Source organism: Pseudomonas sp. IT-93MI4 (assembly GCF_949767635.1).
Classification (GTDB): Bacteria; Pseudomonadota; Gammaproteobacteria; order Pseudomonadales; family Pseudomonadaceae; genus Aquipseudomonas; species Aquipseudomonas putida_A.
The window spans coordinates 342,536-397,624 of the sequence record NZ_CATKPP010000011.1; the positions used below are offsets into that span (position 1 = coordinate 342,536).

A 55,089-nucleotide genomic window follows, 5' to 3' on the forward strand; every position below is an offset into this window, starting at 1 on the left:
ATGGCGCTGCTGTCCTACGCGATGCTGACGCGGCAAACGCCCAACGACATTTCCTCGTTCTACCTCAGTCGCGCCATACCCGAGGGTGGTGGCAGCAACGTGGTCAACGTGATGCTGGTGGACTTCCGCGGCTTCGACACCCTCGGTGAAATCACCGTGCTGGTGGCCGTGGCGCTGACCGTGTTCGCCCTGCTGCGACGCTTCCGCCCGCCGAAAGAAAGCCTGCAACTGCCGGCCCAGCAACGCCTGCTCGCGCCGGACGTGGTCACCGATCTGGTCAACCCGCGCAGCGCCAGCGACACCGCACTCGGCTTCATGATGGTGCCGGCGGTGCTGGTGCGCTTGTTGCTGCCGATTGCGCTGGTGGTGTCGTGCTACCTGTTCATGCGCGGTCACAACCAGCCGGGCGGCGGTTTCGTCGCCGGACTGGTGATGTCGGTGGCGTTCATCCTGCAATACATGGTCGCCGGGACGCAGTGGGTCGAGGCGCAAATGAGCCTGCGACCGCTGCGCTGGATGGGCACCGGGCTGCTGTTCGCCACCGCCACCGGTCTCGGGGCGATGGCGGTCGGTTATCCGTTCCTGACCACCCACACCTGGCATTTCGCCTTGCCGCTGCTGGGCGAGATCCATATCGCCAGCGCGCTGTTCTTCGATATCGGCGTGTACGCCGTGGTCGTGGGCTCGACGCTGCTGATCCTCACCGCCCTCGCCCACCAATCGGTGCGGGGTCACAAGACCGCGTCGCTGCCCAAGTCCGTCGCCAGCAAAGGAGCCGTCTGATGGAAGAAGTCATCGCAATCGCCATCGGCGTGCTCGCCGCGTCCGGCGTGTGGCTGGTGTTGCGGCCACGGACATTTCAGGTGGTCATGGGCCTGTGCCTGCTGTCCTACGCGGTCAACCTGTTCATCTTCAGCATGGGCAGCCTGTTCATCGGTAAAGAACCGGTGATCAAGGACGGCGTGACCCAGGACCTGCTGCACTACACCGATCCGCTGCCGCAGGCCCTGGTGCTGACCGCCATCGTCATCAGCTTCGCCATGACCGCGTTGTTCCTGGTGGTGCTGCTGGCGTCGCGGGGCCTGACCGGCACCGACCACGTCGACGGCCGGGAGCCCAAGGAATGATGGCGATGACTCACCTGATCGCCGCACCGATCCTGCTGCCGCTGCTGACCGCCGCCATCATGTTGATGCTCGGCGAGAAGCATCGGCCGCTGAAGGCGAAAATCAACCTGTTCTCCAGCCTCGTCGGCCTGTTCATTTCGGTGATGCTGCTGCAGTGGACGCAAACCACCGGCGTGCCCGGTTCCATCGGCGTGTATCTGCCGGGCAACTGGCAGGCGCCGTTCGGCATCGTGCTGGTGGTTGATCGCCTCTCGGCCTTGATGCTGGTGTTGACCGGGATCATCGGCGTCAGCGCCCTGCTGTTCGCCATGGCGCGCTGGGACGGCGCGGGATCGAGCTTCCACGCGTTGTTCCAGATTCAGCTGATGGGCCTGTATGGCGCCTTCCTCACCGCCGACCTGTTCAACCTGTTCGTGTTCTTCGAGGTGCTGCTCGCCGCCTCGTATGGCCTGTTGCTGCACGGTTCGGGTCGGGCGCGGGTGTCGTCGGGGCTGCATTACATCTCGATCAACCTGCTGGCCTCGTCGCTGTTCCTGATTGGCGCGGCGCTGATCTATGGCGTCACCGGTACGCTGAACATGGCCGATCTGGCGCTGAAAATTCCGCTGGTTCCGGAAGCCGACCGTGGCTTGCTGCACGCCGGCGCGGGGATTCTTGCGGTGGCATTCCTGGCCAAGGCCGGCATGTGGCCGCTGAACTTCTGGCTGGTGCCGGCCTACTCCTCGGCCAGCGCGCCGGTGGCGGCGATGTTCGCGATCATGACCAAGGTCGGCGTCTACACCCTGCTGCGCCTGTGGACGCTGCTGTTTTCCAGTCAGGCCGGAGCCTCGGCCTTCTTCGGTGGCGACTGGCTCATCTACGGCGGCATGGCGACCATCGCCTGCGCGGCGCTGGCGATTCTGGCTGCACAGCGTCTGGAGCGCATGGCCAGCCTGAGCATTCTGGTGTCGGCGGGGATTCTGTTGTCGGCGGTGGGTTTCGCCCAGCCAAACCTGATCGGCGCGGCGCTGTTCTATCTGGTCAGCTCGACCCTGGCACTGAGTGCGCTGTTCCTGCTGGCGGAGTTGATCGAGCGTTCGCGTTCGGCCAACGAAATCCCGCTGGAGGACGAAAGCGAGTTGCTGCCGCGTCCGCAGGAATCCCTGCAACCGCCCAAAGGCATCAACCTCGATGACGAGCAGAAAGCCGTGGTCGGTCAGGTCATCCCGTGGACCATGGCGTTTCTCGGCCTGAGTTTCATTGCCTGCGCGCTGCTGATCATCGGCATGCCGCCGCTGTCCGGGTTCATCGGCAAGCTCAACCTGATCGGTGCGCTGCTCAATCCGCTGGGGCTGGGCGGCGAGGCACCGATCTCGAACGCAGCCTGGGCGTTGCTGGCGCTGCTGATCCTGTCCGGACTGGCCTCGTTGATGGCATTCGCGCGCATGGGCATCCAGCGTTTCTGGACGCCCGAGGAGCGTCCTTCGCCGCTGCTGCGCAAGCTCGAATGCGCACCGATCTTCCTGTTGCTGGGGCTGAGTATCGCGCTGACCTTCAAGGCCGAACCGCTGCTGCGTTACACCGAGGCCACCGCCGACGCGCTGAACAACCCGCAGCAATACGTGATGGCGGTGCTCGGCACCCGCGCCGTGCCCAGCCCTGAAGCCAAAGCGGCGATGCTGGAGGTGCAGCCATGAAGCGCGTATTTCCGGCTCCATTGCTGTCACTGGCGTTGTGGGTTTTGTGGCTGACGCTGAACCTCTCCGTCAGCCCGGGCAACCTGCTGCTCGGCGCAATCCTCGGGTTCGCCGCACCATTGATGATGCGCAAGCTGCGTCCGAAACAGGTGCGCATCCGCCGTCCGCTGACGATTTTGCGCCTGTTCGTGATGGTCGGTCGTGACGTGATCCTCTCCAACCTGATCGTCGCCTGGGGCGTGATCAACGCCGGTCGCCGCCCGCCGCGCTCGCGCTTCGTCAAAGTGCCGCTGGACCTGCGCGACGCCAACGGTCTGGCGGCGCTGGCGATGATCTGCACCGTGGTGCCGGGCACCGTGTGGTCGGAGCTGGCGCTGGATCGCAGCATTCTGCTGCTGCATGTTTGGGATCTGGATGACGAGGCGCACTTCATCCACCACTTCAAGACTGCCTACGAGCAGCCGTTGATGGAGATTTTCGAATGAGCCCGTTGCTGTCGAACGCGATTCTGCTGACGCTGTTCCTGTTCTCGCTGGCGATGGTTCTGACCTTGATTCGCCTGTTCAAGGGGCCGTCGGCACAGGATCGGGTACTCGCGCTGGATTACCTGTACATCGTCGCCATGCTGATGATGCTGACCCTGGGCATTCGTTATTCCAGTGACACTTATTTCGAGGCGGCGCTGCTGATCGCGCTGTTCGGCTTCGTCGGCTCGTTTGCGCTGGCGAAATTCCTGCTGCGTGGCGAGGTGATCGAATGAATGCTGAATTGTCATTGTGGGTGGAGATTCCGGTGGCGATCCTGCTGGTGCTCAGCGGGGTGTTTGCACTGATTGGCGCGACCGGATTGCTGCGCATGAAGGATTACTTCCAGCGCATGCACCCGCCGGCGCTGGCCTCGACACTGGGCGCGTGGTGCGTGGCGCTGGCTTCGATCATCTGTTTTTCTGCACTCAAGTCCGGGCCGGTGATGCATGCCTGGCTGATTCCGATTCTGCTGGCGATCACCGTGCCGGTGACCACGTTGCTGCTCGCGCGGGCGGCGTTGTTCCGCAAGCGCATGGCCGGGGATGATGTGCCGGCTGAGGTGAGTAGTCGCCGCACCGAGAGCGGTAGTTAACTTCAACTTTTACGCTGCCTGGTCTGGCCTCTTCGCGGGCAAGCCCGCTCCCACAGGGGAACGCATTCCAAATGTAGGAGTGAGCCTGCTCGCGATAGCAATCTCCGGATCACCTCAAACCTCAGACCCAAGCCACCGCCAACAACCCGGCCCCCAGCGCCAGACAAAGCGGCGAATACACCCAGGTATCCAGCCGCGCAAACCGCGACCCCTTCACTTCCTTGAAAAACCCCACCAGATTCGAATCGCCGATCGCCCGGGCAAACATTAATAACGCAATCGCACTGATCACCCATTGCAACGCTTTGTGATGCACCGCCGGCATGCCCCAGCCGACGCGCATGCACACCAGCGCGGCAATCACCAACAATGCTGCCGCTACCAGCAAGGTAATCCAGCCTGACGGTTTGAACGCCGGTCGCACCGTCGCCACCAGTCCTCGCACCGGCACTTGCGGTACCGCCGCCACCGCCGCCCATTGCCCACCCAGCGCCCAATACACGTGTACCAGGCTGATTGCCGCAAATATCGTCACCAGCCATTGAGCCAACACAAAGGTCATGGTCGAGAACCCTTTCGAGGGATTTGAACAAAACATCCTAGTCGGCATTTTTTGAAGTGCACGACCGATCAGCGGTACGGTAAAGTGCCGCCCCATGAAATTCACCCGTTCCGATCGTTCACTGCTGGCCTGGATACTTTATTGCTGCGTCCTGTTCAACGTGTTCGCCTGCAGCATCGGTCACGGACAAATGGTCGGGATGCAGCTCAACGGCATCGGCGGCCAGTTCTGTACGGTCGACCCGGCCACTCAAGCGCCGCTGACCAGCAATCCCGGCGAAGAACAACTGCCGACCCTGTCCAAGGCGTTCGGCTGTCCGTTGTGCTCGGTCGGCGGCGGCATGGGCCCGGCGTTCAACTCCAGCCTGACCCTCGCGGTTCTGCCCGAACAGCACAGCCCGCCGCTGGCGCCCATCGTCAGCGCCGACCTCCCTGCCCGCTTCACCTGGCCCTCGGCCAACCCTCGCGCCCCACCGCTCGCCTGAGTGTCTTTGCCTTTTTGATTTGTCAGCCCACTGCGCCAACGCGCGGCGTTTGCCTGTGCGCTGATTCCCAGACAAGCATTCAGGATTCAACGATGAAACATATTCCTCTGCTGGCCAGCCTGTGCGGCTGCCTGTCCCTTAACGCCTGGGCGCAATCCACCGTAGACCTGGCGCCGATCACCATCGACGGCGAATCCACCAGCGAACCAGGCCTGAGCCTCGATCAATCCAGCGGCATGGCCTCGCGCCTCGGCTTGAGCGTGCGCGACACACCGGCCTCGGTGGCCGTCGCCAACCGCAACGACATCGAACGCCACGGCGCGCAGAACTTTCAGGACGCCGCCAACACCCTGCCCGGAGTCAATGCCAGCGCACCACCGGGCTTTGGCGGATTCGTCTCCTATCGCGGTTTCACCAGCAGCCAGATCACTCAGATGTTCAACGGCGTCACCGTCTCCGGCGGCCTCGCCCGACCGGTGGATTCATGGATCTATGATCGGGTCGAACTTGTGGGCGGTCCGTCATCGCTGATCAACGGCGCAGGCTCGGTCGGCGGCTCGCTGAACTATGTGACCAAACTGGCGACCCGCGACGAACAAGCCGCCGAAGGTCGAGTCAGCTACGGCAGTTACGACACCACCGAAACCGCGTTCGGCCTCAACCACGCGCTGACCGACCCGAGCGCCGACGTGCAGCACTACGCGCGGCTCGATGTCAGCCACAATACCAGCAACGGCTACATCGACCGTCAGGAGCGCGATGCCTGGAGCGTGGCGTTCTCGTTGCTCAGCGACCTCACGCCGGATCTGTCGCACACCCTGGCCCTGGAATATCAGGACGAACACGAAGACAGCCCGTACTGGGGCACGCCAGTGCTCAACCCCAAGGCCGGCGAGTTGAAGATCGACAAACACAATCGCTTCAACAACTACAACGTCGAGGACGGGCGCTACGAACAGCGCACGATCTGGGTGCGTTCGATCATCGATTACCGGATCAACGACAGCACCACTCTGCGCAATACGCTGTTTCACCTCGACAGCCAACGCGACTACCGCAACCTCGAAACCTATCAGTACAACGCCGACAACACGGCGGTGAACCGCTCCACCGCCTATCAAGTACGCCATCAGGGTGAGCAGAACGGCAACCAGTTCGAGCTGCGCCACGACAACACCCTGTTCGGCCTCGACACCACTTGGTCCGGTGGTTTCGAGTACAAGGTCAACCAGACCACCAACTCGCCGCTGAATATCAAAGGCGCAAGCACGGTCGATCCGAACAACTACCGTCCGGGGCATTTCTACGATATTCCCGGCACCAACCCGGCACTGATCAGCGACAAGACCAACGAGGTCACCACCAAGGCACTGTTCGTGGAAAACCGTCTGGCACTGACCGACAAACTGGTGTTGCTCACCGGCCTGCGTTACGACGACATCGACCTCGACGTGACCAACCACCGTACGGTGACAGCCGCCAACCCCAAACACCTCAAGCGCAGCTGGGAGCCGGTCACCGGGCGCGTCGGCCTGACCTACCAGTTCATCCCGTCGGCCAATGTCTACGTGCAATACAGTACCGCCGCCGAACAACCGAACGGCACGCAGGACTTCGATGTTTCCACCGGCAAGCAATGGGAAATCGGCAGCAAGTTCGACTACCTGAATGGCCGTGGCTCGGCGACAGTTGCGGCCTACACCATCGAGCGCAAGGACTTCGCTGTGACTGATCCGCTGGATCCGACCAGCAGCATCCCGGTAGGGCAGCAAACCTCGAAGGGCATCGAGATCGCCAGTTCCCTGCGGATTACCGACAAGCTGTTGGCCGAAGGCAACTTCGCCTGGGTCGATGCGCAATACGACGACTTCACCGAAAAGAACGCCGCCGGCGTGGTGGTTTCACGCAAGGGCAACACGCCAACCAACGTCCCGGATCGGGTCGGCAATCTGTGGCTGACTTATGATTTCTCGCCGCAATGGCAAGGTGGGGTCGATGCGCGGTATGTGGCGTCGGTGTATGCGGACACCGCGAACACCATGACCGTGCCGTCGTACGCGCTGTTCGGCAGCTTCCTCAGCTACAAGGTCGACTCGCACACCACCGTCACCGGCCGAGTGCGCAACCTGACCAACGAGGTGTATGCCGAGTTTGCGCATGTATCGCCGGCTTACTATCTGGGTACGCCGCGCACCTTTGAATTGGCGGTGCAAACGAAGTTCTGAGTCGACACTTATCCTGTGGCGAGGGAGCTTGCTCCCGCTCGGCTGCGAAGCAGTCGCCGATTTGGGGCTGCTTCGCAACCCAGCGGGAGCAAGCTCCCTCGCCACAGAAGCCCATCTCATTTCAGATCAGCTGCCACCTTCTCCGCCACATCCTTCGGTACCCACGCCTGCCACACCTCCGGATGCGCCTTCATGAAGGCCTCAGCCGCCTGCCGTGGCGCGGTGTGCTTCTCGCTCATCTCGGCCAACGCCTTGTTCAGCGGCTCGATCGGGAAATCCACCTTGCTGAAGAAATCCGCGATCTGCGGATACTGCTTCTGGAACGGCGTAGAAACCCCGATCGACAGCTTCGATGCCAGCGAACGGGTCGGTTTCGGATTGGGGTTATCGGCATCGGTCAGGGTCTTCCACGCCTCGGCATCGAACGGTGGCTCTTCCAGCTGCACCAGTTTGAATTTGCCCAGCAATGGCGTCGGCGACCAGTAATAGAACAGCACCGGTTTGCCCCGACGGATCGAAGAGCTGATCTCGGCATCCAGCGCCGCACCCGAGCCACTGCGGAAGTTGGTGTAGTCGTCCTGCAGCCCGTAAGCGGTCAGTTTCTGCTTGTTCACCACTTCCGAGGTCCAGCCGATCGGGCTGTTGAGGAACCGACCCTTGCTCGGGTTTTCCGGGTCCTTGAACACGTCCTTGTATTTCTTCAGATCACTGACACTGCGCAAGTCGGGCGCCAGCGGTTTGATGCCCTTGGCCGGGTCACCCTTGATCACGTATTCCGGCACCCACCAGCCTTCAGTGGCACCCTTGACCGTATCGCCAAGACTGACGACCTTGCCCTCCGCTTCAGCCTTGACCCACACCGGACTGCGCCCGGCCCACTCTTCGCCGATGACCTGAATGTCATTGTTGGCCAGCGCGGTTTCCAGAGTGATGGTGGTACCCGGCAATGTATCGGTCGGCAGGCCATAACCCTTCTCGACGATGATCCGCAGGACATCGGTGATCAGGCTGCCGCTTTCCCAGTTCAGGTCGGCAAAATGGATGGGCGTTTGCGCCGCCGTCACCGGTTGCGCCGATGTCAGCACACCGAACGTGACAACGCTGGCGGCCAGTAACCGTCGAATTCCTTTCATGCTTTTGCACCTCGTGCTGTTCACAGCAATAGCAGGATGGCCTGGCAGAAGACCGCAAGCCTCTGAATACTCAGTCAACTGACTGTAGCCGAGGTTCCTGCTTTTTCCGGGGGGCAATCCCGGCGAGGTTATGTTTCAGACTTTTCCTGCAAGCTTTGCAGCTCGCGTCTGACCATGCTGGCGTATTCCGCAGGCCGCAAGGTGTAGATCTGCGCTGCCACCCAGTTCAGCCACGCGCCCTGCAACTCGGCTTTGGCGTTGAACAGGCGCAAGGCCTCTTCACGCGCACGGTCAAGGTTTTGCGAATGGAAGTCGGCGCGACTCACACCACCGATCACTCGCTGGCCTTGAACGTGATCAGTTCGCCCTTGCGCCACTTCGCCGCTTTACCGGTAACGGCTTTCAGGGTCTTGGTCAGGCCTTCCTGCAGTTGCTGGTGCGCGGCAAACACCGTCACCACGCTGTGGCCTTCCTTGAACAGGATCGCGTGACCGTCCGCTGTATCGACAAAGGCGTAGTCGCCCAGGCCGTACACCGTGAGTTTGATTTCGCGAAAGCGGATGTCCATCTTGCCGCCTTCACGGCTGGGCAGCACGGCCGCGCTGAAATGATCGCCGACCTTGAGCTTGAGCCCCGGTTTGTCATCGACCACCAATGCACTTTCGGTATCGATCTCGGCCACGTAAATGCCTTCGGCGTTCTGTTCGGTGATGTAAACAAAACGCGATTGAAACAGCTTGACCAGCTTTGCACGCAAATCACCCAACACGAACAAAGCATGCATATCGAGATTACTGACTGCCAAAGAAACATCCCCACATCTGAAAAGTACCCTGCGCCAAAACGCGCACGGCAAAAAAACGGCCAGGCCGATGCTGTTACCGAATGACTTCAGTACACCTGAAACAAGCGGAGCGCCCATACATCACAAGTTCGCAAGACTACTGGAAAGTCAGACGAGAAACTTGCCTCGATGTTCGCCAGGCCTTGAAGGAAAAATCTCCATTGAAGCGCAACGAAGACGGACTACAAACTTTAGGGAAAAAACTGACGAAAAAAAGCCCTTTTCCGACATATCGCCGGTAAAAAATTGCTTTAGATAGGCACCTGTCGCCAGCAGACACTGGCGATTCTAGAGCAGCGATGCTGCTTCCGACTACCCGAACCGACCTGTAACCGTCGGCTATCTCATGAAAAGGACTTCATATGTGCACTCTGACTCACTTTGCCCAGCCCTCCAAACCAGTCATGGATACGCCTTTCGTGCTGCACGGCACTGATTTGCCGGAACTTGCGCAATACGCACAAAGCGTTCAGACCCCACGATTTCAGGTGGTCCCGGCAGGTAACGCGTTCTTTCATATCAAGGAATCTTCCACCGGTCGTGTAAGAGGTTTCCGCGAAGACCACAACGAAGCGTGCGCCCTCGCCCGCTTGCTTGAATCACGGATCGAACTCTTGTCCAACGGCTGCCTCAGATAAAGAGCGAGCGACAGCGCCATTCCGGCACACGCAAAAGGAGTACACGATGGAACTGCCTGCATATGATCTGAAAACCCTGTTCGACCAACTGGGCCTGCCATCGGAAAACGGGGCCATCGACGATTTCATCGAAGCGCATCCGCTGGATGCCAACACCAAGTTGATCGATGCCGAGTTCTGGACACCGCAACAGGCGCAACTTCTGAAGGAGTGGCTGCGCGCCGACGGCGAAGAAGCGGTGATGGTCGATGAATTGAACGTACGCCTGCACGACGGACGTTAATAAATGTCAGTGCAGGCTGTCGCCAGGCTCGGCCATCAGTTGCGCGAGCCAGGCAGCCTTGCACTCCTCCGCCTCGTCGCGACTGGCGAACGCGGTGCCACGCCGCTCACCATTGAGCAACACCACCCAGCAGACGCTCTGGCCCATCGCGCGCAATCCGGCGGGCACACCACTGCCAATCATCACCGCGACATCGACTCTGCACATACTGACCTCTCGATTTCATTAGCTACCTAACTAACGGCCATGTTAATGACTTCATCGCAGAGGAAACAGCAACGCCCGTGCACAGATTCATTGCGCGAGCGGTAACAATCGATCAGCGCGGATTCTCCGGTTTATAACCCAGGCGCAGTCCGCCCCAATGCCGGCCCTTGACCATGATCGGCACCGACAAGTCGTGCATCAGCTCCCCGGTGTCACGGGTGTAGGTCTGCAGCAACACCGCCTGTTGATGGCTGCCGCAGCGGATCCCGGTGCGGTCGGCGAACTTGCGTTTGGTACGATTACCCACCGCGTCGATCTGCTGGTCACCAGTCAACGGCTGACTGAACGCCAGGTTGTGCGTCGGCACATAACCCTGCTGCGTGCAGGCAATCGCGAACACCAACCCCTCATGACGCGGCAGTAACGGCTCCTGGATCGCCGGCAGCACCTGATCGGTGTAGCGGTCGAAACGGGTCTGAAACTTCGCCGGCTGCGTCCCGGGAATCGGTTGATATTGACGGTCGAACAAATCCTCAAGACTGATCCGCCCCTGCTCGACATCCGCCTCGAACCGCGCCGCAATCTGACTCGCGCCCTCACGCGCCAGGTCATAGACGCGCTGGTGATAGTCATCCAGACCGACTTCGGCCAGACGCTCGCTGATGGTTTCCGCCTGCCCTTCCATCTGCACAGCGGCCTCGGCCAGGCGTCGGGTTTGTTGATCGCTGATCGCCAGATCACTGCGCATCTGCTCGATGGCCTTGAACAGACTGTCGAGCTGCTCGCGATTGGTTTCCGCGCCACGGGCGATTTCACCGACCTGGGTTTCCACCCCAGCCGCCAGCCGCGCGATGTTTTGCAGATGCTGGCCGGTGTTTTCAACTTGTTCGACACCGATCTGCAGATCGCTGGAAAGCTCGCGGATCTGCTCCACCACTTGCGCCGTACGCTGCTGAATGTCGGCAACCATCTCCCCGACTTCGCCGGTCGCCGAGGCAGTCCGCGCTGCCAGACCGCGCACCTCATCCGCCACCACCGCAAAACCACGGCCATGCTCACCCGCCCGCGCCGCTTCAATCGCCGCGTTGAGGGCCAGCAGATTGGTCTGGCTGGCGATGGACTGAATCACCAAGGTCACCCGCTGAATGTCGTCGCTGCGCAGGCTCAGGGCTTCGATCAGCTCACGGCTGGCATTGGCGCGTTGACTGAGTTGATGCATGCGTGCAATCGAATCCACCAGTTCGGTGCGCCCCGCCGCGCTGCTGTGATGCGCCTCGCTGGCGGCGTCCAGCGCTTCACGACTGAGCTGCGAAGTGGCGTGTTCGGTGGCGATCATCACTTCGGCGTTGCTGACAATCTGCGCCGCCGCGTCGAGTTGCGATTCAAGTTTGCTCGCCAGTTGCTTGACGGAAAACGCCACACCGGCAGCTGACAGTGCGTTATGACTGGTGGTGTAGGAAAGATCGCGGGTGAGTTCGGCAATCGCGCTACCTGTATCGACAGACGCAACATCGGCGACGGCACGCGAGCGCAGGCGCGGCAGCCAGACAATCAGCACCGCCAGCGGCATGCCGATGTACAGCGACCATCCACCCAGCGTCATGCCGGCGAGCAACAGCATCAGGGCGATGCTTTGCAGGGCCGGAGCGATCCAGCGTTTTTTCGGCAACAGCACTGGTGCGGGCAAAGCCCCAACCAGAGATCCATCTCTCGTCATTTCAACACCCCACGCTTGTTCTCATTGTTTTGACTGCATTAAACGCCACTAGAACGCCATTATCCATGGTCCGTTAGTCGTGGAGTCTGCAGCAGGTCAATGGAACGACGCGCAAAATATCGCAGACGAGCAAAAGCAAAGATCGCAGCCCCGTCAGCTCGTGTAGGAGCTGCCGAAGGCTGCGATCTTTTGCAGGCGCCCCCGATTCAGGGGGCAGCCATGGAATCAGGCCTGACGCTGGTGCTTGTCGATCTGCTCGTGACGCTCTTGAGCTTCGATGCAGTACTTGGTGGTCGGGCTGATCAGCAGGCGTTTCAGGCCGATGGCCTCGCCGCTGTCGTCGCACCAGCCAAAACTGTCTTCCTTGATGCGCTCAAGGGCTTGTTCCAGTTGCGGCAGCATGCGCTGGTCGCGATCGATCGCGTTCACCAGCCAAGTGCGCTCTTCTTCAACCGAAGCCGCGTCCGCCGGGTCGGCCGGAGTGTCCAGGCTTTCGATGGCGATACGGTTTTGCTCAATGCGCTCGTGGGTTTCGACTTTCATGTTCTGCAACAGCTCAGTGAAGAAAGCGTGTTGCTCGGCATTCATGTAGTCATCTGCCGGCATGGCCAGCAACTTGTCCTTTGTCATTGATATCTCTATAAAAAAACGTGCATTAAGGCGAAATAGGGAGCGTTCCGGCGAACCGTGTCCGGTCGACGAAAAGGCATCGTTTATTGCAAACGCCACCCGGCACTCAATTTACGAAGGGGCGGCAGTCTAAGGCTCGTTTGAGGCCTCAGCAACTGTAAATACCGGGAATTTGTCCGACAACAGCCGTAAACGGGTCTGACACAGGCTTCATGGCGGTCATCGGAGTGCGTTTATAGCAAGAAATTCAGTCCAACGGCTGTATATAGAAGACAAACGGCTAACCGCTGGCGTCTCATCGCGATTTTTTTCTACTCCCGGTGCATCGTTTCAGCCAAGCAGAACCGCAAAAGCCCTCCTAACATCAGGCACAACCCAGCACTTTGTGTGATTTGATCAGCCTGAAGGAAGACTTATGCCCCGCCCCGATCTGCCGGCCAACGACGAGCGCCCCCTCGCCAGCCCCCCGATCAATGCCGAGCGTCTGCTGCAACTGATCACCGACGAATACGACACCCTGCCGCGCCAACTCAAGCGTATCGCCAGCTACATGAGCCAGCAAAGCGACCGGATCATGGTCGATCGCATCAGCGACATCGCCCGGGAATGCGAGGTGCATCCGTCCGCCATCGTACGTTTCTCGCAACGCTTCGGCTTCAGCGGCTTCAGCGAAATGCAGGCGCTGTTCCGCGCCGCCTACACCCACAAAGCCTCGCCGGTGCACAACTACCAGCAACGCATCCGCAGCATGATCGCCAACCAGTCGCAACAAGCCAGCGACGGCGACCTCGCCCGCGAATGCATCGACGCCACCCGCTCCGGCATCGAACGCCTGGGCCGCGAACTCGACGACGTCGCGTTCGAAAAAGCCGTCGACCTGATCGTCAACGCCGACAACATCTATGTCGTCGGCGTGCGCCGCTCTTTCGCCGTCGCCGACTACCTCGTTTACAACTTGCAACACACTCACAAGCGGATTCACCTGGTTTCCGGGCTGGGCGGCAGTTATCGCGAGCAGATGCGCAGCGTGCGTAGCGGTGATTTGGTCATCGCCATCAGCTTCACCCCCTACGCCAAGGAAACCCAACACTGCCTGCGCTACGCCCGCCAGCAACAGGCCAACACCCTGATCCTCACCGACAGCCACCTCTCGCCATTGGCCAAAAACGCCAATAGCCTGCTGCTGGTGAATGAGGGCAGCGCATTGGCGTTTCGTTCGCTGAGTGCGACGTTGTGTTTGTGTCAGGCGTTGTTCGTGGCGGTGGCGTATCGGCTGGAATTGAATGTGGATGAGATTCACGAACAAGCCGGGTTTGACGACTGACATTTGCCTCAGGCTCGGCTAGGTTATGCCTTCCCACCGGTTCGACTTGAAGGAACGCGTCATGAAACTGATCGGCATGCTGGACTCCCCTTACGTGCGCCGCGTGGCGATCTCCGCCAAACGCCTCGGCATCGACCTCGAACATGAATCGGTCTCGGTGTTCCGCCACTTCGAGCAATTCCAGCAGATCAACCCGGTGGTCAAGGCGCCCACGCTGATCCTCGATGACGGCGTGGTCCTGATGGACTCCACACTCATCCTCGACTACCTCGAAGCCGTCAGCGGCAAAAGCCTGCTGCCGACCGACCTCAAACAACGCGCCCACGCCCTGCGCCTGATCGGCCTCAGCCTCGCCGCCTGCGAAAAAGCCGTGCAGCTCTACTACGAACGCAACCTGCGCCCGGCCGACATCCAATACCAACCGTGGGTCGAACGCGTCGAGGGCCAACTCGCCGCCGCGTTCACCGCCCTCGAACAGGAACTGGAAAAAACCGGCCTGCCCACCGACGGCACCCTCACCCAGGCCGGCATCAGCCTCGCCGTGGCGTGGAGTTTCACCGACCTCGTCGTCCCCGACCAGATCGACACCCGCCGCTACCCGCACATCGCCGAATACACCGCGTACGCCGAAACCCTCGAAGCGTTCGTCAGCACCCCGATGACCTGACCATGAGCACCACCGACACCGCCGCCCCGGCGTTAAAGGAAATCTTCAACGCCGAACGCCTGCAACACATCGCCAGCGAAATGAGCGCCGTGTACCCGGCGTTCAAGGCCAAGGCGTTTCTCAAGCACGCCAACCAAGGGCTGGCGGAATTGTCGGTGATGCAACGCATGGCCCGCGTCAGCGAAAGCCTGCACGCCGTGCTGCCACTGGACTACGAAGATTCCCTCGAAGTCCTGCGCGAACTCGCCCCCCGCCTCAACAGCGGATTCGTCAGCATGTGCCTGCCGCACTACGTCGCCAGCTACGGCGGCCACGCCTTCGATACCTCGATGCAAGCACTGAAATACTTCACCACCTTCGGCTCCTCCGAATTCGCCATCCGCCACTTCCTGCGCAGCGACCTCGAACGCTCGCTGGAACTCATGCACGACTGGACCCAAGACCAAAACCACCACATCCGCCGCCTCGCCAGCGAAGGCACCCGCCCCCGCCTGCCCTGGTCATTCCGCCTCGAAGCCGTGCAAGCCAACCCGCAACTGACCGCCGGCATCCTCGACCGGTTGAAAGCCGACGAGAGTTTGTACGTACGCAAGTCCGTGGCGAACCATCTGAATGACGTGACCAAAGAGCATCCGGAATGGGTGCTGGACACGATTGAAGGCTGGCCACTGGAGAACAAACACACGGCGTGGATTGCCAAGCATGCGCTGCGCAGCTTGATCAAACAGGGCGATCTGCGTGCGTTGACGGTGATTGGCGCGGGGGCCAAGGCTGAGGTTGAGTTGCTGGACGTGCGGGTTGAGCCGGCGGTGGTTCGGTTGGGTGAGGCGATTACGTTGTCGTTTACAGTGAAGTCGACAGTGGCGCATGAACAGCGGTTGGTGATTGATTATGCGATTGACTATGTGAAGGCGAATGGCGGGGTGTCGGGGAAGGTTTTCAAGTTGAAGACGGTGGTGTTGGCGGGGTTTGGGGAGGTGGTTGTGGGGAGGCGACAGGTGATTCGGGATTTTACGACGCGGAGGCATTTTTTGGGGCGGCATGGGGTTAGGGTTTTGGTTAATGGGGAGGTTTTGGGGGGTGCTGCGTTTGAGCTCGTCGCTGATTGATACTGCTAATAGATTCCGTTGATCTGGCAGTGCTCGGGCTGATAGGGAATTACGGATGGGGCTACTTTCGGCCAAAAGCGGTCGTACCCAAGCGGCAGCTTTCAACCCAAAGCATACACCGCAAATCGCCGCTATTCCTTGTGGCGCAACACATCGACAAGCAATGAAAACGCGGGCGAAGCGTGGCGGCGGCTTGGGTAATAAAGATGGTAAGGCTCGAAGGTTTTACGCCAGCTCCCTAGAACTTCGACCAGATCTCCGGATTCCAGCGATTCGCGGAAGTACGCCTGCGGTAGGTAGGCGAGGCCGAGTCCGGCCATAGCAGCATCACGTACGGAGGCGATGCTGTTCGTGACCAATGAACCTTCCACTTTCACGCGTTGCTCTTTTCCCGCTTTTGCGAATAACCAAGCGAAGTGTTCGCCGTGTGTGGGCAAGCGCAGGTTGATACAGGAATGCTCGGTGAGGTCGTGTGGATGTCTGGGCGGCGGCTTCCGGGCAAAATACGCCGGTGCACCGACCACAGCCATCGGATGCGGACCACTGATCCGCACCGCGATCATATCCCTCGCCACCAGGCCGCCGCGACGAACGCCGGCATCAAAGCGTCCGCTGACAATGTCGCTAAGGCCATAGTCAATGGTCAGTTCGATGCGAATGTCCGGATACTCCGGCAGGAAGCGCGCAATCGCCGGTTGCAGCACGCTGTGCACTGCATACTCGTCAGCGGTCAGGCGGATCGTCCCGGCGGGCTTGTCTCGGAGTGCAGTGATCTGCTCCAGCCCGGACTCGATCTGACCCATTGACGGGCCGATCAGAGCCAGGAGCCGTTCGCCGGCCGGGGTGGGCGAAACGCTGCGCGTGGTGCGCGCGAACAGCCGTAGGCCAAGTCTTTCCTCCAGCCCGCGGATGACCTGGCTCAGCGCCGATTGCGAGATGCCCAGACGCGCCGCGGCGCGCGTGAAGCTGGCCTCCTCGGCCACGGCAAGGAAGGCCACTAGATCTTGCAGTCGACGCCCGTTCATTGATTAGTCAGCCTTATGATGGAATTCATATTTTGACGGATTATCAACAGATTGGCTAAGTCCTATCGTGTGCGTCACGCCGACGACCGGCGAACGCGTGAAATCACGAATCCATCGACAACTCTACGAGGAGTCAGCCATGGCCAACGCCATCGAAACCGTCAACATCCGCAATCCGGGCATGGCCTGGGACATCGTCGCGAACATCCATTTCCCACCGGGTTTTGACAAGACAAAACAATATCCGGCCATCATCAGCGCGCACCCCATCGGCAGTTGCAAGGAGCAGACTTCGGGCAACGTGTACGGCGCCGCGCTTGCGAAGGAGGGGTTCGTGGTGATCGCCTTCGATGCCAGCTACCAGGGCGCGAGCGGCGGCGAGCCACGCCTCATCGAAGATCCGGGCCAGCGAGTGGAGGACTTCCGCCAAGTGACCGATTACCTAGTCACGCTGCCCTACGTGGATGCCAATCACATCGGCGTGCTTGGTGTGTGCGGTGGTGGCGGCTATTCCATCAGCGCGGCGAAGTCCGAACGCCGGATAAAGGCGGTGGTTTCGATTACCGGAGTCAATTTCGGAAGAATGAGCCGCGAGGGCTTCGGTGGCTATGATCCTATCAATACGCTGGAGGCTATCGCCCTACAGAGAACCATCGAAGCGCGTGGCAGCAAGTCGCGTGTGGATGACGTGCTGCCGCCTTCGGTAGACGCGGCCAAGCAGGCAGGTGTCACGGACATTGATGTCCTGGAGGCCACCGATTACTACAAGACTTCGCGGGGCCAAGCCGCTCACGGACTGACGAGCTTTCTATTCTCGCGTCGAGCGGCCGCACTGGATTGGGATGCGTTCCACCTTGCCGAAATGTTGCTGACCCAGCCGTTGTTAGTCGTGATCGGCGACAGACCTGGCGGTTTCGGCGCCTATCGCGACGGCCAGGAAATTTACGGCCGCGCGGCATCGAAAGCCAAGGAACTGCTCGTGCTGCCGGATACCTCACACTACGAGTTGTATGACCAGCCGGAAGCCACCGCGAAGGCGCTGGAAAAGGTCGTGCCGTTCTTCAAGACGCACTTGGCCGTCTGATGGACTTATGCACCCGCCGCTTTTCCGCGGCGGGTGCATGAGCGTAAAAGTCGGGCACGCGGCATTGGTCGTCTGCTTCTGGCCGGTTAGCGACCCTTCCTCTGGTCAGCCATCCTTGTCCTTCGACACGTGGAGGACTCGTCATGAACATCTTTGCTACCTGCTGCCGCCAGCCTTGGAACAAAGGGAAACTGGTCGGGCAGAAAGCTCCACTCAGGCTGAGAGATATCTGGGCCATCCGGGTAAGGCTGCAGATTGCAGAACGAACCCGTGATCTTGCGCTCTTCGATCTGGCCATCGACAGCAAGCTTCGGGCCTGCGACTTAACCAAGCTTCGTGTACGCGACGTCGCCCATGGCGAGCACGTATCACCACGCGCTATGGTGATGCAGCAGAAAACGCTGCGGCCAGTGCAGTTCGAGATCACCGAACAAACACGGTTTGCTATCGCGGCCTGGATACACCAGGCCCAACTCCGGAGCGAGGACTGCCTTTTTCCGAGCCAGCGGCATACCTCAGACCATCTATCAACACGTCAATACGCACGTATCGTCAAGGGCTGGGTGGAAGCAGTTGGCCTTGATCCAGCCATGTACGGCACTCACACAATGAGGCGTACCAAGGCATCGCTGATCTATCGCAGGACGAAGAATCTGCGAGCGGTTCAACTGCTGCTTGGCCATACTAAGCTGGAGAGCACCGTTCGATATCTGGGAATTGAAGTCGACGATGCCCTAGAGATGGCGGAACAGACCGAGGTTTGAATATGCATAGCGACGGTCGAGCCCTGACCGTCGCTAACCGGCCAAAAGTGGACGGTGGGTCTATGAAGCGAAATCATCTCATTGGCACTCATAATTAGCTGACCAGTCCCTTGGAAAAGTTTTCTACGGCAAAGTCCACAAATGCACTTTCCTTGGGCGCATTTGCCTACTGCTAGGCCAAACGACGTGACAGGTACTATCACCTGTAAGGCTGTTAATAAGTACCTTTTCAAAACGAGATAGTTACGGCGGCCACGGGACAGCAATTCTCATTACCTGTTGACTTGACCCTATACACCGGCAATGCTGGCACCTGGCCAATTTTGTGCGGTTGAAAGGATTCGATATGAACGACACTCCAAAGATAGCAACTGACGAGAGTGAGCAAGCAAAAATGGTGACTTTGCCTCCCAAACAGAGCAGGGACAAAGAAGCAGAAAGCATACGAGCCCTGTCTGCTAACGCGAGCGCCAGTTCGACTAACAAAACCAACAGAGTAGCCCGAATTCTAGACCGTTATCCCCAAACCCGTGCACACATTGCAGCATGTTTCAAAGTCTTTATATCGACGACTAACTATCGCTCGAAAATTATCCAAAACTGCGACAGCTGCACTTTATATCTAGCAATGGCGCCGTGATATTCCGGCATTATATCGACACATGTACAGCCCTAATCATTTCATGAAGCCGACTATTGTATCGATAGATCGCATGATGGCTTTTTAAAACATTAATTGCGAGCAATGATGCGTTGCTAGCACGGACATTAAGAGGATAGGCGTTGAAATTCTATTTTGAAATCGCCCCCCCATTTACGGGCGAACCGTTCTGCTTAATTGTGGGAGATTCTTGGAATGACTGGTTCAAATGGCATACCATGTTCAAAGCGTCAATAGTGGTCGGTGTTAACCAGTCAGTTACTTTAGGGTTCGTAAAGATAGCTAGACGAGGCATGTTAGAAACAGCAGGAATCACCGTGCTACCCCCTTTCTTCGATGATCTAGGAGGCGAGTTCTTTTCTCTAGGACAAGATGAGAATTATTATGAAACTCTAGTTTCCTTAGGCGACTCCATACGTGAAAGCTATTTAAAAGGCATTCGCGATAGCGCTTTCAACTTAGATATCCTAGCCGAACATGAAGGTGAGCCAGTATTTCGTGACTCATTGCTTAGGGATGTCGACATCAATAGAGTAAAAGAGCGTTTTAGTTTTTTGGCCAAAGCTGAGATGGTGCTCACACCATATTCTTTTGAATATGCATTTCCTGAAGATCCAGTTGCAATAACACCCGCACCGATATTAAAGTTTGAGGTTGTCCCGAGGTCATTGCCTTCTACCAATACCCACGTAATCATCGGGCGTAATGGGGTAGGCAAAAGCCGGTGTTTTGATATGCTCGCTAGGTCATTTCTGGACATCCCCAATGAAGATCCGGATTCCCCTAGTGGGCAGTTACGCAGCAGAAAATTCCCTCCTATACCATATAGCAGCAACGCACGTAGTCTAGGGTTTGCCGGACTTGTCGCGGTTTCATTCAGCGCTTTCGATTCAAAAGGCCCTTTGGGCGGAAGGGTATCAGGCAATACTCTTCCTTATCAATATATTGGATTGATCACTCGTGAACCACTGCCAGGTTCTCCTATAAATTCACCGCCTCTACCTGAGCCGCGAGTAAAGGGAAGCTCTGAGCTTGCAGTCGAATTTGCTAACAGCGTGCTTGTTTGTTTGGATGGTGTTCGCAGGGATCGCTGGAGGACGGCTTTGAGCACATTGGAGTCTGATCCGCTGTTTGCAGAAATAAACGTTTCCCAATTGTCAGAGGAACCTAAGGAGGAAATTGAAGCGGCGGCAAAAAGATTATACAAAAACTTAAGCTCCGGGCACGCTATCGTCATCCTTGCTATAACGAGACTTGTGGAACTGGTTGAGGAAAAGTCATTAGTTTTAATCGATGAGCCCGAGTGCCATTTACACCCGCCACTACTGTCGGCGTTTATACGCGCACTTAATGATCTTTTGGTCAATCGTAACGGAGTGGGAGTAATTGCCACTCATTCCCCTGTTGTTTTACAAGAAGTTCCAGCGAGCTGCGTCTGGAAGCTTTCTCGATCAGGCCATGAAGTAAGTGCAGAAAGGCCAGAAATTAAGACTTTTGGCGAAAATGTTGGTGTATTGACGCGTGAGGTTTTTAATCTTGAACTTACTCAAACTGGCTACCACAAAATAATTTCACAGAAAGCAGTTGGTCGTACATATGAGCAAATAGTGGCAGAGTTCGATGGTGAGCTAGGTGCTGAGGGTAGAGCATTAGCCCGCACATTGAGTCTCATATCTGACGCGGACGTATAAGTATGCGGACATTGCCAAAACCGAATTTCAGCTACTCTGAGGTCATTAATGCTTGCATCCTTGGAACCAAGGATCTTGGACTAGAGGCCCGACTCCGCAGCATTGAGGGCTCTCTCGGAGTTACAGCTTCAACATATGACACTCGAGGCGCTACTCAAAGTCTTTATTTATTCCAGCAAGTTACATCCGTTGGAACTGTAACGAAAGATGAGCTTGAGGCGATGTACTCCACGCATCTGAGTGCAACTCGCGGTAGCGCTAGAAAATACTATAATGCTATACGAAGCTCCTCAGCGAAATGTCCTTTATGTGGCATTGGAACGGTTACTGTTCTAGATCACCACTTACCTAAATCCAAATATCCAGACTTGGCAATATGTCCAACCAATCTCATTCCGGCCTGTGACTTTTGTAATAATGCAAAAAAAGCAAAATCGCCGAACACAATGGGCGAGCAAAGCCTTCATCCATACTATGATGACTTCTCTAAGGAACAGTGGATTTCGGCGTCGTTAAATATAGTTGGCCCTCCCACGCTAGAGTACTTTGTTTCGCCCCCTAGCTATTGGGACGAAATATCAAAGCAACGTGTGGCGCGGCACTTTAGTGTCGTAAAGCTCGGTTATAATTATATGACAAACGCAACTGACGACATGGTCACTCTGCGAAGTCCCTTGGATCGTATGTATACCAACAAAGGGCCCGACGCAGTTCGCCAGTACCTTGCTGATGAAGCTAGCCGCTACATCGGCAGAGTAAACAGCTGGCAACATGTCATGTATCAAACCCTAGTTAAAAATGAACAGTTTATTAATGGAGGATTTTATGAGATACCTGTTTAATTGCCGCTATCGGCCATAAGGATATATAGGGCCAAGCGCAGAGCCAGCGTCCACTGGTTTCAGCAGTGTGAATCGACACTGGTTTCATAGGCGTCTTCGATCATCTGTAAAGCGCAAGAAGCAACCCTGATGAAAGCCGCTTTATGGCTGTTTGCTGCCCTCAATTAAGGGCAGCTATAGGTCGAAAGCCGTCACTCGCGAACGTCCGCTTCTGGCCGGAAGCAGACGCTAGCGACTGGCAGCAATTGTCCAAAAGCAGACGCTCAACCATCAGTAATCTACCTGCTGAAAATCGGCAAATGTGACCATTCATTATTTCCGGCCGGCATTCTCTTTGCCGGAAAGTTGTTAGTCGGTCAGGTTTTTTGTTTGATACTGCGAGCTTTTCTAACTGTTGGAAATAAAAAATCAGTGAGCTCAGTCATCCAGGGAGGAATTTCCATCACGTCCGCGATCTCCGTGTATTTGAGCGCAAATTTAACCTTGAATTTAGGGAGGTTGAATAACTCCTCCATATTGCGCTGCTCGGTTGTACGCAAGTCGAACGCCAATGCCGCAGGCAAGTCTTCATGCTCGTGATTAATCGCTTCCAAAAGTGGGGTAACGAAATCCCCGAAAACTGGATCCCTTTCAAAGCTTCTAAGCGTACTTATAAAATCTTTTGGGATGAGGGTGTCTTCGATTACCGTAGGAGGATGATATTCAGTATTGCTGGTAGACTTAAGCATGGTTTTGCTTTCGTCAATATCGTTGTGAATTCTTTTCATTCGAATTTGGCTTATGGAGTCATTGGCATCATATTTTTCAAAAGCCTTGTCAGTATCTAACAACAAGAAAACCTTCCCTTTGATATCCTCGCGATGATCATCAAGAGCCATTTCTAAATATCTAAATATTTTTTTAACGTGTTTAGATCCGCCCACTGGGAGTATGAATAGTTTCTTTCTAGATAAATAAAAATCAAGATAGATTTTGTCGGCAGACCCTTCGCAAACAATCCATCGATAATCCTTGCCTGTTATTGAGGCTATCATAGACTGAACAAGATCATTAAGCCCTTTCAGTTCAATGTCCGAAGGTAATTTTCCTTGTGTCGTCCTCCTAAGCTTTGCGATATCTTCTCTGAAACATCTCAAGTCAATCATAACTAGTTCGTTTTCAACTTTCGGGCAATAGATAGCTACGCCATCTGAAACAATAGGCATGAATCCATACCAGTGAGTTGTAACAATTGTTTGGACGCGAGATTGAGAAATGTCTTTTAGCTTTTCGAATTGCTCAAAGCATGCAGAAACATGCAGTGATAGTTCCGGCTCGTCTATGGCAAATATAACACTATGTCCTCGAGTATCCTTTGTTTCCAAAAGAAATGCTCTCGCAATATCGATCAGAGCTTGTCTTTTTTCGCCAGAGCTTAAGTTGTTAACGGGAACGCTATCTTTTCCAACCGTTTTGGTTAGAATTTTACTATCAAAGAAAGCTTCTATTATTTTTTCTGTTAAGTGTGACTGGTTAAACAGGTTTTGCTTCTTTGCTGGTTTTTTGTATTCGTAATTCTCGAGTGTGTGGGAGACCTCCAGTAAGAAAGCGTTTAGCTTATGGTTGATGTCATTGACTGTTGCTTTTTTTACTATGTTTCTTACTATTTCCTCGATTTTTGTTCCCAGCAGTGCTTGAACCGTTTTGCTTTCTATCTTTGTGTATTCTTTAAAGTTAATTTCAGATGGGACATAGATGTATTGATAGGTGGTTTGGACGTAATAAAATAAGGCATCTTGAAAGCCCGACCAAAAATCCTCATTTTTAAGAGCTCCAAATTTTTCTAATGACTCAAATATCGAAAAGTAGGGAATGGGTGTTGCGCTAGCTGAGGTCTTCATTAAGCCCAAGGGTAGAAGATAATAGCTGTCAGCGTCGTAGCCTCCATTTAATAAAGCGTCTCTGTTTGTGCAAAATTCACTAACAGGTTTGGGTGAAGAGCTAAATTCCTGGGGGGTTGCTGACCACACTATTTCGTTTATCGCATTAACAAATTCGTCATGCTCCTCATACTCAAATTCGAATGAACCTTTTTTTATGAGAAAAACAGGACATATGTACGGTTCTCTTTCGACGTACCCTTTAGTCAGGCTGTGATTAAGATTCCATTCTGTAGAGTTGAAGAAGCTATCAAGAGCTTCAAGAACCGAGCTTTTGCCCGATCCATTTTCACCTACTATTGCTGAAAACATACTTCCGTTTGAAAGAGGCACGTAGTTTATATTCTGGTATGTTTTGTAGTTTCTCAATAGCAGGCCTACGATCATGCGCTACTCCTTGTTAACGTGCGGTATCAGCATGCTAGCAGAATGTCCTAAGAAAGCGATTTCATCCTCTGGAAGCTCTTGTGACACCTACGTTAGTCTACGGCAGCGTATGGCTCGCGGCCTGAGCAAAGTATTCGTTGGGTAGTCGTACCCGCATGGACTGCCTTCGTTAACATAACTGTCTGTGGGGTAGGCGTAATTTAATAGTCACCATTTGCTGTGTGCGGCCACTCACGAATGACTGCTAATGGCCGAAAGCGGACTTTCGTTGAACCCGACATTGACTCGGTATCTGTCAAATATGATTACTCAGAACAAAGCCGCTGAAGACGGACAAGAGAAGTGTCTCCTGCCTGTCTACTGCCAACTCCCGTACGGTATGCCGAATTTATCGATATAACGCTTGGACTTTTCGCTGACGGGATACGCATATCGCCCTTGGTTCTTTCCTTGGCTAGGCCCCAGCGGTTCGACCTCTGCCTGCGCTCTGGCGACTTTGACAGGGCGATGGCACTCGTCCCGAACAAAAACTTGTACAACGCCCCCAGGAGCCAATCCCAGATAAATAGATGCGCTGTAGCTGGCCTGTTCCTCGGGTGTTTCCGGGCACCGCTGACTGACCGATTGCGCCATCAGCTGCCTCGCCTCTTCAGGCACATCCACCCAAACCTTATAGGTCTGCGGCTCGACAATGGATTGCCAGCGCACGTAAATGCGTTTGGGCAAGCCAGCGCCAATCACTGGTTTCGCAGCCGCGCCTACCGCATGCCAACCGCGCGCGGACTCTTTACCATTTTCTGGCTCCCCGCCAGCGGCCGTCCCTCCTCCCGTCCGCGTGAATAGCTTGCCGTTTATGTCTTCGACGGCACTGTCCTCAACCCAAACCTTCATGTAATAGGGTTCGGTGAACGCAAGCTCCCACGAATCGGATTTCGGGTCGTTTTTCGCCGATAAGGAATCAGCAGATTGGCATCCAGCCATGAATAATGCGCACAGCAGAGTTACAAGAACTTTCATCACCAAAGCGTCCAGTCGGGTACGTGGGGGTGTTGCACACGGATTGAGTCCTCCGTGGGGGCATTGATGTAAACCGCATTGATGCCGCTGCCGTCCCTTCGACCAAGTGGATGGTTCCAGTTGGCGGACGTGTGAATGTACTTGAGTTTGAGCAATTGTTCTTCTTGCGGTGTGGTGCTGTAGTTACCTGCTAAAAACCGATCACACATGGCTTGAAGCTCTGGGGGAATGGCGAGATCCGGAGTGTCTGGAATGTCGTTGAAACGAGCTCCCTTTTCTTTCGCCAAACGATGCATCACCCGCAGATAGACCCTGGATAACAAACCACTCACGGGGCGTTTGAGTTGAAGTGCTGCGTACACGCGCTTCTGCCTTGGACTCAATCTGTCCTGTGGGCTATCCGGCATTGATAACGCCTCAGGTGTTACGACTTCGAGCATGTCAGCAGGCCAGCCTTTAGATAGCCATTGGCTTTTGGCATTAACGGCATCGCGATAAATCGAGGTAGTGGTCACATCTGTATTTAGAGACACGATGAGTGTTTGCATAGGCGTGACAAGGACACACTCCTCTGCCTCCTCCAGGTAACCGCCACCAATGTCGGAATGCACACCCGGCAGGGTAATTTCCAAGTGATCTGCTTTGACACGACTGAGAGCGAAGTTGGCCCGGCATTCATCTCGGGCAGACAATTGGACGACATCGGTAAAAAAGCGGCGATCCAGATAGAGTTTGATGCCCGTCGCAATGGAGCTTTTGATGTTCCCCAGATTGGACCAACCTGCAATTGAGGGAACGGTATCGAACAAGCCAATAAAGCCCACATTGATATCGCTTTTGTATTGGTCGATAAACTTGGGGCTGAAGGCTCTGGGTAGGTTACGCAGGACTGTACCCAGCGGCCCGCGGCTAGAGCGGACAAGCTCATTGGCAAAATGGCGAGCAGCCGCAGCGCCGCGACTGAACCCAAATACATCAAAGGTCAGGGAACTGATTTCACTGCCCGGGTTATCGACCAAAACTCGGCTGATCGTTTGTTGAATTTTTGGGAACGAGGATTCGACTCGCCCTGCTACACCCGTTTCTCCACGACCGGTGCCAGCGCCGAACTTGCTGTCTTCTTCACCCGCTCGTGTGCCGATGCCTTCGATATAGATGACACGTGAAGTGCTCTTATGTAATCCCTCTCCTACAGCGTCTGGTACGGCGTCATACAAGTCGCTCAGCTTTTTCACATTGCTGACATCGTTGCCGTAACTGCTATCCGGATCACTCATGTAAGGCATGCAACTCGCAGGAATATCCTGCGGCGCAATCGGATGCTGCGCACCACACAGCAACCCTGCTGCCGTGTTATTCGCATTGTTGCCAGTACCATCAAAGAAAACCCCAATCCTCAACGCAATCCCGATTTTCTCAGGCTCGCGCGCAGGTTCTTTCCCGTGTTTCTCGTACTCAGCCCAACGCTGGGCATGAATATCGACGGGTTTGGCTTCTTCGTAGCGGTAGTTTTTCGGGGGGTTGGGAACGTAGCCACTCAATCCTTGATTCCTTGTTCTGATCCTTGAAGAACGGGCCGAAGGGTGACAGCCGAGACGTGGAGGCGCAAGGCGTGGCTCTCTGCCAGCTCGGTTGAATTGCTGGGTGCGACGAGGGTTTGGCTCGTCGCACGGGGTGGTTATTGGGCGATTTCGACGTTGTCGAGAGCCTGGTTTACGGCGAGTTCGCCGAGCATGACGACCTGGGCGATGCCCAGTGCGGTTTTGCGGTGGGAGGTGTCGAGTGTGGCGGCGAAGTTGTTGAGCATTTCGCTGGCGGAGCCGAGGGTTTCGCTGGCGTTGGCGAGCAGGGATTCGGTGTCGCACTTCGGATTGGCGAGGTACATGGGTTCGGGTTTGTGCGGGCTGGCCATGATTTGGGTGGCCGGGGACAGGTAATGGTCGAGGGCGCGTTCGGCGGCTTCGTGGAGCTTTTTGGAATCGAGGGATTCGTAGGGCGATGCAAGGTCGGTTTCTGGCGGGTTGGGTGTTGGTTTGATCATGGTGAAGCTCCTGATTGTTCATTAGGAGCTACCAGCATCACTTGCAGATGATGGGTGGCAGCTGTGCGCGGGTCTGCAAGACCGGGAAACCAGGAACCCGGCAGACCCGAAGGTCTCCCGCACAAAGCTGCCATTTTGTGGACGCGAACGAGCGTCCATTTGGCGTAGCCATGCGACTGGTTTTCCGGCGGGCTTGCAGACCCGATCACTGATGAGCAGTGACAGGAATCAAGGTACGGAGGGCGCGCCAGACGCACAAGCCGGCGGATTCTGGCGTACTCGTAGGCGATGGCGCAAGGCGTTGTAGGGCTTCGGTGGTAACGGCAGGCTTCGTTTAAACACCGCGATTATTTCCTGTTGATCCGTCGGTTGAACGGGCTACCGATCCAGCACCCACCCGGCAATGATCGGAATGCACTGTTCCGTTCAAAAAAGTCATTTACGCACCTTCCTCGCCATCGCCCGGCTCGCTAGAGTGCAGCGCTCTTTTCAACTGGCTGACGTACTGATGAATCTGTGGTTTCGACTGCTCTGCATGCTTTTCCGCCGACCGTGGCGCAAGCCGGTCAATGCGCTGGAATCCACCGTTATCCGCATGCGCGTGTGGCCGCTGGATCTCGATTTGAATCGGCACGTCACCAATGGTCGCTACTTCACCATGGCTGATGTCGGGCGCATGGATTTTGTGTTGCGCAGTGGCGCGTTTCGGGTGGCGCTGCGCGCTAAAGCGTTGCCGATCGTTGGCGATACCTGGGGTAAATTTCGGCGTGAGCTGAAGCTGTTTGAAGCGTTTGAAATTCACAGCCGGATGCTTGGCTGGGACGATAAATGGAGCTTCATGGAGCATCGCTTCGTGAGCAAGGGCCGGGTGATCGGCGTGGTGGTCATGCGTGGGCTGTTTCGTTCGGCGAAAGGCACGATTGCGCCGGGTGAGTTTGTCAGGGCGTTGGGGTTGCCTGAGCAGTCGCCCGAGATGCCGGAGTGGCTGACGTCGTGGTCGGCGAGTTGTGATCTGATGAGTCGTCAGCTCAGGGGTGAGGAGGTTTGAGTGATTGGGTGCCTGGATGATCGTGTTTATGGATGCAGTACGGTGTCGTTTGGGCTGGCGTCTTCGCGAGCAAGCCCGCTCCCACAGGTTCGCGGTCAGGCTCGGGAACTCGTTTTGACTGGGCTGGCGTCTTCGCTAGCAGGCTAGCTCCCACAGGTTCTGCGCAAGGCTCGGGAGCACGTCTGGCCGGGCTGGCGCCATCGCGGGCGAGCCCGGCTCCCACAGGGATTGGGGATGACTAATCTCGGTGGCGGGTCATGTTGATCAGGGCTGCGCGTCTGCCGCCCGGTGCCGGGCGTTCTTCGATGGAGAACGGGACGAAGCCGAGTTTCGGGTAGAGCAGCAACCCAGCGGTGTTTTCGTTGAAGCAGGACAGCTGCACTTCCCTGGCCTGATACTTTTCAAAGCCGACTGCAGTCATGGTTTCGACGATGTAGCGCGCGACGCCCTGGCCACGGGCGTAAGGCGCGACGATGACGTTGCCGATGCAGCAGATGCCGTCGTGCTCGGCACGGTAGAAGTTGGCGAAACCGACGAACTCGCCGTTGGCCAGAAAAGCCGTGGAGTCGAAGCGCTGGCTGATCGCAGTGTGCATTTGTTCTTCCGTCAGCGGGTAGTGCGCTTTCGGGAACATGAAGAACAGCTCTTGTTCGCCTTGCGGAAAGCTGCAGAGGGTGTTGACGTCGTCGGCCGTCACTGGCCGGTGGGAGAAATTCATCGCTGCCCTGCCCTCACTTTTTGCCTGCGGCCAAATGGTGCGCGACCAGCGCGTTGGCATGGCCGTGGCCCATGCCGTGTTCATCCTTGAGCCACGCCACCAGTTCCATGTGTTTCTTGTCGGTGATGCCGGCGAGCAGGTTCAGCCAGTGATCGATGGGCTGGCCGTATTTCTTTTCGATGGAGGGGAAGTACGACGCCGGGCCTTTTACCTTGTTGTCTTCGCTCATGCTGCAAGCTCCCTTGGGTCACGACGGAGGGTCGGCGACGCTCCTTGTCGGCAGGTCATAGAGTGGACGCGAGACGCTGTTCCGGCAAGTGGCCCATATAGGCAGTTCGGGATACGCCGCAGGACTTATTTTCTTGATAGCGCCCTGAGTCGTTCCCTTTCGGTCAGCCCGTCTGTCCTGACGCTGGCGATGGTCGCGTGATTCTTCTGCTCTGGCGGCAAAATCGGATCACCAGGAAATCGGTAATCGCTAAAGCCTTGCAAGACCTTTTGGTCGATCACGCTGCTGCCACAGCTTTGCTGCAGCGAGATCACTGGCACTAACGAGCCGGGGGCGTAAATCAGCTCGAGGAGCACTGGTTTGCGCTCGGGGGTCGCCAGTTTTTCTTGCGCCAGACGTTCCTCGACCTCTCGCATCTTCTCTCTGACGCCGGACTGCACCTGACGGACGTAAATCTTGTTGTACTGCTGTTGTTGCTCGGTCGTCATTACCACGCCTTTGGCGCGCAGGCGTTGGAGGTTGTCCCAGGCGCTGGCATTGAAGTAGAGCTTTAGCGCACCTTGAAGATCCTGCGGGCCACCTCTGCCGTTTTCCAGGAAATCGGCCACTTTGAGTTCCATTTCGGTATTGCCGGGTTCGGCGATGGAACGCTGATAAAAATCCCGTGCCGCCACCAGATCCACCGGCCCGCCGACACCCGCTGCAGCCATGTCGCCAAGTCGGCTATAGACATTCGGCGCTCTTCGGGCCACCGACTCATAGATATCCTTGGCCTTGCCGACGTCCTGCGGCACACCTCGGCCCTGTTCGTACATCTGGCCGAGAATCACTTTGCAATTGGCGTTCTGGGTACTGAGATAGCGAATTTCAGCGACTTGCTGCTCGCTCATCGACGCTTGTTTGAAGTAGTTGGCGCAGCGGAAAGAGGGAAATTCCTGATCCGCAACCTGAAGATGGTTAAGGGATTTACAGCCTGCGATGAGGGCGCTGAGCGCCAGTAGAGCAACAACCTTGTTCATGAACGGCATCCGTTGAAATCGTGCAGATTTCATCGGCAGGCAGATGCAAAACCTAAAGCCCGAGCACTCAAACACACAACAAAAACCTGTGGGAGCGAGCTTGCTCGCGAAGGGGCCGTGTCAGACGCCATCATCAGTGGCTGACACACCGCTTTCGCGAGCAAGCTCGCTCCCACAGGGATTGGGGTTGAAGGAGATCAGGGTTATTCCGTGCGGCCCGGCAACATTCGCACCAGCGTGTTATCCCGCACCCAGTAGTGGTGAAACAGCCCCGCTGCCGCGTGCAAGCCGATCAGCCAGTAGCCGGCGCTGCCCAGCGTTTCATGCCAGTACTTGAGCTGTTTGGCGAAGTCCGGGTTGATGGCGACTGGTGCCGGGACGTGGAAGCCGAAGTACGGGAACGGTTTGTCGGCGGCGGCGAGCATCAGCCAGGCGAGGATCGGCGTGGCGATCATCAGCACGTACAGCGCCAGGTGCATCAGGTGCGAGATGCCGGTCTGCCAGGCAGGCGGTTTGGGGGTGATCGGCGGGCGTGGGGTCAAGCGACCGAGCAGGCGCACCCAGACCAGGACGAAGATGCTCGTGCCGAACAGGCCGTGGAATCCCATCAGCAGGCCGCGCGCTTCGCTGCCCTTGGGCATGAAGCCCTTGATTTCGACGCAGGCGTAGACGCCAACAAACAACGCCAGCATTAGCCAGTGCAGGGTGATTGAGAGTTTTCCATAACGGGTGACGGCGGTGTCGCGAGTCATAAAGTGCCTCGTGATTGTCGTGAGCGACGGTCTCGTCGCAATGGCAGGGCGAACCGATTGCACCACCCTGCCCTTGCAGCTTCAAGACCCTGCAGATTGCCCGCTCATTATCCTCACTTCACCTGCAAATTTTGTGAAAAAAACTTCGCTATCTCACTCAACGCATCGCCTCAGTTGTGCAGCAACGCAGCGGCGGATGACACCACCAGCAACACCGCCAGAATCCGGTTCAGCCACTGCAACTGCGCCGGATTGCTCAACCAGCGCGCAGCACCGCGACCGAGCAACGCCCACAGCGCCAGACACGGCAACGACACCAGAAAGAACGCCAGGCACAACGCGTTCAAGCCCTGCCCTTGCGCGGTAAATACGCTGATCACCGCAATCGCCATCATCCACGACTTGGGGTTGACCCATTGCAACAGCGCGGCGCCGAGCAGGCCCAGTTCGGCTTTTTCCTCGCCGGCAGCGGGATCGATGGCGGTGGCCGGCGCGGTGAAAATCTGCCACGCCAGCCACAGCATCCAGCCCATCCCCAGCGCACTGATCACCGGGCGCACGCCGGGCAGCATCAAGGTGCTGGCACCCGCACCGGCCACCCACACCAGTGACGCAGCGCCCGCCCCCGCGCCGAGAATGATCGGCAGGCACGGCCGCCAACCGCGTCGGGCGCTGGTGCTGAGGACGATGAGGTTGGTCGGCCCCGGTGTGATCGAGGCAACGAAGGCAAAGAGGATGAACGCAAGCATGGTACGGCCCTGTAGAAAGTCAGGGCCTACTCTGGCGGTTGCGAAGTGTGGCGGTCTTGAACGTTTGTTCAGCGTCGAAACGTGCCAATAGCGCGTTGCTGATAGGCGCCCGGCGTGATGCCGTAGGCACGCACGAACCAGCGGCCCAAATGGCTCTGGTCGGCGAAGCCGAGGCGGCTGGCGACTTCCACTGGCTGCATGCCGGCCGCAAGCATTTGCCGGCCACGACTGAGGCGCAGCTGGATCAGCCACGCGTGCGGCGCGAGTCCATAAGCAGCCTTGAACGCGCGGGTCAGGCGAAAGCGGTCGGTGCCGCAGACGTCGGCCAGGGTTTGCAGGCTGATGTCCTGCTCGTGGTAGGCCACCAGGTAATCGCGTGCCTGCCGGGCGATCAATGGCGCACGGTTGGCAGCGGTCGGTTGCGGTCGCCGGTACAGGTGAATCGCCAGTCGTTCGAGCAACGCATCCAGTGCCACATCGCGCACCATGCGCACGTCCTGCTTATGCAGCGCATTGAAGGCAAACAAGGTGGCCCGGGCCAGTTCGGGATCATCGTTGAGCACACTGCCGATCCCCGGCAAGCCGCTGCCGTAGCTGCCCAGATGCAAACCGTCCAGCGCCTGCTCCAGCCATGTCGGTTGCAGATAGAGCATGCGATAGGTGAAGCCGTCCGGGCTCGGCGCATCGCCGTCATGGATGTCGCCGGGTTCAAGCATGAAGACCTTGCCCGGCGTGCTGTCATGCCGCGCCCGACGGCTGTTGAAGCGCTGCACGCCTTGCTCGGTGAAACCGATCAAATACGTTTCATGCCAGTGCGGATCGTAGGCGTGCGCGTGCCCGGCGAAATGCGCGTGCAGGGTTTCGATGCCGGTTTCCCGGTCGCGGGCAAGGTCGATCCAGTTGCTCATGGCGTGCGTACAGTGGTGGGCTGGGGCCAGTAATCCACAATTGGCGGGTTGAGGCTAGAAGGTTTGTGCATTTCAGATCGAGCGCTGATTGACCCGCGCCATCAGTTGCTCAGCACTTTCCTTGCGCTCGGAATAGCGATCCACCAGAAAATCCTGGCGCTCGCGCAGCAGCACGGTGAACTTCACCAGCTCTTCCATCACATCAACCACGCGGTCATAAAACGCTGAAGGTTTCATCCGCCCCGCCTCGTCGAATTCCGTAAAGGCCTTGGGCACCGAAGACTGATTAGGGATAGTGAACATGCGCATCCAGCGCCCCAGCACGCGCAGTTGATTGACCACGTTGAACGACTGCGAACCGCCGCAGACCTGCATCACCGCGAGGGTTTTGCCCTGAGTCGGACGCACCGCGCCGAGCTCCAGCGGAATCCAGTCGATCTGTGCCTTGAACACCGCCGACATCGCACCGTGACGTTCCGGCGAACACCAGACCTGACCTTCCGACCACAGCACCAGCTCGCGCAGTTCCTGGACTTTGGGATGGTCGACCGGGGCGTCGTCAGGCAACGGCAGACCGGACGGATTAAAGATGCGCGTCTCGGCACCGAAGTGCTCCAGCAAGCGTGCGGCCTCCTCCACCAGCAGACGGCTGAAGGAGCGTTCGCGGGTCGAACCGTAGAGCAGCAGGATGCGTGGTTTGTGTTCGTGCGAAGGTGATGTGATCCGGCCTTCGAACAGGCTGTGATCAAGATTGGGCAGGTGCTCTGACATATGTCCTCCGGCTCAGAGGGAGCCGATGCGATCCAGTTCGCGCTGAAGCTCAACGCGGCTGAGTGATTTGAAAGGAAGACCGAGGAAGGTTGCGCAGCGGCGCTCGATGATCGCCAGCGTGGCACGGAACGCGGCATCCACTGCGGCCTCGTCACCGCTCACATCAGAGGGATCTTCCAGCCCCCAATGGCATTTGATCGCCGGGCCGAAGTACACCGGGCAGGTTTCGCCGGCTGCCTTGTCGCAGACGGTGATGACGATGTCCGGCGGGTTGCCTTCAAAGGCGTCGTTGCCTTTGCTGTACAAACCGTCGATAGCGATACCGGCCTGTTGCAGCGTCGTCAGGCTGCGCGGCAACACCTGGCCTTTTGGGAAACTGCCGGCGCTCACCGCCTCGAAACCCTCGCGTGCCAGATGATTGAACATGGCTTCGGAAAGGATGCTGCGGCAACTGTTGGCCGTGCACATGAACAGGACACGCATGGATAGCTCCGGGGATATTTGAAATTCAGCAGCACGCGGTTTCGCGGGCAGGACGGCCGTCCATGTTGTGCAGGCGACAGGCATTGTCCTTGAGCCAATCGGCGTTGGCCGTGGCCGTGACCTTGAGGATCTGGTGAACCCAATCCGGCAGATCCGGGTTGAGCCGGTAATAGACCCACTGACCCTGACGGCGATCGAGCAACAACCCATTGCTGCGCAGTTGCGCGAGGTGGCGGCTGATTTTCGGCTGGCTGTCGTCGAGGGCGCACATCAGCTCGCAGACACACAGCTCACCCTGCTCGGCAATCAGCAAAGTGGCGCGGACACGGGTTTCGTCGGCCAGGCTTTTGAACAGTTCGGTGGGGGTGAGCATGGGGGCGGGCTCGAACATATGGAAAACCGAATATACGGATATCCATATATTATTCAACCCCGGATGCGATCCCTTGTAGGAGTGAGCCTGCTCGCGATAGCGGTATGCCTGTGAAGCAGAAGTCGCCTGATACACCGCTATCGCGAGCAGGCTCACTCCTACAAGGGATTTGTGTGGGCAGGATCAGCCGCGCAACAGGCCTTGCTCCGCCTCGCAGAGGCCGACGACATAATCCCAGACCACCCGCAGTCGCACCGACTTGTGCAGCTCGCGCCGGGTACTGATCCAGTAACTGCGCTCGATGCTGTCATCCGGCAATAACGCCACCAGATCCGGATCCGACGCGGCCATGTAGCAAGGCAGCACGGCAATGCCCAATCCCGAGCGCGCCGCTTCCTGCTGGGCGATGACGCTGGTGCTATGGAACACCACGCGCGGGCTGCGGCAGAAGCTGTTGAGGAACATCAGTTCCTGACTGAACAGCAAATCATCGACATAACCGATCCACGCATGCCGCCCGAGGTCTTCGCGGCTGCGCAACGGCGGTGCGTTGTCGAGGTAGCGTTGGCTGGCGTAGAGCGCCAACCGATAGTCGGTGAGTTTGCGCGTGACCAGCATGTCCGCTGCCGGGCGCTCCAGATGAATGCTGATTTCCGCCTCGCGGTTGAGGATGCTGACGAAGCGCGGCACGGCGACCAGTTCCACTTCCAGCCCGGGATAACGTTCGAACAGGCCGATCATGCGGCTGGCGAGAAACTTGATGCCCAGCCCTTCGGTGACGCCGACACGGATCTTGCCCAGCGGTGCGGTGGACTGGGTGATTTCTTCCTGGGCCAGCAGCGCGACGTTCTCCATGGCTTCGGCGTGCTTGAGCAGCGCCTCGCCTGCCGGGGTCATTTCATAGCCCTGGGCGTGCTGGACGAACAGCGCGGTGCCGAGGCTTTTTTCGATGGCCTCGATGTGTCGGGCCACGGTGGCGTGAGTAGTGTTCAAGCGCCGGGCAGCGGTGAGCAGGCGGCCGCTGCGTTGCAACTCCAGAAAGAACCGCAGGTCATTCCAGTCGAACATGGGGTGTCCTTGTCAGCTATGGTCAATCCGGGCTGTTTGAAAACGCACAGCGGCTGCGCAAAAACTAACATTCTTTTAACGAAAGCTAACAACTAGAGTGTCCGACAATAAAAACAAAAAGCGAGGTCAGGGAATGCAGACTTCCCTTGAAGAATACGACTACATCGTGGTCGGCGCCGGCCCCGCCGGGTGCCTGCTGGCCAATCGACTGTCGGCAGACAAACAGCAGCGGGTGTTGCTGCTCGAAGCCGGCGGACGCGACAACTACGCATGGATTCACATCCCCGTGGGTTACCTGTTCTGCATCGGCAACCCGCGCACCGACTGGTGCTTCAAGACCGAAGCGCAACCCGGCCTGCAAGGTCGCAGCCTGAGCTACCCACGCGGCAAAGTGCTCGGTGGCTGCTCCTCGATCAACGGCATGATCTACATGCGCGGCCAGGCTGGTGACTACGACGGCTGGGCCGCCGAGGGCAATTCGGGCTGGGCCTGGAACGACGTGCTGCCGCTGTTCAAACAGAGCGAAAACCACTTTGCCGGCGCCGCTGAATTTCACGGTGCCAAGGGTGAATGGCGGGTCGAGCAACAGCGGCTGTCATGGCCGATTCTCGACGCGTTTCGCAGCGCAGCCGAGCAGAGCGGCATCGCCAGCATCGACGACTTCAATCAGGGCGACAACGAGGGTTGCGGCTACTTTCAGGTCAACCAGAAGGCCGGGGTGCGCTGGAACGCGGCCAAGGCGTTTCTCAAACCTGTTCGCGAGCGGGCCAATCTGACGGTGCTGACCGGGGTTGAAGTGGATCGCGTGCTGCTGGAAAACGGTCGCGCATCGAAGGTCAGCGCGCGTCACGAAGGTCAGGTGAAATGCTTCAAAGCGCGCAAGGAAATCATCCTGTGCGCCGGCGCCGTGGGTTCGCCGAGCATTTTGCAGCGCTCCGGAATCGGCCCGCGTCCGTTGCTGGAACGTCTTGGCATCGGGGTGATTCATGAGCTGCCGGGGGTCGGCGGCAATCTGCAGGATCACCTGCAACTGCGCCTGATCTACAAACTGCAGAACGCCCGCACCCTGAATCAGATCGCCGGCAGCGTCTGGGGCAAGATGGGCATGGGCCTGCGTTATCTGTATGACCGCAGCGGGCCGCTGTCGATGGCGCCGAGTCAGCTCGGGGCGTTTGCCCGATCCGGGCCTGAGCAGACTTCCGCCAACCTTGAATACCACGTGCAGCCGCTGTCGCTGGAGCGCTTTGGCGAGCCGTTGCACAGCTTCCCGGCGTTCACCGCGTCGGTGTGTGATCTGCGTCCGCAGAGCCGTGGCCGCATCGACATCCGTTCGGCAGACCCGCAGGAAGCACCGCTGATTCAACCCAATTACCTCAGCCATCCTGAAGACCTGCGCGTGGCCGCCGACGCGATCCGCCTGACCCGCCGCATCGTCAGCGCCCCGGCCCTGCAAGCGTTCAAACCGGTGGAGTATCTGCCCGGCGACAGCCTGCAAAGCGAAGAACAACTGCACGAAGCGGCGGCGCGAATCGGCACGACGATTTTCCATCCGGTCGGCACCTGTCGCATGGGCAATGACGCGGAAGCGGTGGTCGATGCGCAATTGCGCGTGCATGGCGTGCCCGGCCTGCGCATCGCCGACGCCTCGATCATGCCGCGCATCACCTCGGGCAACACCTGTTCGCCTACGCTGATGATTGCCGAGAAGGCGGCGCAGTTGATCCTCAACCCAACCGCTCCGAACTCCACCCTTGTAGGAGCGAGCCTGCTCGCGATGACGGAATAACGTTCAACATTTCCGTTGGCTGATACACCGCCATCGCGAGCAGGCTCACTCCTACAAGAACTGCGTCAATTCAAGACTCACCCGGACACGCAACACCAGTGGAACAACAAAAACAATCACTGTGAGGGATACCGATATGTCAGAACACGCTCAGCCGCTGGACGCCGCGAGCGGCGCCAGCACCAGCAATGCCACGCAGAAAGTCATCTTCGCCTCGTCTCTGGGGACGGTGTTCGAGTGGTATGACTTTTTTCTCTACGGCGCCCTCGCGGCGGTGATCAGCAAGCAGTTTTTCGCCGGGGTCAACGACACCACCGCGTTCATCTTCGCGCTGATGGCCTTCGCCGCCGGGTTTATCGTGCGGCCGTTCGGGGCGCTGGTGTTCGGTCGGTTGGGGGACATGATCGGGCGCAAATACACCTTCCTCGCGACCATCATCCTGATGGGCATCGCCACGTTCTGCGTCGGTCTGCTGCCGACCTACGCCAGCATCGGCATTGCCGCGCCGATCATTCTGGTGGTGCTGCGCATGCTTCAGGGTCTGGCCCTGGGCGGTGAATACGGCGGCGCCGCGACCTATGTGGCGGAACACGCGCCGATCGGCAAACGCGGCTTCCACACCAGTTGGATTCAATCCACTGCAACCCTCGGCCTGCTGCTGTCGCTGCTGGTGGTGCTCGGTTGCCGCTACTTCACTGGCGATCAGTTTGAAGTCTGGGGTTGGCGCATCCCGTTCCTGCTGTCGATCGTGCTGCTGGGCATTTCCACCTGGATCCGCCTGAGCCTGCACGAGTCGCCGGCGTATCTGAAAATGAAAGAGGAAGGCAAAGCCTCGAAAGCGCCGATCCGCGAATCCTTCGGCAAATGGGAGAACCTCAAGGTCGTGCTGATCGCGCTGTTCAGCATCAACGCCGGGCAAGCGGTGACCTTCTACGCTGCGCAATTTTACGTGCTGTTCTTCCTCACCCAGTTCCTGAAAATGGACCCGGCGGTGGCCAACAGCCTGCTGATCATCAGTGTGGTGATCGGTGCGCCGTTCTTCATCATTTTCGGCTGGCTGTCGGACAAGGTCGGACGCAAACCAGTGCTGATGCTCGGCCTGCTGCTGGCGACCGCGTTGTACTTCCCGATCTTCAAATCCCTGGCGCATTACGCCAACCCGGCCATCGATCAGGCCAGCCGTCAGGCGCCGATCACCGTGCTGGCCGATCCGGCCACCTGCACCTTCCAGTTCGACCCGGTGGGCAAGGCCAAATTCGACAGCCCGTGCGACAAGGTCAAGACCTTCCTGGTCAAGCAGGGCCTGCCCTACTCCAGCGTCGCCGCCCCGGCCGGCAGCGGCGTGCAGGTGAGCGTCGGCGACGTGAAAATCGACGGCTACGACGAATCCGCCCTGCGCGGCGCGGTGACCCTCGCCGGCTACCCGCAACAGGCCGACCTGCAACAGATCAACAAACCGATGATCGTGGCGCTGATCGTCGCGCTGATCATCATCTCGGCCATGTGCTACGGCCCGCTGGCTGCGCTGATGGTCGAACTGTTCCCGACCCGCATCCGCTACACCTCGATGTCCCTGCCGTATCACATCGGCAATGGCTGGTTCGGCGGATTCCTGCCAACGGTGTCGTTCGCGCTGGTGGTGTACACCGGGGATATTTTCTATGGGCTGTGGTACCCGGTGCTGATTACCGGGGTCAGCCTGGTGGTGGGGATGATCTGTCTGCGTGAGACGAAGAATATCGATCTCGATAAGAACTGAATCTGAAACATGATCCTTTGGTAAAAAAACCTGTGGCGAGGGGATTTATCCCCGATGGGGTGCGTAGCGCCCCCCGTGAAAAAGGGGACTACTACGTAGTCCATCGGGGATGAATCCCCTCGCCACAATTAAATCTCTTCCTCCAGGAACTAAGCGTCAGCCTTGATCACCTCGAACTTCACCTGATCCGGATAAAACGCCACATAGTTCTTGATCGCATCGACCGAGATCTTCGGTTTCTCGTACGTCCACACCGCATTCGCCCCCTCATGCCCCGGCACTTGCAGGCTGAAGTAATTGGCATCGCCCTTGTACGGGCAGTAACTGGTGTGGTCGGTGCGGGCGAAGTATTTCTCGTCGATGTCTTCGCGGGGCACGTAGTACACCGGCGGGTAGTTGGCTTCATGGAGAACCAGCACGTGAGAGGACGCCGCGACCTGGATGCCGTGGAATTTCACCAGCAGGCAACCGGGGAGTTCTTCGAGGGTGATGACGGGATTGAGGCCGGTGGTGCTCATTGGGGTTACTCCTGAATACGGCGCAGAGAGACCGGTTCAGGTATAGCCCATAGGTTCAGACCAGGGTGATTTTGCAGCCGAACGGCCAAAGCCCCTCGCCCCAGCCCTCTCCCGGAGGTAGAAGGAGCCTGTCGAGGTGTCTTTCGTTCTACACCGACCTGAAAGTGCTTTATCGATTGTGGATTCAGCGAAGTGCAATCAGGTCGACGTATGTTTTCAGCATCCCCCGATCGGTTCCCTCTCCCACGGGGAGAGGGTTAGGGTGAGGGCGGCTCTTCTGGCATCAAACCACGATATCAGTCGCCACCGCCTGCCCTACCACACCCACGGCAAAGTCAACCTGCCCCTGCCCGGTCAGATCGACCAGCAGCCCGGTCTGACCGTTCTGCGCGTAGTAAGTCAGGATCGCATCGCCCGCGTGGCCGGTGAAACTGCTGACGAAGTTCAGTGACGCCGCCCCCGTGGCAAACGCGGCGATGCCCGAGAGGTCGATCTTGTCCACGCCGCTCTTGAAATCCATGATCCAGTCCGGCTGGTTGTTGGTCGAGTCGCTGGCCGCACCGAACACGAAGGTGTCTGCGCCCTCGCCGCCCCACAGCACATCCGCGCCGCCACCGCCGTAGAGGATGTCGTTGCCGGCACCGCCGAACAGATGGTTAACCGCCGAGTTGCCGATCAGCAGGTCATTGCCCGAACCGCCAACCGCGTTTTCCACGGTCACGCCATAGGCAATCGACACGTTACCGACCAGACCGCCGACATCAGAGAACGAACCTTCGTTGAGGTTGATCTTCTGGTTCTGGGTGAAGCCGGAGAAGTTCAGGGTGTCATTGCCGCCACCGTCCCATACCGAGAACACCACTTTCGACGCCGCCGACGTGGCGCTGTAGAAATCGCGGCCGGCGTTGGAGCCGAAACCGTAGGTGGTGTCATCGGCGCGGGTTGCATAGTTGGCGCCGTAGAGTTTCTGCACCGCCACGATATCGTCGAGCAACGGCGCCGAGGCGTAGGCGCCGCTGCCGTCCTTGCTGAAGTTTTGGTCGGTGTTGGCTTCGCTCCAGTAGCTCATCAGGCTGTAGCCACGGGTGTCTTCGGCGTACTTGGCATCGTTGTAGGTCGGGCTGCCGTTGCCGGCGTTGTAGGCGCCCGGGTGCGACAGGCCAAGGGTGTGGCCGATTTCGTGGGTCAGGGTCTGACGCCCGTAGTTGTTGGTGTCCGGGGTCTTGTTGACCTGATATTGATTGTTGATCAGGTACCACGACTGACCGTCATAGCTGCCGCCGCTCGGCAGGTAGGCGAACGCTGCGCCGCCGGTGCTGACGTCGTAGTTGCCGAAGGTCATGTGGCCGTCGCCGCCCTTGCCTTCAGTGAACGTGACCTTGGCCACGTCGGCCCAGGATTGCATGGCCAGTATGGCTTGAGCCTTTTGCTGAGCGCTGAACTGGCTGAAGTTGCCGAGGTTCGGGTTGTAGTTTGCCGGTTTCTCGGTAAGGAAGGTGTAGGTCAGCGAGATTTTGCCGTCGCCGTTCTTGTCGTGCCACGACAGGTTTTTGCGCAGGATTTCGTCGGCTGCCTGGTCGGCGGTAAACGACGGTTTGCCGTTCACCAGTCCGACGCCACGGTCGTACAGGTGGCTGAAGGCGTTCACTTCGTCATAGGCGCTGCTGGATTTTGCTTTGGCTTGAGCCATGGTGAGACTTCCTTGTTTCAGAGTTGGCAGTACGCGTCGAGCACGGCGATCCACTGGCGAGATCGTCCGGTCACTCGCGTTTCTGAGAAGCCCGTTGAACCTGACACGGGCGTCAACTGCCTTGCCAATCGATTTCTCGATAGCCGCTCGCGACGTCCCGGTAATACCGGTCATCTCCGGCAATGTTTTGATCTGTATATCCATACAGATAAAAGTTGCCCCGAGCGCCAACTGCGGCCATCCTGTGCACCTCCAGTGAACTGATCGACGACGGTGGTTATGCGGCTGTACCTCTGTGAAAAACCTTCCCAGGCCAAAGACATCGCGGCCGTGCTGGGCGCCAGGCGTCGGGGCGACGGCTGCTGGCTGGGAACGGACGTCACAGTGACCTGGTGCATCGGCCATCTGCTGGAAACCGCGCCGCCGGACGCCTACGACGCGCGCTACAAGCGCTGGGTGCTGGCGGATCTGCCGATCATTCCCGACAAATGGAAAATGACCGTCAAGCCGCGCACCGCCAGCCAGTACAAGGCGGTCAAGCGCCTGCTTGGCGAGGCCAGCGAACTGATCATCGCCACCGACGCCGACCGTGAGGGCGAGATGATTGCCCGGGAACTGGTCGAGCACTGCCGCTATCGCGGGCCGATCCGCCGCTTGTGGCTGTCGGCGCTGGATGAAGCATCGATCCGCAAGGCTCTGGCCGCGCTGAAGCCAGGGGCGGAAACCTTCAGCCTGTATCACTCGGCGCTGGGGCGCTCGCGGGCCGACTGGCTGATCGGCATGAACATGAGTCGCCTGTTCACGCTATTGGGCCGGCAGTCCGGCTATCAGGGCGTGCTACCGGTCGGCCGGGTGCAGACGCCGACACTGCGGCTGGTGGTGGACCGCGACCGCAGCATCGCCGATTTCGTGCCGGTGCCGTATTGGGCGATCGATGTGCACCTGCTGCACGATGGCACGCCGTTCACCGCGCAATGGCGTGCGCCCTCCGACGCTTGCGACGATCAGGATCGCTGCCTGAATCAGGCACTGGCCCAGCAGGCAGCCGCCGCTCTGGACAGCGCCGCCAGTGCGCGGGTGGTCAAACTGCGCACTGAACGCATGCGTGAAGTGGCACCGCTGCCCTTCGATCTGGGCACCCTGCAGGAGGTCTGCTCGAAGAAACTCGGTCTCGGCGCCCAGGAAACTCTCGACATCGCCCAGGCCCTTTACGAAACCTACAAGGTCATCACCTACCCGCGCAGCGATTGCGGCTTTCTGCCGCTGAGCCAGCACAGCGAGGCGCCGGGGATACTGGCGGCACTGCGTCAGGCCGACCCGAGCCTTGACGTGTTGAACGTTCACCTCGACCCGCAGCGCCGCTCGCGGGTGTGGAACGACGCCAAGGTCAGCGCCCACCACGGCATCATCCCCACCGCCGCGGCGAAAAATCTCGAACGCCTGAGCGGCAAACACCGGGCGGTCTATACCCTGATTCGTGCGCGTTATCTGGCGCAATTTCTGCCCAATCATGAATACGATCGCACCCAGGCCGACTTCGATTGCGCCGGGGAAGCGTTGCGAGCCGTCGGCAAGCAGATCATCGAACCGGGCTGGAAGCGCGCCTTGCCCGAAGCCCTCGCCCCGGCCAAGGGCCGTGAAGCGCCAGCCCCGCAAACCCTGCCGGCGCTGAGCCAGGGTATCGATTGCGCCGTGGCCGGCGTGAACCTCAAGGATCTGTGGACCCAGCCGCCGAAGCCCTACACCGAGGGCGACCTGATCAAGGCGATGAAGAACGTCGCCAAACTGGTGGAAGATCCGTTGCTCAAACAGAAACTCAAGGACACCACCGGCATCGGCACAGAAGCGACCCGCGCTTCGATCATTCAGGGTCTGCTGGATCGAGGTTATCTGGTGAAGAACGGCAAGGCGCTGGCCGCGACGCCGGCGGCCTTCAGCCTGATCGATGCCGTGCCCCGGGCGATTGCCGATCCCGGCACCACCGCCATCTGGGAACAGGCGCTGGACATGGTGCAGAGCGGCGAGATGAGCCTGGAAGAGTTCGTCACCAAACAGGCGGCGTGGATGAGCAAGCAGGTCACCCGGTGTTCTGCGCTGAGCCTGACCATCAGCGGCCCGCCACCGGCCGGCAAGGCTGCGGCGCCGTGGAAGAAGAAACGCAAATCGACGCGCAGTAAAACCGCCGGGGCAGCCAAACGCACAACGAAGTAATGATCTTTACTCTGGTGGGGGATTCTGTGGTGAGGGGATTTATCCCCTCACCACAAGGTGTGAGTTCACATTATCGGGTTCATCATCGCAGGGAGTTAACCCAATGCCCAGCATCGAACTGCTAGCCGCCCACCGCGACGAACTGCAAACCATCGAAAACCTCATGCAGTTCTACATGTACGACTTCAGCCAATGGCTACCACTGAAACTCGGCGAACATGGCTTCTTCAGCATTCAGCAGAAAGACGATTACTGGCGCAATCCCGCTACCCAACCGTTCCTGATCCGCGTCGACGGTGAACTGGCCGGCTTCGTGACCGTGGATAACGACACCCACATCGACGGCGCCGAATACAACATCGGCTACTTCTTCCTCACCCGGCGTTTTCGTGGCCAAGGCGTCGCGCAGTTTGTCGTCTCTGCCCTCTTGAGCCGTCTGCCCGGTCAATGGCAGATTTTCCACATCGACGCCAACCTGCCTGCGCAGCGCTTCTGGGCCAGATTGATCCCCGAATTGACTGGCGGCGCAGTCACCCGCCAGCAGCGCACCGTGGACGGTTACCCCTGCACCTTCTACGTCCTGCGCGCCCCAGCATCCGTTGCCTGAACGGATCTTTTCTCATTCCAAAACCGCTTTGTCCGACAATATGTAGTGAACAAAAATAATCACTACAATACCGTTGACGGCACCGTTTTGCTTTTGCATGATGAAGACGTTCCCCGATCGGGAACATCAGTAACACGCTTGAGCAAACTCGTCTGACCGCCGAGTTGTTTTTTCCGGATACACGCTGCCCACAAGGCAGATTGAAGAAGCTGACCTGGCCTGAACGTCCAGTACAAGGACGAGAAGCGCTGGCGAAAATTCTCAAGACGCTTGTGGTCGACCCTGAAAACGTCGTCAAGGAGCCTCCCGGTTTTCGCTGCTTCTCCTCGTTGTGACGCTATTGCGTAGCAGTTATTCAACACGACTACATGCAACAGACGCATGACCCCGTACTTCACACGGGCGACCGCTGACGTCCTGGTTTCGGTGCCAGGGATCAACTAACCGATGGGCTACCTGTATTAGCGAATCAACTTTGAAAGATCACCAGACTGGTCAAGGGGCAAACATCATGAATCTGAACAATCAACCTACTATCGAAGAACTGGCTCGTATGTTCGCTGCGCAAAAAGACAGCCACGACAGCCACATTCTCTGGATCAGCAAGTCGGGTCAGGTGCATATCGACTGCCTGTCACCCCACGCTGGTGAAGAAGAATTCGACCGCAGCAACCAGAACCTGCTGGCCCGCCTGAAGATGTACCGCCGCGGCCACGGTTATGTCGGCAAGAAAGCTGCGGCCGACAAGGACTTCATCAGTAATGTGCTGCAGACGCTGAAACAGGCGTGGGATTCGATGCAGAACAAGAATGAAGTTCGGGTGATTGACCGGTTCTACTGATTTACAACTTCAATAAATAAAAGGGGCCTGCTTCCAACAGAAGCAGGCCCTTTTTATATCCGCAATTCACCACACAATCCTGTGGGAGCGGGCTTGCTCGCGAATGGGCCGGGTCAGTCACCATCACTTCAACTGAGACACCGCATTCGCGAGCAAGCCCGCTCCTACAGGGGGGCTGTGTTGTTGGTCAGATTTTCGTTTGCAGGACCAGATTCACAAACGCCAGAGCCGCCGCACTGTGGTAATTATTCTGCCGCCGCAACAACGCCGCCCCACGCTGCGGCGCTTCGTTCTCGACGCTCAAGCGACGCAACGCCCGGTCTTCGCTGGCAATCGCTTCGGGCAACATCGTCGCCATCGGCGAATGCCGCACCACCTCCAGCAACGTACTTACCGAGTTCACCTCGATCCGCACCTGTGGCGTGATTCCGTGCTGACGAAAGTATTCATCGATCGATAAGCGCGTGATGAAATCCGGCGCCAGCAAGGCGAAATCCAGTTGCGCAAGGTCACTCGACGTCAGCACCGCACTGCTGTCGTACAGCGGATGCTCGCGCCCGACCATGATTCCCAGGGTTTCGGTAAACGCCGGGATGCACTCGATGTCCGGGTGGCGCACCGGGGTAAAGGCAATCGCGATATCCAGCGAATCGTCCGCCAGCCCCGCCTCGATGTCGTCCATCGACAGCTCGAAAATCTGCAGATGGATCCCCGGGTAGCGCGCCGCAAAATCACGCACCAACGGCCCGACCAGATAGGCCATGAAGGTCGGCGTCATGGCCAGCCGCAGGCTGCCACGGGACAGATCCTTCACGTCATGCAACGCCCGCTTGCCCGCCTCCAGTTCCACCAGCACGCGCCGCGCGCACTCAATGTAAGCCTCACCGGCATCGGTGGGTTTAACGGTGCGTGAAGTGCGGTCGAACAGATTCACCCCGAGGCTTTCTTCCAGTTGGCGGATCTGTTGCGACAAGGTCGGCTGCGACACATGCAACGCCTCCGCCGCCCGGGTGAAGCCGCCGTGATCGGCCACGGCCAGCAGATATCGCAAATGTCGCAGCAGCATGGGATCACCATCTATAGGCAGGACTTATGCGAAGTATTGTATATCGGTCTTGGACGCTATGGATCAATCGGCAGAAGATGGCTCCCACACAGCAAGCCAACCTTGAAAGGAGTGACACCATGCAACAGTCCCACGCCTATAACGATGCCAGCCTGGCCCTGACCACGCGCATTCTCGACATCAAGGCCCGCAAGAATTTGTCATGGCAGGATCTTGCCGATGGCACCGGCCTGAGCCTGGCCTACGTCACCGCTGCCCTCCTCGGCCAGCACCCGCTGCCACAAAACGCCGCGCAAGTGGTTGGCGACAAACTCGAGCTGGACGCCGACGCCGTTGCCGCCCTGCAGATCATCCCGCTGCGTGGCAGCCTCAGCGGTGTGCCGACCGACCCGACCATCTACCGCTTCCACGAGATGATCCAGATCTACGGCACCACCCTCAAAGCCCTGGTCCACGAGCAGTTCGGCGACGGCATCATCAGCGCAATCAACTTCAAACTCGACATCAAGAAAGTCGAAGACCCGGAAGGCGGCTCCCGCGCCGTGGTCACCCTCGACGGCAAGTTCCTGCCGCTGCGTCCGTTCTGATCCGCCGCGGCCCGCACCCCGCGTGCGGGCCCATCCAAACCTCAATTGCCAAGTCGTCACCACATCTGCCTGGAGGCTGCCCCATGCACAAAATTCTGTTGACCCTGACCCTGCTCGCCGGCCTTGCCGCCAAGGCCCAGGCTGATGAAGAGGCGATTGCCTACCGATACGGCATGACTCTGGATATTGCTGAAATCGTGAGCATCACCCCGGTCACCGACGTCTGCGGCGCTGTACCGGTCGAGATGACCTACCTCGACAGCCACGGCGCAAAACACATTCTTCAATACAGCGAATTCGGCACCGGCTGTTCGAACTGAGAGGACAACACCATGAAAAACCTGATCGAAGGCTTTCTGAAGTTCCAGAACGAGGCGTTTCCGCAACGCACCGAGCTGTTCAAGCACTTGGCGACCACTCAAACCCCGGGCACCTTGTTCATCACCTGTTCCGACAGCCGCGTGGTGCCGGAACTGCTGACCCAGCAAGAACCCGGCGAGCTGTTCGTGATCCGCAACGCTGGCAATATCGTGCCGTCCTACAGCCCGCATCCGGGCGGGGTGTCGGCGACGGTGGAATATGCGGTGGCGGTGCTTGGGGTGACGGACATCGTGATCTGCGGCCACTCCGATTGCGGCGCGATGACCGCGATAGCCAAGTGCAAATGCATGGATCACCTGCCCGCCGTCAGCGGCTGGTTGCAACATGCCGAGTCGGCGAAAGTGGTGAACGAGGCGCGGCCGCATGCCAATGACGCGGCGAAATTGAGTTCGATGGTGCGGGAAAATGTGATCGCGCAACTGGCGAATATTCAGACCCACCCGAGCGTACGTCTGGCCCAGGAGAAGGGCCTGCTGAACCTGCATGGCTGGGTGTATGACATCGAGACCGGCTCGATCGATGCGCTGGCGGCTGACCGCCGTACGTTTGTGCCGTTGGCTGAGCAGCCAGCGACTTGTGCCGTTCAGGCAAACGCCAGCGCAGCCGCCTGATACAAATCCGCTGAGGTGAAGAGGAACTTGTGGCGAGGGGATTTATCCCCGATGGACTGCGCAGCAGGCCCGATCTCTTGGGGCCGCTTCGCGCCCCATCGGGGATAAATCCCCTCGCCACAGGGCCGGTGTGCATCAATCGGGATAAGGCGTTTTCAGCGTTTTACGCTGAGGTCGATCTGGGTCATACGGCTACGCACCGTGAACACCCCATCCCCCGAAAGGATCGCACTGCGCGCAAACAGGCGCCCACTCTCCCAGTTCGAAAGCCCCAGTTCCGGCTTGTTCAGCGCGTACTGGCCATCGACCCAACGGGTAATCCCGTTGCCCACAAACGGCGCGTTCACCGCGTTGTAAAAACGCTCTTGTGCAGCAGCATCCTCGCTGATCAGCGACACCGTGAACTGCGGGCTGTAGCGGTTGAACAACGTGATCGCCTGATCCAGATCGTCGACGATCATCAGGCTGACTTCCGGGGTTTCTTCCCATTCCCACTCGCGGCCCAGCTCTGATTCCGCCAGCGCTTCGGCCAGGGCTTCGGTCTGATAACCCTCGGCGCGAAAGACCTCGACCGTCGCGTTCTGCCACTCGGCCGGCAGGTAACTTTCGCTGCCTGCGACGATGTGCAATTTGCAGCCTTGCCCGCGTGCGCTGCCGGCCTGCTGCAGCGCATCGAGGAACAGCGGGATCAGCTCGACGGCACGATCACGTTGAATCAGGCAGACGTTCAGCGTGTTGCAGACTTTGCGATCCAGTGAGTTGCGCACCACGGCGGCGAAGCGCGTGGCGTCGGCGTGACGATCGGCTATCAGCCACGCGCCGCCAGTGCCGTGCAGGCTGACCGCCGTGCCCGCCTGCTGGGCGATGCTACCCAACTGGCTGACCGCACGCCCCGAACCCCGGGCCACCGCCAGCGACAAACGCCGGTCGGCGAACATCGCCCAACCGGCGGCGTGATTGACGCTTTCCACCAGCGACACCGCCCCCGCCGGCAGACCGGCATCGGCCAGCGCCGGGTTCAGCGCGTGAGTGACGATTGCTTGCGCGGTGCCCAATGCATCGCTGCCGATGCGCAGTACTGCGGTGTTGCCGGTGCGCAGTACGCCGGCGGCATCGGCGAACACGTTCGGCCGCCCTTCGAACACGAACGCCACGATGCCCAGCGGCGACACCACTTGCTCGACCTTCCAGCCGTCGTGTTCGACGCTGCTGATGACCTTGCCGCGCGTGGCCGGCGCATCCCGCCAGGCGCGCAGACCGGCGATCATGTCGCGGCGCATGCGTTCGTCGGCGAGCAGTCGGGTGGTCGAGCGACCACGGGCCTTGGCGCGTTCGATGTCGGCCAGGTTGGCGGCTTCGATCAAGGTCCAGCATTCCGGGGTTTCCAGGCGTTGCGCGAACAGGTCGAAGAAGTGACTGATGGCTTCGTCGGACACCGCCGACAATGCAGTGAATGCCGCTTCAGCACGCTCGATTGCCACTGCAGCCGCTTGTTGATCGACCACCGGAATCAGCAACAGCTCGCCACTCACCTGCTCGACCAGCAGGTGGTCACCGGGCTGAAACCGCGCCGCCAGTTCGGGGCTGACCACGGTCACGCGGTTACCAGCGAAAGGGATCGGCGTGCCAGCGACTAGACGTTCGAGCGCAAGAGACATGAAGCGGATTCACCATATGAGGGGCGGCCGGAAAATGTATAGGAACTGCGCTCTCCGAGGCAACACAAAACCCTTGTGGGAGCGAGCCTGCTCGCGAATGCGGTGGGTCAGCGAGAGATGCATCGACAGGCACGACGCTTTCGCGAGCAGGCTCGCTCCCACAGGGTTTTGCAGTGCTTGGAAGATTGGGTCAGAACACCGACCAGCCAATCCGCGAACTGAGCATCTCCAGCGCCGCCATCCCCGCCAGCGAGTTGCCGGCAGCGTTGAGTTCCGGCGACCACACGCACACCGTGAACTGCCCGGGCACCACCGCGACGATCCCGCCGCCAACCCCGCTCTTGCCCGGCAAGCCGACGCGATAAGCGAAGTTGCCGGCCTCATCGTAGAGGCCGCTGGTGGCCATGATCGAGTTGACTTGTTGGGTCTGGCGCCGAGTGAGGATCTGTTCGCCGCTGTGTTTGCAGAAACCGTCGTTGGCGAGGAAGCAGAACGCCCGGGCCAGATCGATACAGTTCATGCGCAACGCGCAGTGGCTGAAGTAGCTGCGCAGCACCGCTTCGACGTCGTTGTGGAAGTTGCCGAACGATTGCATCAGGTACGCCATGGCCGCATTGCGGGCGCGATGCTGGTACTCGGATTCGGCGACCTTGCCGTCGACGATCACCTGTGGATTGCCCGACAGGCGCCGCACGAAGTCGCGCATCGACAGGGCTGGCGCGGCGAAACGCGACTGGTTGATGTCGCAGATCACCAGCGCCCCGGCGTTGATGAACGGATTGCGCGGGCGCCCGCGTTCGAACTCCAGTTGCACCAGCGAGTTGAACGGCTGGCCGGACGGCTCGTGCCCCAGGCGCTCCCAGATCGCCTCACCGGAATGCTCGATCGCCTGCACCAGGCTGAACACCTTGGAAATACTCTGCACCGAGAACGGCGTCTCGGCGTCGCCGGCGCAATACATTTCGCCGTCGTTGCCATACACGGCGATGCCCAGCTGATTGGCCGGCACGGTGCCGAGGGCGGGAATGTAATCAGCCACTTTGCCCTGCCCGATCAAGGGCCGGACAGCGTCAAGAATCTCGTTCAACAGCGCTTGCATGCCGGGTTCCGAAGTCTCGCCCCATGGGATTGCGGGGACACTGGGGCTAGACGCTGCGCAAGCTTGCGGAATCACACAAACCCCTTTGTAGGAGTGAGCCTGCTCGCGATAGCGGTGTATTTGTGAAGTTGATCTTTCTGATACACCGCTATCGCGAGCAGGCTCACTCCTACAGGGTTGTATGTATGACTGCGATTCAGTGTGCGCCGTCGAGACCGGCGAGCAGTGCGCTGTCGCGGCTGTAGATATCCGGCGCATAACGCACCTGCCCATCCTTGCCGACCTGCGCCGTCCAGTAGGTCATCAGGATCGGCACCGGTGCCGACAGGCGGAATTCGTGGGTGCTGCCGGTGGCGAGCAAGGTGTCGGTGCGCGTACGTTCCGCCGGGGTCAGTAACAGGTCGCGCAGTTGCATCGGGTGCTCGACCCGCACACAGCCGGAGCTGAACGCGCGCGGGCCTTTGTCGAACAGGGCCTTGCTCGGCGTATCGTGCAGGTACACCGCGAACGGGTTGGGGAAGCGGATCACCAGTTGCCCCAGCGGATTACGCGGCCCGGCCTCCTGGCGCAGCATGATGTTGCCGGGGTTGTCCCAGTCGATATCCGCTGCGGACAACGGCTGGCCATGGGCGTCGAGCACCTGCAGATTCTGCCGGCTGAGGAAGGTCTGATCCTTGCGGATCGCCGGCAGCTTGTCTTCTTTCCAGATGGTCGGCGGCACGGTCCAGGTCGGGTTCAGGGTCAGACGCGTAACCCGGGATTTCAGCAGCGGGGTCTGGCGTTCGGCGCGACCGACCTGAGTACGGGTCTGCCAGACCGGCACGCCGGCCTGATATAGGGTCAACTCGGCGGCAGCGACGTTGACCAGCAAACCGTCGGGCTCCATGTCCTGCGCCAGCCAGCGGAAACGTTCAAGGTTGACGCGCAATTGTTCGCGGCGCGTCAGCGGGCTGATGTTGAGCTCGGCAATCGTCCCCGGCCCGACTACCCCGTCGGCCTGCAACGAATGGTTGGCCTGAAAGCTCTTCACCGCTTCCACCAGCACACCCTCATAGGCATTGCCGGGCGTGCCGATGGCGTGGGTCAGATAGCCTTCGTTGAACAGGCGTTGGGCCAGTTCCGGCACGCGTTTGTCTTCCATCGCCGGGCGCAGCAACGGGCCGTTGCCCACCGACTGCCAGTGCGGCAAGGCCTGCAGCCGCTGGCTGGCGTAGAGGTGGCGCAGGCTCTGGTATTGCGCCAGACGCGGACGCGCCAGATCGAACGCGGTCTTGATGTCGTGCAGACCGGGCACGGCGATCGCCAGCAATTCCGCCTGACGATCACGCGGGGTGTCATCGGAATGCCACAGCGGCTCGAAATGCGATTGCAGCAGACGACCGTAATGCAGGTCCTGCAGCGCTTGCAGATACGAGCGGCTGATATCGATATCGGCACACAACTCGCCGTCCTGCGGCGGATTGGCCGCCACCGGGTAGCGCTTGGGATTGAGGCCATCATCGGCCAACAGCTGCAACTGCGCGCGCAAGGCCGGCAATCGCCCGGACTCGCTGGCCCACACCGGCAGCCAGTCCTGCTGCTGATAAAACGCCTGCAATTGCGTCAGCGCCGCGCCGCTCAGGTGCGCGGCAATCGCCGGGCACGCCTGGGGCAAACCGATCAGCACCGCTTGCAGCGGACTTTGCGGCTCGAGCGGCATTTCCGCCGGCGGCGTCGGCAGGGTCTGCAACGGTGGCAGCGGCTCATCGGCGCAAGCGACAAACGGCGCAGCGAGCAAACAAATGCTCAAGTAGCATGCGTACTTTTTGAACAACTGCTTTACTCCAATCCGTGGCCGTCTGAATGACGGTCAACCTTACATCAGGTGCGCTGAACAGTCAGGCTCGAAACAGGGGTCTGTCGGGTATGACTGGGAGTCAGGAGCCAAAGTGCCAAATAAGTAGCAAGTGAGGACACTTTATAAATGTTGACGTATTTGCGCCGACTTCTGCTGACCACCGCGACCCTCGTCGTCGTGAGCAGCCCAGCTTTCGCCGCCGGCAAACCATCGCCGGTTCTCTTCACCAGCCTCGCCCACGCCGCGCCGGAACTCAATCCCCAAGCGCTGAAAGGTGCCTTGAGCGCCATGCAATGCGCAGTGAACAATGGCGCGAGACCCTCACGCCACCTGGCGATCATCGACTATTCGCAGCCCTCCACCGCCCGCCGGCTGTGGATCTTCGATCTGAACAGAAAGAAACTGGTGCTGCGCGATCTGGTCGCCCACGGTTCAAATTCCGGGGAAAATTTCGCTACCCAGTTCTCCAACCGCGAAGGCAGTTACCAGTCCAGCCTCGGTCTGTTCCGCACCCAGGAAAGTTACGAGGGGACCCACGGTTATTCGCTGCGCATGGACGGTCTGGAACCGGGCTTCAATGACCTGGCCCGCGACCGGGCCATCGTGATCCACGCCGCCGACTACGTGAATCCGTTGTGGAGCAAGCGTCAGGGCCGTATCGGTCGCAGCCAGGGTTGCCCGGCGGTGCGCCCGCAAGTGGCGAAGCAGGTGATCGATAAACTCAAGGACGGCCAGTTCATGTTCTCCTGGTACCCGGACCAGCGCTGGCTGAAGTCCTCGCCGTACCTCAACTGCCAGCCGCAGCAAGTGGCGAGCATCTTGAGTACCCACGCCAGCTGACGATCAGGGCGACGACCATCAGCGCCGCCGCAACCCCGAACGTGTAGTGCAAGCCACTGCCGATGACCTCGGCCGGGGCTTGCGTCGGGTCACCCGTAGCGAAGGCGAACACCGCGCCCATGACCGCCGCGCCGGTGATCAGCCCGAGATTGCGTGACAGCCCGAGCAGGGCCGACACCACGCCGCGCTGATCCTGACTGACCATGGCCATCAACCCGCTATTGTTGGCCGCCTGAAACAACGCGTAATTGCTGGCAATGACCGCCATCGGCAGCAGATACGCCGCCAGACCGAGACTCATCGGCAACAACGCCAACAAACTGCAACCACCGGCCAACCCGAACAACGCCCCCGGCACCACCCGCCGCGTACCGAAGCGATCCACCAGACGCCCCGCCGGCACCCCGCCACACGCCGCCAGCAGCGGCCCGACCGACAATGCCAGGCCGACCACGGTGCTGCCCAGTCCCAGGCCCCGGCTCAGGTAAAACGGCCCGACCACCAGCGTGGTCATCATCACCGTCGTTACCAGCAACGTTAGCGCCAGGCTGCTGCTCAGACGTGCGTCGGCAAACAATGACAGGCGAATCAGCGGCGCCCTGGCGTTCATCTCGACCGCAACAAACACCCCTGCCCCGCACAGGCTGACCAGCAGCAACATCAGCGTGTAGCCATCGAGCGTCATCGCCAGCGCGTAGGCGGCCAGCGTCAATACCAGCACCACGGTGCCGAGGTAATCAAACGCGACTGCCGATTTGGCCGGGCGATCGGCCGGTAGATAACGATAAACCAGCCACGCATTGAGCAGGCCCAATGGCACGTTGAGGACAAAGATCGACGGCCAGCCGACATGCGCGATCAGCAGACCACCCAGCGATGGCCCGAGGCTGGTGCCGGTGGCCGACATGGTTGCCAGCAAACCCATCGCGCTGCCCGCTCGCGCCTTGGGCACCGCATCCGCCACCAGCGCCACCGTCAAGGCGAACATGATCGCCGCGCCAAGGCCCTGCACGGCCCGCGCGCCGATCAACCAGCCCAGCCCCGGCGCCAGCGCACAGCACAGCGAAGCACTGGTAAAAATGCCGATGCCGATCAGTAGCAGGCGTCGCCGCCCGAACACATCGCCCAGACGCCCGACACTGACAATCAACGTGGTGACCGCCAGCAGGTAGGCCAGCACGATCCACTGCACCTGTTGAAACGTCGCATCGAACGCTGCAGCCAAGGTCGGTAATCCGGCATTGGCGATGCTGGTGTCCAGCGACGGCATCAACATCGACAGCGCCAGACTGGTCAGCGCCCAGCGGGCTTGAGGGGGCAAGGGGGATCCGGGCATCGGGCGCTCCTGGTGCAAAGGTCAGACGGCATAGCCTGCGTCTCGACAAGGCAAGGCGCAAGACGCATGCTTTGCACTTGATACCTGCACGGAACGCCATGTCATGAGCACACCGGATCTGAACCTGTTGATCACCCTCGACGTGTTGTTGCGCGAAGGCAGCGTCGCCCGCGCCGCGCACATTCTGCGGTTGAGCCCGTCGGCCATGAGTCGTGCCCTGGCCCGGCTGCGCGAAACCACTGGCGATCCGTTGCTGGTGCGCGCCGGCCGAGGTCTGGTGCCGACCCCGCGTGCGCTGGAATTGCGTGAGCGGGTCAGCGCTCTGGTGCAGGAAGCCGAGGCGGTGTTGCGCCCCGCCGAAGTGCTCGATCCCGGCCAGTTGCAGCGCACCTTCACCCTGCGCAACACCGACGGTTTTGTCGAAACCTTCGCCGCCGCGCTGCTCGCGCGCATCGCTGAAGAAGCACCCGGCGTGCGCCTGCGCTTTGTGCAGAAAGCCGACAAGGACAGCATGCCGCTGCGCGAAGGCCGGGTCGATCTGGAGACCGGCGTGGTCGACGACAGCACCGACCCGACGCTGCACAGCCGCATTCTGTTTGAGGATCACTGGATCGGTGTGGTGCGCGAAGGCCATCCGTTGAGCTCGGGCAAGATCAGCAGCAAACGGTTTGCCGGCGGCCAGCACATTCTGATCTCACGGCGCGGGCGCAGCAGCGGCCCGGTTGACGAAGCGTTGCTCGCCGCAGGTCTGACGCGGGATATCGTCACGTCATTCGGCGGCTTTTCGGCGGCGCTGACGCTGGTGCGCGAATCGGACCTGATCGCCACGGTTCCGGAGCGTCACACCAGCAAGCTGCGCATGGGCCTGCACAGCTTCGCCCTGCCCTTCAGGATGCCGCCGATCAGCGTGTCGATGCTCTGGCACCCGCGCATGGACGCCGACCCGGCGCACCGCTGGTTGCGCAATT

Annotated in this window: 57 protein-coding genes (2 of these 57 only partly in view); 28 read left to right on the forward strand and 29 right to left on the reverse strand. The window is 58.9% G+C overall.

The window, feature by feature from the left end; translation table 11 throughout:
* The 6 genes in view from ACM6I7_RS08730 to ACM6I7_RS08755 are tightly spaced (each overlapping or abutting the next) and all read left to right on the forward strand, a layout consistent with a single transcriptional unit that may run on beyond the window.
* Positions 1-783: the final stretch of a monovalent cation/H+ antiporter subunit A gene (locus tag ACM6I7_RS08730; protein ID WP_414888367.1), read on the forward strand. 2,136 nt of this gene lie to the left of the window's left edge; the window shows 783 of its 2,919 coding nt (coding positions 2,137-2,919); its start codon lies off the left edge, out of view; the stop codon is at positions 781-783.
* Positions 783-1,127, forward strand: a complete 345-nt coding sequence (locus ACM6I7_RS08735; RefSeq protein ID WP_003225953.1) for a Na+/H+ antiporter subunit C — start codon at positions 783-785, stop codon at positions 1,125-1,127. Before ACM6I7_RS08730 ends, ACM6I7_RS08735 begins: the two co-directional genes overlap by 1 nt.
* On the forward strand, positions 1,124-2,803 hold the full coding sequence (locus tag ACM6I7_RS08740; protein WP_247268940.1) for a monovalent cation/H+ antiporter subunit D: 1,680 nt from the start codon (positions 1,124-1,126) through the stop codon (positions 2,801-2,803). The genes ACM6I7_RS08735 and ACM6I7_RS08740 overlap by 4 nt, the downstream gene beginning before the upstream one ends.
* Positions 2,800-3,288, forward strand: a complete 489-nt coding sequence (locus ACM6I7_RS08745; protein ID WP_027612968.1) for a Na+/H+ antiporter subunit E — start codon at positions 2,800-2,802, stop codon at positions 3,286-3,288. Before ACM6I7_RS08740 ends, ACM6I7_RS08745 begins: the two co-directional genes overlap by 4 nt.
* Positions 3,285-3,563 carry a K+/H+ antiporter subunit F gene (locus tag ACM6I7_RS08750; protein ID WP_003225959.1) on the forward strand — a complete coding sequence of 93 codons (279 nt, stop codon included), beginning with the start codon at positions 3,285-3,287 and terminating at the stop codon, positions 3,561-3,563. The genes ACM6I7_RS08745 and ACM6I7_RS08750 overlap by 4 nt, the downstream gene beginning before the upstream one ends.
* Positions 3,560-3,922, forward strand: coding sequence for a Na+/H+ antiporter subunit G (locus ACM6I7_RS08755; RefSeq protein ID WP_027612967.1), 363 nt, complete (start codon positions 3,560-3,562; stop codon positions 3,920-3,922). The genes ACM6I7_RS08750 and ACM6I7_RS08755 overlap by 4 nt, the downstream gene beginning before the upstream one ends.
* 121 nt (positions 3,923-4,043) lie before the next feature.
* On the opposite strand, the gene ACM6I7_RS08760 is transcribed toward ACM6I7_RS08755, so the two are convergent.
* Entirely contained in the window at positions 4,044-4,484 is a 441-nt protein-coding gene (locus tag ACM6I7_RS08760; protein WP_414888368.1) for a DUF3995 domain-containing protein, read from the reverse strand.
* A 94-nt stretch (positions 4,485-4,578) separates the two neighbouring features.
* On the opposite strand from ACM6I7_RS08760, the gene ACM6I7_RS08765 reads away from it, so the two are divergent.
* Together ACM6I7_RS08765 and ACM6I7_RS08770 are read left to right on the forward strand one after the other, a co-directional pair.
* Entirely contained in the window at positions 4,579-4,968 is a 390-nt protein-coding gene (locus ACM6I7_RS08765; RefSeq protein ID WP_414888369.1) for a DUF2946 domain-containing protein, read from the forward strand.
* A gap of 92 nt (positions 4,969-5,060) precedes the next feature.
* A complete protein-coding gene (locus ACM6I7_RS08770) occupies positions 5,061-7,193 on the forward strand; it encodes a TonB-dependent receptor (RefSeq protein ID WP_414888370.1) in 2,133 nt (710 codons plus the stop codon).
* A gap of 116 nt (positions 7,194-7,309) precedes the next feature.
* Here the strand turns inward: ACM6I7_RS08770 and ACM6I7_RS08775 are convergent, their stop codons facing one another.
* From ACM6I7_RS08775 to ACM6I7_RS08785, 3 genes are all read right to left on the reverse strand, one after another.
* Positions 7,310-8,326: an ABC transporter substrate-binding protein gene (locus ACM6I7_RS08775; protein ID WP_414888371.1), complete on the reverse strand. Its 1,017-nt coding sequence runs from the start codon at positions 8,324-8,326 to the stop codon at positions 7,310-7,312.
* 128 nt (positions 8,327-8,454) lie between these two features.
* Positions 8,455-8,652 carry a hypothetical protein gene (locus ACM6I7_RS08780; RefSeq protein ID WP_027612962.1) on the reverse strand — a complete coding sequence of 66 codons (198 nt, stop codon included), beginning with the start codon at positions 8,650-8,652 and terminating at the stop codon, positions 8,455-8,457.
* Positions 8,653-8,660: 8 nt separating this feature from the next.
* On the reverse strand, positions 8,661-9,131 hold the full coding sequence (locus ACM6I7_RS08785; RefSeq protein WP_007966910.1) for a hypothetical protein: 471 nt from the start codon (positions 9,129-9,131) through the stop codon (positions 8,661-8,663).
* A 401-nt stretch (positions 9,132-9,532) separates the two neighbouring features.
* On the opposite strand from ACM6I7_RS08785, the gene ACM6I7_RS08790 reads away from it, so the two are divergent.
* Together ACM6I7_RS08790 and ACM6I7_RS08795 are read left to right on the forward strand one after the other, a co-directional pair.
* Complete coding sequence (locus ACM6I7_RS08790) at positions 9,533-9,808, forward strand: hypothetical protein (protein WP_027612961.1); 276 nt, start codon at positions 9,533-9,535, stop codon at positions 9,806-9,808.
* 46 nt (positions 9,809-9,854) lie between these two features.
* Positions 9,855-10,091 carry a DUF2789 family protein gene (locus ACM6I7_RS08795; protein WP_095666879.1) on the forward strand — a complete coding sequence of 79 codons (237 nt, stop codon included), beginning with the start codon at positions 9,855-9,857 and terminating at the stop codon, positions 10,089-10,091.
* A gap of 6 nt (positions 10,092-10,097) precedes the next feature.
* On the opposite strand, the gene ACM6I7_RS08800 is transcribed toward ACM6I7_RS08795, so the two are convergent.
* From ACM6I7_RS08800 to ACM6I7_RS08810, 3 genes are all read right to left on the reverse strand, one after another.
* Positions 10,098-10,298: a hypothetical protein gene (locus ACM6I7_RS08800; protein WP_007966907.1), complete on the reverse strand. Its 201-nt coding sequence runs from the start codon at positions 10,296-10,298 to the stop codon at positions 10,098-10,100.
* A 112-nt stretch (positions 10,299-10,410) separates the two neighbouring features.
* Positions 10,411-12,015: a methyl-accepting chemotaxis protein gene (locus tag ACM6I7_RS08805; RefSeq protein WP_414888372.1), complete on the reverse strand. Its 1,605-nt coding sequence runs from the start codon at positions 12,013-12,015 to the stop codon at positions 10,411-10,413.
* Positions 12,016-12,240: 225 nt separating this feature from the next.
* Positions 12,241-12,645 (reverse strand): TraR/DksA family transcriptional regulator, encoded by a 405-nt coding sequence (locus tag ACM6I7_RS08810; RefSeq protein ID WP_003225981.1) that lies wholly within the window; start codon positions 12,643-12,645, stop codon positions 12,241-12,243.
* Between the two features lie 415 nt (positions 12,646-13,060).
* Here ACM6I7_RS08810 and ACM6I7_RS08815 point away from each other — a divergent pair, with 415 nt between their 5' ends.
* From ACM6I7_RS08815 to ACM6I7_RS08825, 3 genes are all read left to right on the forward strand, one after another.
* Complete coding sequence (locus tag ACM6I7_RS08815; RefSeq protein ID WP_007966905.1) at positions 13,061-13,969, forward strand: MurR/RpiR family transcriptional regulator; 909 nt, start codon at positions 13,061-13,063, stop codon at positions 13,967-13,969.
* Positions 13,970-14,030: 61 nt separating this feature from the next.
* Positions 14,031-14,636, forward strand: a complete 606-nt coding sequence (locus ACM6I7_RS08820; protein ID WP_414888373.1) for a glutathione S-transferase — start codon at positions 14,031-14,033, stop codon at positions 14,634-14,636.
* A gap of 2 nt (positions 14,637-14,638) precedes the next feature.
* Complete coding sequence (locus ACM6I7_RS08825; protein WP_414888374.1) at positions 14,639-15,745, forward strand: DNA alkylation repair protein; 1,107 nt, start codon at positions 14,639-14,641, stop codon at positions 15,743-15,745.
* 131 nt (positions 15,746-15,876) lie between these two features.
* Here ACM6I7_RS08825 and ACM6I7_RS08830 read toward each other — a convergent pair whose 3' ends face one another.
* Positions 15,877-16,770 (reverse strand): LysR family transcriptional regulator, encoded by an 894-nt coding sequence (locus tag ACM6I7_RS08830; RefSeq protein ID WP_285374171.1) that lies wholly within the window; start codon positions 16,768-16,770, stop codon positions 15,877-15,879.
* A gap of 139 nt (positions 16,771-16,909) precedes the next feature.
* Here ACM6I7_RS08830 and ACM6I7_RS08835 point away from each other — a divergent pair, with 139 nt between their 5' ends.
* The 4 genes from ACM6I7_RS08835 (at position 16,910) to ACM6I7_RS08850 (ending at position 21,812) form a co-directional block, all read left to right on the forward strand.
* Positions 16,910-17,854 (forward strand): alpha/beta hydrolase, encoded by a 945-nt coding sequence (locus ACM6I7_RS08835; protein WP_414888375.1) that lies wholly within the window; start codon positions 16,910-16,912, stop codon positions 17,852-17,854.
* 143 nt (positions 17,855-17,997) lie between these two features.
* Positions 17,998-18,618, forward strand: a complete 621-nt coding sequence (locus ACM6I7_RS08840; protein WP_414888376.1) for a tyrosine-type recombinase/integrase — start codon at positions 17,998-18,000, stop codon at positions 18,616-18,618.
* Positions 18,619-19,401: 783 nt separating this feature from the next.
* A complete protein-coding gene (locus tag ACM6I7_RS08845) occupies positions 19,402-20,970 on the forward strand; it encodes an AAA family ATPase (RefSeq protein ID WP_414888377.1) in 1,569 nt (522 codons plus the stop codon).
* A gap of 2 nt (positions 20,971-20,972) precedes the next feature.
* Positions 20,973-21,812: an HNH endonuclease gene (locus tag ACM6I7_RS08850; RefSeq protein WP_414888378.1), complete on the forward strand. Its 840-nt coding sequence runs from the start codon at positions 20,973-20,975 to the stop codon at positions 21,810-21,812.
* A 356-nt stretch (positions 21,813-22,168) separates the two neighbouring features.
* Here ACM6I7_RS08850 and ACM6I7_RS08855 read toward each other — a convergent pair whose 3' ends face one another.
* The 4 genes from ACM6I7_RS08855 to ACM6I7_RS08870 all read right to left on the reverse strand — a co-directional run bounded on the left by ACM6I7_RS08855 (position 22,169) and on the right by ACM6I7_RS08870 (position 27,176).
* Complete coding sequence (locus ACM6I7_RS08855; RefSeq protein WP_414888379.1) at positions 22,169-24,118, reverse strand: AAA family ATPase; 1,950 nt, start codon at positions 24,116-24,118, stop codon at positions 22,169-22,171.
* 357 nt (positions 24,119-24,475) lie between these two features.
* Positions 24,476-25,135 carry a DUF2931 family protein gene (locus ACM6I7_RS08860; RefSeq protein WP_414888380.1) on the reverse strand — a complete coding sequence of 220 codons (660 nt, stop codon included), beginning with the start codon at positions 25,133-25,135 and terminating at the stop codon, positions 24,476-24,478.
* Positions 25,135-26,676: a T6SS phospholipase effector Tle1-like catalytic domain-containing protein gene (locus ACM6I7_RS08865; protein WP_414888381.1), complete on the reverse strand. Its 1,542-nt coding sequence runs from the start codon at positions 26,674-26,676 to the stop codon at positions 25,135-25,137. The genes ACM6I7_RS08860 and ACM6I7_RS08865 overlap by 1 nt, the downstream gene beginning before the upstream one ends.
* Positions 26,677-26,813: 137 nt before the next feature.
* On the reverse strand, positions 26,814-27,176 hold the full coding sequence (locus tag ACM6I7_RS08870) for a DUF6124 family protein (RefSeq protein ID WP_414888382.1): 363 nt from the start codon (positions 27,174-27,176) through the stop codon (positions 26,814-26,816).
* 508 nt (positions 27,177-27,684) lie between these two features.
* Here ACM6I7_RS08870 and ACM6I7_RS08875 point away from each other — a divergent pair.
* A complete protein-coding gene (locus ACM6I7_RS08875) occupies positions 27,685-28,224 on the forward strand; it encodes a thioesterase family protein (protein WP_414888538.1) in 540 nt (179 codons plus the stop codon).
* Between the two features lie 238 nt (positions 28,225-28,462).
* Here ACM6I7_RS08875 and ACM6I7_RS08880 read toward each other — a convergent pair whose 3' ends face one another.
* The 10 genes from ACM6I7_RS08880 to ACM6I7_RS08925 form a co-directional block, all read right to left on the reverse strand.
* The gene (locus ACM6I7_RS08880; protein WP_414888383.1) at positions 28,463-28,942 is read right to left on the reverse strand and encodes a GNAT family N-acetyltransferase; all 480 of its coding nucleotides are present in this window, start codon (positions 28,940-28,942) and stop codon (positions 28,463-28,465) included.
* A gap of 13 nt (positions 28,943-28,955) precedes the next feature.
* On the reverse strand, positions 28,956-29,171 hold the full coding sequence (locus ACM6I7_RS08885; protein WP_150368900.1) for a DUF4287 domain-containing protein: 216 nt from the start codon (positions 29,169-29,171) through the stop codon (positions 28,956-28,958).
* A 125-nt stretch (positions 29,172-29,296) separates the two neighbouring features.
* Positions 29,297-30,190, reverse strand: coding sequence for a tetratricopeptide repeat protein (locus ACM6I7_RS08890; protein ID WP_115990539.1), 894 nt, complete (start codon positions 30,188-30,190; stop codon positions 29,297-29,299).
* 203 nt (positions 30,191-30,393) lie between these two features.
* The gene (locus tag ACM6I7_RS08895; RefSeq protein WP_285376287.1) at positions 30,394-30,942 is read right to left on the reverse strand and encodes a cytochrome b; all 549 of its coding nucleotides are present in this window, start codon (positions 30,940-30,942) and stop codon (positions 30,394-30,396) included.
* A gap of 170 nt (positions 30,943-31,112) precedes the next feature.
* Positions 31,113-31,691, reverse strand: coding sequence for a LysE family translocator (locus tag ACM6I7_RS08900; protein ID WP_097090290.1), 579 nt, complete (start codon positions 31,689-31,691; stop codon positions 31,113-31,115).
* Positions 31,692-31,759: 68 nt separating this feature from the next.
* Positions 31,760-32,599: a helix-turn-helix domain-containing protein gene (locus ACM6I7_RS08905; protein WP_027611739.1), complete on the reverse strand. Its 840-nt coding sequence runs from the start codon at positions 32,597-32,599 to the stop codon at positions 31,760-31,762.
* 72 nt (positions 32,600-32,671) lie between these two features.
* Positions 32,672-33,370 (reverse strand): arsenical resistance protein ArsH, encoded by a 699-nt coding sequence (gene arsH, locus ACM6I7_RS08910; protein ID WP_098964416.1) that lies wholly within the window; start codon positions 33,368-33,370, stop codon positions 32,672-32,674.
* A 12-nt stretch (positions 33,371-33,382) separates the two neighbouring features.
* Positions 33,383-33,853: an arsenate reductase ArsC gene (locus ACM6I7_RS08915; protein ID WP_103368888.1), complete on the reverse strand. Its 471-nt coding sequence runs from the start codon at positions 33,851-33,853 to the stop codon at positions 33,383-33,385.
* Between the two features lie 25 nt (positions 33,854-33,878).
* A complete protein-coding gene (locus tag ACM6I7_RS08920) occupies positions 33,879-34,226 on the reverse strand; it encodes a metalloregulator ArsR/SmtB family transcription factor (protein WP_095136524.1) in 348 nt (115 codons plus the stop codon).
* Between the two features lie 183 nt (positions 34,227-34,409).
* Positions 34,410-35,294: a LysR family transcriptional regulator gene (locus ACM6I7_RS08925; RefSeq protein WP_007966865.1), complete on the reverse strand. Its 885-nt coding sequence runs from the start codon at positions 35,292-35,294 to the stop codon at positions 34,410-34,412.
* A gap of 133 nt (positions 35,295-35,427) precedes the next feature.
* Here ACM6I7_RS08925 and ACM6I7_RS08930 point away from each other — a divergent pair, with 133 nt between their 5' ends.
* On the forward strand, positions 35,428-37,080 hold the full coding sequence (locus tag ACM6I7_RS08930; RefSeq protein WP_414888384.1) for a GMC family oxidoreductase: 1,653 nt from the start codon (positions 35,428-35,430) through the stop codon (positions 37,078-37,080).
* 136 nt (positions 37,081-37,216) lie between these two features.
* Positions 37,217-38,839: an MFS transporter gene (locus ACM6I7_RS08935; protein WP_027611735.1), complete on the forward strand. Its 1,623-nt coding sequence runs from the start codon at positions 37,217-37,219 to the stop codon at positions 38,837-38,839.
* 149 nt (positions 38,840-38,988) lie between these two features.
* Here ACM6I7_RS08935 and ACM6I7_RS08940 read toward each other — a convergent pair whose 3' ends face one another.
* On the reverse strand, positions 38,989-39,357 hold the full coding sequence (locus ACM6I7_RS08940; RefSeq protein ID WP_098964421.1) for a DUF427 domain-containing protein: 369 nt from the start codon (positions 39,355-39,357) through the stop codon (positions 38,989-38,991).
* 283 nt (positions 39,358-39,640) lie between these two features.
* Positions 39,641-41,047 carry a serralysin family metalloprotease gene (locus ACM6I7_RS08945; protein WP_414888385.1) on the reverse strand — a complete coding sequence of 469 codons (1,407 nt, stop codon included), beginning with the start codon at positions 41,045-41,047 and terminating at the stop codon, positions 39,641-39,643.
* 279 nt (positions 41,048-41,326) lie between these two features.
* Here ACM6I7_RS08945 and ACM6I7_RS08950 point away from each other — a divergent pair, with 279 nt between their 5' ends.
* From ACM6I7_RS08950 to ACM6I7_RS08960, 3 genes are all read left to right on the forward strand, one after another.
* A complete protein-coding gene (locus tag ACM6I7_RS08950; RefSeq protein WP_414888386.1) occupies positions 41,327-43,258 on the forward strand; it encodes a DNA topoisomerase III in 1,932 nt (643 codons plus the stop codon).
* 103 nt (positions 43,259-43,361) lie between these two features.
* Entirely contained in the window at positions 43,362-43,865 is a 504-nt protein-coding gene (locus tag ACM6I7_RS08955) for a GNAT family N-acetyltransferase (RefSeq protein WP_414888387.1), read from the forward strand.
* A gap of 511 nt (positions 43,866-44,376) precedes the next feature.
* Entirely contained in the window at positions 44,377-44,706 is a 330-nt protein-coding gene (locus tag ACM6I7_RS08960; protein WP_027611729.1) for a hypothetical protein, read from the forward strand.
* Positions 44,707-44,893: 187 nt separating this feature from the next.
* On the opposite strand, the gene cynR is transcribed toward ACM6I7_RS08960, so the two are convergent.
* A complete protein-coding gene (gene cynR, locus ACM6I7_RS08965) occupies positions 44,894-45,772 on the reverse strand; it encodes a transcriptional regulator CynR (protein ID WP_115989485.1) in 879 nt (292 codons plus the stop codon).
* Positions 45,773-45,891: 119 nt separating this feature from the next.
* Between cynR and cynS the strand changes: the two genes are divergently transcribed.
* From cynS to ACM6I7_RS08980, 3 genes are all read left to right on the forward strand, one after another.
* Positions 45,892-46,359 (forward strand): cyanase, encoded by a 468-nt coding sequence (gene cynS / locus ACM6I7_RS08970; RefSeq protein WP_047597616.1) that lies wholly within the window; start codon positions 45,892-45,894, stop codon positions 46,357-46,359.
* A gap of 83 nt (positions 46,360-46,442) precedes the next feature.
* Positions 46,443-46,679 carry a DUF2790 domain-containing protein gene (locus tag ACM6I7_RS08975; RefSeq protein ID WP_414888388.1) on the forward strand — a complete coding sequence of 79 codons (237 nt, stop codon included), beginning with the start codon at positions 46,443-46,445 and terminating at the stop codon, positions 46,677-46,679.
* A 12-nt stretch (positions 46,680-46,691) separates the two neighbouring features.
* Positions 46,692-47,351, forward strand: coding sequence for a carbonic anhydrase (locus ACM6I7_RS08980; RefSeq protein WP_414888389.1), 660 nt, complete (start codon positions 46,692-46,694; stop codon positions 47,349-47,351).
* A 155-nt stretch (positions 47,352-47,506) separates the two neighbouring features.
* Here the strand turns inward: ACM6I7_RS08980 and ACM6I7_RS08985 are convergent, their stop codons facing one another.
* The 3 genes from ACM6I7_RS08985 to ACM6I7_RS08995 form a co-directional block, all read right to left on the reverse strand.
* Positions 47,507-49,009 carry an aldehyde dehydrogenase family protein gene (locus ACM6I7_RS08985; RefSeq protein ID WP_414888390.1) on the reverse strand — a complete coding sequence of 501 codons (1,503 nt, stop codon included), beginning with the start codon at positions 49,007-49,009 and terminating at the stop codon, positions 47,507-47,509.
* A gap of 190 nt (positions 49,010-49,199) precedes the next feature.
* A complete protein-coding gene (gene glsB / locus ACM6I7_RS08990) occupies positions 49,200-50,108 on the reverse strand; it encodes a glutaminase B (RefSeq protein ID WP_003226050.1) in 909 nt (302 codons plus the stop codon).
* Positions 50,109-50,304: 196 nt separating this feature from the next.
* Positions 50,305-51,921 (reverse strand): L,D-transpeptidase family protein, encoded by a 1,617-nt coding sequence (locus ACM6I7_RS08995; RefSeq protein ID WP_414888391.1) that lies wholly within the window; start codon positions 51,919-51,921, stop codon positions 50,305-50,307.
* A gap of 150 nt (positions 51,922-52,071) precedes the next feature.
* Between ACM6I7_RS08995 and ACM6I7_RS09000 the strand changes: the two genes are divergently transcribed.
* Positions 52,072-52,785: a murein L,D-transpeptidase catalytic domain family protein gene (locus ACM6I7_RS09000; RefSeq protein WP_027611721.1), complete on the forward strand. Its 714-nt coding sequence runs from the start codon at positions 52,072-52,074 to the stop codon at positions 52,783-52,785.
* Here ACM6I7_RS09000 and ACM6I7_RS09005 read toward each other — a convergent pair.
* Positions 52,733-54,121, reverse strand: a complete 1,389-nt coding sequence (locus ACM6I7_RS09005) for an MFS transporter (protein ID WP_414888392.1) — start codon at positions 54,119-54,121, stop codon at positions 52,733-52,735. The two genes, ACM6I7_RS09000 and ACM6I7_RS09005, sit on opposite strands and share 53 nt — an antisense overlap.
* Before the next feature lie 103 nt (positions 54,122-54,224).
* Between ACM6I7_RS09005 and ACM6I7_RS09010 the strand changes: the two genes are divergently transcribed.
* Positions 54,225-55,089, forward strand: partial view of a LysR family transcriptional regulator gene (locus ACM6I7_RS09010; protein ID WP_414888393.1) — the 5' portion only. It continues 23 nt past the right edge of the window; the window shows 865 of its 888 coding nt (coding positions 1-865); it begins with the start codon at positions 54,225-54,227; its stop codon lies off the right edge, out of view.

Bases quoted from the DNA above. Each gene is read 5' to 3' on its own strand.
- ACM6I7_RS08735 (WP_003225953.1), top strand. From the start codon at position 783: ATGGAAGAAGTCATCGCAATCGCCATCGGCGTGCTCGCCGCGTCCGGC.
- ACM6I7_RS08740 (WP_247268940.1), top strand. From the start codon at position 1,124: ATGATGGCGATGACTCACCTGATCGCCGCACCGATCCTGCTGCCGCTG.
- ACM6I7_RS08745 (WP_027612968.1), top strand. From the start codon at position 2,800: ATGAAGCGCGTATTTCCGGCTCCATTGCTGTCACTGGCGTTGTGGGTT.
- ACM6I7_RS08750 (WP_003225959.1), top strand. From the start codon at position 3,285: ATGAGCCCGTTGCTGTCGAACGCGATTCTGCTGACGCTGTTCCTGTTC.
- ACM6I7_RS08755 (WP_027612967.1), top strand. From the start codon at position 3,560: ATGAATGCTGAATTGTCATTGTGGGTGGAGATTCCGGTGGCGATCCTG.
- ACM6I7_RS08760 (WP_414888368.1), bottom strand. From the start codon at position 4,484: ATGACCTTTGTGTTGGCTCAATGGCTGGTGACGATATTTGCGGCAATC.
- ACM6I7_RS08765 (WP_414888369.1), top strand. From the start codon at position 4,579: ATGAAATTCACCCGTTCCGATCGTTCACTGCTGGCCTGGATACTTTAT.
- ACM6I7_RS08770 (WP_414888370.1), top strand. From the start codon at position 5,061: ATGAAACATATTCCTCTGCTGGCCAGCCTGTGCGGCTGCCTGTCCCTT.
- ACM6I7_RS08775 (WP_414888371.1), bottom strand. From the start codon at position 8,326: ATGAAAGGAATTCGACGGTTACTGGCCGCCAGCGTTGTCACGTTCGGT.
- ACM6I7_RS08790 (WP_027612961.1), top strand. From the start codon at position 9,533: ATGTGCACTCTGACTCACTTTGCCCAGCCCTCCAAACCAGTCATGGAT.
- ACM6I7_RS08795 (WP_095666879.1), top strand. From the start codon at position 9,855: ATGGAACTGCCTGCATATGATCTGAAAACCCTGTTCGACCAACTGGGC.
- ACM6I7_RS08800 (WP_007966907.1), bottom strand. From the start codon at position 10,298: ATGTGCAGAGTCGATGTCGCGGTGATGATTGGCAGTGGTGTGCCCGCC.
- ACM6I7_RS08805 (WP_414888372.1), bottom strand. From the start codon at position 12,015: ATGACGAGAGATGGATCTCTGGTTGGGGCTTTGCCCGCACCAGTGCTG.
- ACM6I7_RS08810 (WP_003225981.1), bottom strand. From the start codon at position 12,645: ATGACAAAGGACAAGTTGCTGGCCATGCCGGCAGATGACTACATGAAT.
- ACM6I7_RS08815 (WP_007966905.1), top strand. From the start codon at position 13,061: ATGCCCCGCCCCGATCTGCCGGCCAACGACGAGCGCCCCCTCGCCAGC.
- ACM6I7_RS08820 (WP_414888373.1), top strand. From the start codon at position 14,031: ATGAAACTGATCGGCATGCTGGACTCCCCTTACGTGCGCCGCGTGGCG.
- ACM6I7_RS08825 (WP_414888374.1), top strand. From the start codon at position 14,639: ATGAGCACCACCGACACCGCCGCCCCGGCGTTAAAGGAAATCTTCAAC.
- ACM6I7_RS08830 (WP_285374171.1), bottom strand. From the start codon at position 16,770: ATGAACGGGCGTCGACTGCAAGATCTAGTGGCCTTCCTTGCCGTGGCC.
- ACM6I7_RS08835 (WP_414888375.1), top strand. From the start codon at position 16,910: ATGGCCAACGCCATCGAAACCGTCAACATCCGCAATCCGGGCATGGCC.
- ACM6I7_RS08840 (WP_414888376.1), top strand. From the start codon at position 17,998: ATGAACATCTTTGCTACCTGCTGCCGCCAGCCTTGGAACAAAGGGAAA.
- ACM6I7_RS08850 (WP_414888378.1), top strand. From the start codon at position 20,973: ATGCGGACATTGCCAAAACCGAATTTCAGCTACTCTGAGGTCATTAAT.
- ACM6I7_RS08855 (WP_414888379.1), bottom strand. From the start codon at position 24,118: ATGATCGTAGGCCTGCTATTGAGAAACTACAAAACATACCAGAATATA.
- ACM6I7_RS08860 (WP_414888380.1), bottom strand. From the start codon at position 25,135: ATGAAAGTTCTTGTAACTCTGCTGTGCGCATTATTCATGGCTGGATGC.
- ACM6I7_RS08870 (WP_414888382.1), bottom strand. From the start codon at position 27,176: ATGATCAAACCAACACCCAACCCGCCAGAAACCGACCTTGCATCGCCC.
- ACM6I7_RS08875 (WP_414888538.1), top strand. From the start codon at position 27,685: ATGAATCTGTGGTTTCGACTGCTCTGCATGCTTTTCCGCCGACCGTGG.
- ACM6I7_RS08880 (WP_414888383.1), bottom strand. From the start codon at position 28,942: ATGAATTTCTCCCACCGGCCAGTGACGGCCGACGACGTCAACACCCTC.
- ACM6I7_RS08885 (WP_150368900.1), bottom strand. From the start codon at position 29,171: ATGAGCGAAGACAACAAGGTAAAAGGCCCGGCGTCGTACTTCCCCTCC.
- ACM6I7_RS08890 (WP_115990539.1), bottom strand. From the start codon at position 30,190: ATGAACAAGGTTGTTGCTCTACTGGCGCTCAGCGCCCTCATCGCAGGC.
- ACM6I7_RS08895 (WP_285376287.1), bottom strand. From the start codon at position 30,942: ATGACTCGCGACACCGCCGTCACCCGTTATGGAAAACTCTCAATCACC.
- ACM6I7_RS08900 (WP_097090290.1), bottom strand. From the start codon at position 31,691: ATGCTTGCGTTCATCCTCTTTGCCTTCGTTGCCTCGATCACACCGGGG.
- ACM6I7_RS08905 (WP_027611739.1), bottom strand. From the start codon at position 32,599: ATGAGCAACTGGATCGACCTTGCCCGCGACCGGGAAACCGGCATCGAA.
- arsH (WP_098964416.1), bottom strand. From the start codon at position 33,370: ATGTCAGAGCACCTGCCCAATCTTGATCACAGCCTGTTCGAAGGCCGG.
- ACM6I7_RS08915 (WP_103368888.1), bottom strand. From the start codon at position 33,853: ATGCGTGTCCTGTTCATGTGCACGGCCAACAGTTGCCGCAGCATCCTT.
- ACM6I7_RS08920 (WP_095136524.1), bottom strand. From the start codon at position 34,226: ATGCTCACCCCCACCGAACTGTTCAAAAGCCTGGCCGACGAAACCCGT.
- ACM6I7_RS08925 (WP_007966865.1), bottom strand. From the start codon at position 35,294: ATGTTCGACTGGAATGACCTGCGGTTCTTTCTGGAGTTGCAACGCAGC.
- ACM6I7_RS08930 (WP_414888384.1), top strand. From the start codon at position 35,428: ATGCAGACTTCCCTTGAAGAATACGACTACATCGTGGTCGGCGCCGGC.
- ACM6I7_RS08935 (WP_027611735.1), top strand. From the start codon at position 37,217: ATGTCAGAACACGCTCAGCCGCTGGACGCCGCGAGCGGCGCCAGCACC.
- ACM6I7_RS08940 (WP_098964421.1), bottom strand. From the start codon at position 39,357: ATGAGCACCACCGGCCTCAATCCCGTCATCACCCTCGAAGAACTCCCC.
- ACM6I7_RS08945 (WP_414888385.1), bottom strand. From the start codon at position 41,047: ATGGCTCAAGCCAAAGCAAAATCCAGCAGCGCCTATGACGAAGTGAAC.
- ACM6I7_RS08950 (WP_414888386.1), top strand. From the start codon at position 41,327: ATGCGGCTGTACCTCTGTGAAAAACCTTCCCAGGCCAAAGACATCGCG.
- ACM6I7_RS08955 (WP_414888387.1), top strand. From the start codon at position 43,362: ATGCCCAGCATCGAACTGCTAGCCGCCCACCGCGACGAACTGCAAACC.
- ACM6I7_RS08960 (WP_027611729.1), top strand. From the start codon at position 44,377: ATGAATCTGAACAATCAACCTACTATCGAAGAACTGGCTCGTATGTTC.
- cynR (WP_115989485.1), bottom strand. From the start codon at position 45,772: ATGCTGCTGCGACATTTGCGATATCTGCTGGCCGTGGCCGATCACGGC.
- cynS (WP_047597616.1), top strand. From the start codon at position 45,892: ATGCAACAGTCCCACGCCTATAACGATGCCAGCCTGGCCCTGACCACG.
- ACM6I7_RS08975 (WP_414888388.1), top strand. From the start codon at position 46,443: ATGCACAAAATTCTGTTGACCCTGACCCTGCTCGCCGGCCTTGCCGCC.
- ACM6I7_RS08980 (WP_414888389.1), top strand. From the start codon at position 46,692: ATGAAAAACCTGATCGAAGGCTTTCTGAAGTTCCAGAACGAGGCGTTT.
- ACM6I7_RS08985 (WP_414888390.1), bottom strand. From the start codon at position 49,009: ATGTCTCTTGCGCTCGAACGTCTAGTCGCTGGCACGCCGATCCCTTTC.
- glsB (WP_003226050.1), bottom strand. From the start codon at position 50,108: ATGCAAGCGCTGTTGAACGAGATTCTTGACGCTGTCCGGCCCTTGATC.
- ACM6I7_RS09000 (WP_027611721.1), top strand. From the start codon at position 52,072: ATGTTGACGTATTTGCGCCGACTTCTGCTGACCACCGCGACCCTCGTC.
- ACM6I7_RS09005 (WP_414888392.1), bottom strand. From the start codon at position 54,121: ATGCCCGGATCCCCCTTGCCCCCTCAAGCCCGCTGGGCGCTGACCAGT.